This is a genomic window from Mesorhizobium sp. M0029 (assembly GCF_040323735.1).
Taxonomy (GTDB): domain Bacteria; phylum Pseudomonadota; class Alphaproteobacteria; order Rhizobiales; family Rhizobiaceae; genus Mesorhizobium.
Map to the genome: position 1 here is coordinate 1 of NZ_JAMYVF010000010.1, position 57,161 is coordinate 57,161.

At 63.4% G+C, this 57,161-nt stretch carries 50 protein-coding genes and 1 pseudogene (1 of these 51 running past the window's edge); 25 read left to right on the top strand and 26 right to left on the bottom strand.

Features of this window, described 5'->3' with window-relative positions:
- Positions 1 to 236: 236 nt before the first annotated feature.
- The 6 genes from NKJ76_RS17510 to NKJ76_RS17535 all read right to left on the bottom strand — a co-directional run bounded on the left by NKJ76_RS17510 (position 237) and on the right by NKJ76_RS17535 (position 8,335).
- Positions 237 to 1,076, bottom strand: coding sequence for an alkaline phosphatase family protein (locus tag NKJ76_RS17510; protein ID WP_023752448.1), 840 nt, complete (start codon positions 1,074 to 1,076; stop codon positions 237 to 239).
- A gap of 64 nt (positions 1,077 to 1,140) precedes the next feature.
- A complete protein-coding gene (locus NKJ76_RS17515) occupies positions 1,141 to 2,796 on the bottom strand; it encodes an ABC transporter ATP-binding protein (RefSeq protein ID WP_352535465.1) in 1,656 nt (551 codons plus the stop codon).
- Positions 2,796 to 3,623, bottom strand: coding sequence for an ABC transporter permease (locus tag NKJ76_RS17520; protein ID WP_023703637.1), 828 nt, complete (start codon positions 3,621 to 3,623; stop codon positions 2,796 to 2,798). The genes NKJ76_RS17515 and NKJ76_RS17520 overlap by 1 nt, the downstream gene beginning before the upstream one ends.
- A gap of 9 nt (positions 3,624 to 3,632) precedes the next feature.
- Entirely contained in the window at positions 3,633 to 4,592 is a 960-nt protein-coding gene (locus NKJ76_RS17525; protein WP_023823868.1) for an ABC transporter permease, read from the bottom strand.
- Between the two features lie 16 nt (positions 4,593 to 4,608).
- A complete protein-coding gene (locus NKJ76_RS17530) occupies positions 4,609 to 6,195 on the bottom strand; it encodes an ABC transporter substrate-binding protein (protein ID WP_023671387.1) in 1,587 nt (528 codons plus the stop codon).
- A 154-nt stretch (positions 6,196 to 6,349) separates the two neighbouring features.
- Positions 6,350 to 8,335, bottom strand: coding sequence for a CocE/NonD family hydrolase (locus tag NKJ76_RS17535; RefSeq protein ID WP_023826675.1), 1,986 nt, complete (start codon positions 8,333 to 8,335; stop codon positions 6,350 to 6,352).
- A gap of 189 nt (positions 8,336 to 8,524) precedes the next feature.
- Between NKJ76_RS17535 and NKJ76_RS17540 the strand changes: the two genes are divergently transcribed.
- Positions 8,525 to 8,773 (top strand): BrnT family toxin, encoded by a 249-nt coding sequence (locus tag NKJ76_RS17540; protein WP_031197083.1) that lies wholly within the window; start codon positions 8,525 to 8,527, stop codon positions 8,771 to 8,773.
- Positions 8,760 to 9,071 carry a BrnA antitoxin family protein gene (locus tag NKJ76_RS17545; protein WP_023671384.1) on the top strand — a complete coding sequence of 104 codons (312 nt, stop codon included), beginning with the start codon at positions 8,760 to 8,762 and terminating at the stop codon, positions 9,069 to 9,071. Before NKJ76_RS17540 ends, NKJ76_RS17545 begins: the two co-directional genes overlap by 14 nt.
- A 10-nt stretch (positions 9,072 to 9,081) precedes the next feature.
- On the opposite strand, the gene NKJ76_RS17550 is transcribed toward NKJ76_RS17545, so the two are convergent.
- From NKJ76_RS17550 to puuE, 4 genes are read right to left on the bottom strand one after another with little or no spacing between them, the layout of a single operon-like run.
- Entirely contained in the window at positions 9,082 to 9,675 is a 594-nt protein-coding gene (locus NKJ76_RS17550) for a nucleoside deaminase (RefSeq protein WP_023683488.1), read from the bottom strand.
- Positions 9,676 to 9,678: 3 nt separating this feature from the next.
- Positions 9,679 to 10,179, bottom strand: coding sequence for an ureidoglycolate lyase (locus NKJ76_RS17555; protein ID WP_023725922.1), 501 nt, complete (start codon positions 10,177 to 10,179; stop codon positions 9,679 to 9,681).
- A complete protein-coding gene (locus NKJ76_RS17560; protein ID WP_460221618.1) occupies positions 10,176 to 11,033 on the bottom strand; it encodes a bifunctional allantoicase/(S)-ureidoglycine aminohydrolase in 858 nt (285 codons plus the stop codon). Before NKJ76_RS17560 ends, NKJ76_RS17555 begins: the two co-directional genes overlap by 4 nt.
- Before the next feature lie 32 nt (positions 11,034 to 11,065).
- Positions 11,066 to 12,484, bottom strand: a complete 1,419-nt coding sequence (gene puuE, locus NKJ76_RS17565; protein ID WP_023826674.1) for an allantoinase PuuE — start codon at positions 12,482 to 12,484, stop codon at positions 11,066 to 11,068.
- A 184-nt stretch (positions 12,485 to 12,668) separates the two neighbouring features.
- Between puuE and uraH the strand changes: the two genes are divergently transcribed.
- The 5 genes and pseudogenes from uraH to xdhC all read left to right on the top strand — a co-directional run.
- Entirely contained in the window at positions 12,669 to 13,043 is a 375-nt protein-coding gene (uraH, locus tag NKJ76_RS17570) for a hydroxyisourate hydrolase (RefSeq protein WP_023694734.1), read from the top strand.
- A 3-nt stretch (positions 13,044 to 13,046) separates the two neighbouring features.
- The gene (gene xdhA, locus NKJ76_RS17575) at positions 13,047 to 14,528 is read left to right on the top strand and encodes a xanthine dehydrogenase small subunit (RefSeq protein WP_352537980.1); all 1,482 of its coding nucleotides are present in this window, start codon (positions 13,047 to 13,049) and stop codon (positions 14,526 to 14,528) included.
- Positions 14,528 to 16,894 (top strand): xanthine dehydrogenase molybdopterin binding subunit, encoded by a 2,367-nt coding sequence (gene xdhB, locus NKJ76_RS17580; protein WP_352537981.1) that lies wholly within the window; start codon positions 14,528 to 14,530, stop codon positions 16,892 to 16,894. Before xdhA ends, xdhB begins: the two co-directional genes overlap by 1 nt.
- Before the next feature lie 73 nt (positions 16,895 to 16,967).
- Positions 16,968 to 17,384: an XdhC family protein gene (locus tag NKJ76_RS32410; RefSeq protein ID WP_502902317.1), complete on the top strand. Its 417-nt coding sequence runs from the start codon at positions 16,968 to 16,970 to the stop codon at positions 17,382 to 17,384.
- Positions 17,385 to 17,430: 46 nt separating this feature from the next.
- Positions 17,431 to 18,111: pseudogene (xdhC, locus tag NKJ76_RS17590) on the top strand (xanthine dehydrogenase accessory protein XdhC); the annotation flags it as partial.
- 12 nt (positions 18,112 to 18,123) lie between these two features.
- On the opposite strand, the gene NKJ76_RS17595 reads toward xdhC, so the two are convergent.
- The 3 genes from NKJ76_RS17595 to NKJ76_RS17605 form a co-directional block, all read right to left on the bottom strand.
- Positions 18,124 to 19,374: an LLM class flavin-dependent oxidoreductase gene (locus NKJ76_RS17595; protein ID WP_352537982.1), complete on the bottom strand. Its 1,251-nt coding sequence runs from the start codon at positions 19,372 to 19,374 to the stop codon at positions 18,124 to 18,126.
- Positions 19,371 to 20,312: an LLM class flavin-dependent oxidoreductase gene (locus NKJ76_RS17600; protein ID WP_352537983.1), complete on the bottom strand. Its 942-nt coding sequence runs from the start codon at positions 20,310 to 20,312 to the stop codon at positions 19,371 to 19,373. The genes NKJ76_RS17595 and NKJ76_RS17600 overlap by 4 nt, the downstream gene beginning before the upstream one ends.
- Positions 20,313 to 20,419: 107 nt before the next feature.
- Positions 20,420 to 21,340 (bottom strand): LysR family transcriptional regulator, encoded by a 921-nt coding sequence (locus NKJ76_RS17605; protein ID WP_023671373.1) that lies wholly within the window; start codon positions 21,338 to 21,340, stop codon positions 20,420 to 20,422.
- Positions 21,341 to 21,475: 135 nt separating this feature from the next.
- Here NKJ76_RS17605 and NKJ76_RS17610 point away from each other — a divergent pair, with 135 nt between their 5' ends.
- The 4 genes from NKJ76_RS17610 (at position 21,476) to NKJ76_RS17625 (ending at position 26,295) form a co-directional block, all read left to right on the top strand.
- Positions 21,476 to 22,693, top strand: coding sequence for a urate hydroxylase PuuD (locus NKJ76_RS17610; protein ID WP_352537984.1), 1,218 nt, complete (start codon positions 21,476 to 21,478; stop codon positions 22,691 to 22,693).
- Between the two features lie 2 nt (positions 22,694 to 22,695).
- Positions 22,696 to 24,012: a guanine deaminase gene (gene guaD / locus NKJ76_RS17615; protein ID WP_352536348.1), complete on the top strand. Its 1,317-nt coding sequence runs from the start codon at positions 22,696 to 22,698 to the stop codon at positions 24,010 to 24,012.
- A gap of 320 nt (positions 24,013 to 24,332) precedes the next feature.
- Positions 24,333 to 24,839 (top strand): heme-degrading domain-containing protein, encoded by a 507-nt coding sequence (locus NKJ76_RS17620; protein ID WP_352537985.1) that lies wholly within the window; start codon positions 24,333 to 24,335, stop codon positions 24,837 to 24,839.
- 175 nt (positions 24,840 to 25,014) lie between these two features.
- On the top strand, positions 25,015 to 26,295 hold the full coding sequence (locus NKJ76_RS17625; protein ID WP_352536350.1) for a glycerate kinase type-2 family protein: 1,281 nt from the start codon (positions 25,015 to 25,017) through the stop codon (positions 26,293 to 26,295).
- A gap of 150 nt (positions 26,296 to 26,445) precedes the next feature.
- On the opposite strand, the gene NKJ76_RS17630 is transcribed toward NKJ76_RS17625, so the two are convergent.
- The 4 genes from NKJ76_RS17630 to NKJ76_RS17645 form a co-directional block, all read right to left on the bottom strand.
- Positions 26,446 to 27,915: a UdgX family uracil-DNA binding protein gene (locus NKJ76_RS17630; RefSeq protein ID WP_352536351.1), complete on the bottom strand. Its 1,470-nt coding sequence runs from the start codon at positions 27,913 to 27,915 to the stop codon at positions 26,446 to 26,448.
- Positions 27,916 to 27,917: 2 nt separating this feature from the next.
- Positions 27,918 to 29,153 (bottom strand): putative DNA modification/repair radical SAM protein, encoded by a 1,236-nt coding sequence (locus tag NKJ76_RS17635; protein WP_023694722.1) that lies wholly within the window; start codon positions 29,151 to 29,153, stop codon positions 27,918 to 27,920.
- A 119-nt stretch (positions 29,154 to 29,272) separates the two neighbouring features.
- A complete protein-coding gene (locus NKJ76_RS17640; protein ID WP_023695949.1) occupies positions 29,273 to 30,658 on the bottom strand; it encodes a glutamine synthetase family protein in 1,386 nt (461 codons plus the stop codon).
- 35 nt (positions 30,659 to 30,693) lie between these two features.
- Positions 30,694 to 32,076 carry an aspartate aminotransferase family protein gene (locus tag NKJ76_RS17645; protein WP_352537986.1) on the bottom strand — a complete coding sequence of 461 codons (1,383 nt, stop codon included), beginning with the start codon at positions 32,074 to 32,076 and terminating at the stop codon, positions 30,694 to 30,696.
- 155 nt (positions 32,077 to 32,231) lie between these two features.
- Here NKJ76_RS17645 and NKJ76_RS17650 point away from each other — a divergent pair, with 155 nt between their 5' ends.
- The gene (locus tag NKJ76_RS17650; RefSeq protein ID WP_023714569.1) at positions 32,232 to 32,684 is read left to right on the top strand and encodes a hypothetical protein; all 453 of its coding nucleotides are present in this window, start codon (positions 32,232 to 32,234) and stop codon (positions 32,682 to 32,684) included.
- A 1-nt stretch (position 32,685) separates the two neighbouring features.
- On the opposite strand, the gene NKJ76_RS17655 is transcribed toward NKJ76_RS17650, so the two are convergent.
- Both NKJ76_RS17655 and NKJ76_RS17660 read right to left on the bottom strand, forming a co-directional pair.
- Positions 32,686 to 33,660 (bottom strand): WD40 repeat domain-containing protein, encoded by a 975-nt coding sequence (locus NKJ76_RS17655; RefSeq protein ID WP_352537987.1) that lies wholly within the window; start codon positions 33,658 to 33,660, stop codon positions 32,686 to 32,688.
- 249 nt (positions 33,661 to 33,909) lie between these two features.
- On the bottom strand, positions 33,910 to 34,962 hold the full coding sequence (locus tag NKJ76_RS17660) for a CobW family GTP-binding protein (RefSeq protein WP_023683509.1): 1,053 nt from the start codon (positions 34,960 to 34,962) through the stop codon (positions 33,910 to 33,912).
- Between the two features lie 420 nt (positions 34,963 to 35,382).
- Between NKJ76_RS17660 and NKJ76_RS17665 the strand changes: the two genes are divergently transcribed.
- On the top strand, positions 35,383 to 35,853 hold the full coding sequence (locus tag NKJ76_RS17665; protein WP_023671361.1) for a MarR family winged helix-turn-helix transcriptional regulator: 471 nt from the start codon (positions 35,383 to 35,385) through the stop codon (positions 35,851 to 35,853).
- Positions 35,854 to 35,863: 10 nt separating this feature from the next.
- Here NKJ76_RS17665 and NKJ76_RS17670 read toward each other — a convergent pair whose 3' ends face one another.
- Complete coding sequence (locus NKJ76_RS17670; protein WP_352537988.1) at positions 35,864 to 36,727, bottom strand: AraC family transcriptional regulator; 864 nt, start codon at positions 36,725 to 36,727, stop codon at positions 35,864 to 35,866.
- Positions 36,728 to 36,773: 46 nt separating this feature from the next.
- Between NKJ76_RS17670 and NKJ76_RS17675 the strand changes: the two genes are divergently transcribed.
- Entirely contained in the window at positions 36,774 to 37,181 is a 408-nt protein-coding gene (locus tag NKJ76_RS17675; protein WP_352537989.1) for a DUF2000 family protein, read from the top strand.
- On the opposite strand, the gene NKJ76_RS17680 is transcribed toward NKJ76_RS17675, so the two are convergent.
- A complete protein-coding gene (locus NKJ76_RS17680; RefSeq protein WP_352537990.1) occupies positions 37,178 to 37,966 on the bottom strand; it encodes an alpha/beta fold hydrolase in 789 nt (262 codons plus the stop codon). The genes NKJ76_RS17675 and NKJ76_RS17680 overlap by 4 nt on opposite strands.
- 128 nt (positions 37,967 to 38,094) lie before the next feature.
- Here NKJ76_RS17680 and NKJ76_RS17685 point away from each other — a divergent pair, with 128 nt between their 5' ends.
- From NKJ76_RS17685 to NKJ76_RS17705, 5 genes are all read left to right on the top strand, one after another.
- Entirely contained in the window at positions 38,095 to 38,997 is a 903-nt protein-coding gene (locus tag NKJ76_RS17685; protein ID WP_352537991.1) for a LysR family transcriptional regulator, read from the top strand.
- 181 nt (positions 38,998 to 39,178) lie between these two features.
- The gene (locus tag NKJ76_RS17690) at positions 39,179 to 40,063 is read left to right on the top strand and encodes a DMT family transporter (protein ID WP_032886143.1); all 885 of its coding nucleotides are present in this window, start codon (positions 39,179 to 39,181) and stop codon (positions 40,061 to 40,063) included.
- Positions 40,064 to 40,130: 67 nt separating this feature from the next.
- Positions 40,131 to 41,153, top strand: coding sequence for a LacI family DNA-binding transcriptional regulator (locus NKJ76_RS17695; protein WP_023671355.1), 1,023 nt, complete (start codon positions 40,131 to 40,133; stop codon positions 41,151 to 41,153).
- Complete coding sequence (locus tag NKJ76_RS17700; protein WP_352537992.1) at positions 41,150 to 42,133, top strand: 2-hydroxyacid dehydrogenase; 984 nt, start codon at positions 41,150 to 41,152, stop codon at positions 42,131 to 42,133. Before NKJ76_RS17695 ends, NKJ76_RS17700 begins: the two co-directional genes overlap by 4 nt.
- 82 nt (positions 42,134 to 42,215) lie before the next feature.
- On the top strand, positions 42,216 to 42,626 hold the full coding sequence (locus NKJ76_RS17705; protein WP_352537993.1) for a hypothetical protein: 411 nt from the start codon (positions 42,216 to 42,218) through the stop codon (positions 42,624 to 42,626).
- Positions 42,627 to 42,636: 10 nt separating this feature from the next.
- Here the strand turns inward: NKJ76_RS17705 and NKJ76_RS17710 are convergent, their stop codons facing one another.
- Entirely contained in the window at positions 42,637 to 43,410 is a 774-nt protein-coding gene (locus NKJ76_RS17710; protein WP_352537994.1) for a gamma-glutamyl-gamma-aminobutyrate hydrolase family protein, read from the bottom strand.
- A 294-nt stretch (positions 43,411 to 43,704) separates the two neighbouring features.
- Between NKJ76_RS17710 and NKJ76_RS17715 the strand changes: the two genes are divergently transcribed.
- Positions 43,705 to 44,814 carry a TRAP transporter substrate-binding protein gene (locus tag NKJ76_RS17715; protein ID WP_023671351.1) on the top strand — a complete coding sequence of 370 codons (1,110 nt, stop codon included), beginning with the start codon at positions 43,705 to 43,707 and terminating at the stop codon, positions 44,812 to 44,814.
- Between the two features lie 251 nt (positions 44,815 to 45,065).
- On the opposite strand, the gene NKJ76_RS17720 is transcribed toward NKJ76_RS17715, so the two are convergent.
- From NKJ76_RS17720 to NKJ76_RS17735, 4 genes are all read right to left on the bottom strand, one after another.
- Positions 45,066 to 46,094 (bottom strand): zinc-dependent alcohol dehydrogenase family protein, encoded by a 1,029-nt coding sequence (locus NKJ76_RS17720; RefSeq protein WP_023822070.1) that lies wholly within the window; start codon positions 46,092 to 46,094, stop codon positions 45,066 to 45,068.
- 33 nt (positions 46,095 to 46,127) lie between these two features.
- Positions 46,128 to 47,906, bottom strand: coding sequence for a TRAP transporter large permease (locus NKJ76_RS17725; protein ID WP_023683516.1), 1,779 nt, complete (start codon positions 47,904 to 47,906; stop codon positions 46,128 to 46,130).
- Positions 47,903 to 48,508 (bottom strand): TRAP transporter small permease subunit, encoded by a 606-nt coding sequence (locus NKJ76_RS17730; protein ID WP_023683517.1) that lies wholly within the window; start codon positions 48,506 to 48,508, stop codon positions 47,903 to 47,905. The genes NKJ76_RS17725 and NKJ76_RS17730 overlap by 4 nt, the downstream gene beginning before the upstream one ends.
- Before the next feature lie 196 nt (positions 48,509 to 48,704).
- Complete coding sequence (locus tag NKJ76_RS17735; protein WP_352537995.1) at positions 48,705 to 49,610, bottom strand: branched-chain amino acid ABC transporter permease; 906 nt, start codon at positions 49,608 to 49,610, stop codon at positions 48,705 to 48,707.
- A gap of 88 nt (positions 49,611 to 49,698) precedes the next feature.
- Here NKJ76_RS17735 and NKJ76_RS17740 point away from each other — a divergent pair, with 88 nt between their 5' ends.
- The 5 genes from NKJ76_RS17740 to NKJ76_RS17760 all read left to right on the top strand — a co-directional run.
- Positions 49,699 to 50,307: a CGNR zinc finger domain-containing protein gene (locus NKJ76_RS17740; protein ID WP_352537996.1), complete on the top strand. Its 609-nt coding sequence runs from the start codon at positions 49,699 to 49,701 to the stop codon at positions 50,305 to 50,307.
- Positions 50,300 to 50,830 carry a hypothetical protein gene (locus NKJ76_RS17745; protein ID WP_023729725.1) on the top strand — a complete coding sequence of 177 codons (531 nt, stop codon included), beginning with the start codon at positions 50,300 to 50,302 and terminating at the stop codon, positions 50,828 to 50,830. The genes NKJ76_RS17740 and NKJ76_RS17745 overlap by 8 nt, the downstream gene beginning before the upstream one ends.
- Before the next feature lie 221 nt (positions 50,831 to 51,051).
- Positions 51,052 to 54,522, top strand: a complete 3,471-nt coding sequence (locus NKJ76_RS17750; protein WP_352537997.1) for an indolepyruvate ferredoxin oxidoreductase family protein — start codon at positions 51,052 to 51,054, stop codon at positions 54,520 to 54,522.
- Positions 54,523 to 54,613: 91 nt separating this feature from the next.
- Positions 54,614 to 56,929, top strand: coding sequence for a putative bifunctional diguanylate cyclase/phosphodiesterase (locus tag NKJ76_RS17755; protein WP_352537998.1), 2,316 nt, complete (start codon positions 54,614 to 54,616; stop codon positions 56,927 to 56,929).
- Between the two features lie 167 nt (positions 56,930 to 57,096).
- Positions 57,097 to 57,161, top strand: the 5' end (the start) of a protein-coding gene (locus tag NKJ76_RS17760; protein ID WP_023683521.1) for an N-acyl amino acid synthase FeeM domain-containing protein. The gene runs 706 nt beyond the window's last position; 65 of the gene's 771 nt are visible here — the first part of the coding sequence; the start codon lies at positions 57,097 to 57,099; its stop codon lies off the right edge, out of view.

The window sequence follows — 57,161 nt, forward strand, 5'->3', positions numbered from 1 at the left end:
GCCGCGCCAACCAATCCGCTTGGCGCTGCGGCGGACGCATAGGGGGAGAGAAGTGTCACCTATGTATCCGGTTCAAAGTGTTACCCATCTATCGGCTGGACACCGGCAGGCGGATGAGGGACGGCGCCGGCGTTGGGGTATTTATTTTGATGTTAGCGCTGCCCCTCACCCTTACCCTCTCCCCGTATAGTGACGGGGAGAGGGGGTAGCGAACGGCGGCTCAGCGACGACCTCCGTCACCCCAAAAACGGCTTAGCCTTCATGGTCTCCGGCACCGGCACACCCAGCCGCTTCAGCACCGTCGGCGCCAGTTGCAGCTGATCAAGCAGCGGGTCCGGATCCGGCCCTTTGCCGGCTCCGAAATAATACAGCGCGAAATCCTGCATTTCATCGTCGCGGCCGCCATGATGGCCGCGGTCTGTCTGGCCGTGGTCGGCGGTTACGATCACCTCGTAACCGGCTTGCCGCCAGCCCGGCAGGAAGGCTGCCAGCATGCCGTCCATCGCATAGCAGGCATGGTCCATTTCGTGGCAGTCATGGCCGAAGCGATGGCCCATCGAATCCAGCGTGCAGGTGTGCAGGATCCCGTAGTCGATGGCGTGGCGCCGGGTCAGCTGGGTCAGTGTCGCAAACAGGTCGACATCGCTCGGGGTCATCTGGTTGCGGGCATTATAGCCGGTCATGGTGTGGAAGCGGCCATGCGTGATGGGTCCGTTGGGCTCGTCGAACTCCATGTCCTCGATCAGGTCGAACGGATAGGAGCGGAAGAATTCGGACCAGTAGGAGTGCGTCACCGCGCCGGTCTTGCCGCCGGCCTTGCTGACTTCGGAGAAAATATCCGGCTTGTTGACGAGAAACCGGTTTTCGTTGGACAGGATGCCGTGCTCCTGAGGCGAAACCCCGGTGTGAATCGAAGCATAGCAGCAGGCCGAGGTCGACGGCAGCACCGAGCGCATCTTCCACACCTGCGCCTCGCCCGATTGCACCCAGCCTTCGAGATTGCCCATCAGCCGGCGCCAGTTCCGGTAGGGCACGCCATCGAGAATGATGAGCAGCAGTTTGGTCTTGAGCGCCATGGGCGGCTCCGGAAAGCTTTTGCCGTTGAAGGAAGTTTTCGCGACAAAGGCCGCGAATTCCCTACTAATTCCCCGCGCTCGCCATGCGCCGTCCCTTGATCGCCTTTTCCAGCCAGCCGATCTCCATCTCGGGAACGGAGGACAGCAGCAGGTCGGTATAGGCGTCGAAGGGTGGCGTCAGCACCTTGCTCTTGGCGCCGTAGCGCACCACCTCGCCGCGGTACATCACCGCGATCGAATCGGCGATCGACTTCACCGTCGCCAGATCGTGAGTGATAAAGAGGTAGGCGACCTTCTCGTGCTGCTGCAGGTTGAGCAGCAGCTTGAGAATGCCGTTGGCCACCAGCGGGTCGAGCGCCGATGTCACCTCGTCGCAGATGATCAGCTTGGGCTTGGCGGCGAGCGAGCGGGCGATACAGACGCGCTGTTTCTGGCCTCCGGAGAGTTCGGCCGGATAACGATCGAGAAAGCCCTTGCCCATCTCGATCTCGTCGAGCAGTTCGGCGACGCGCTTGTCGCGCTCGCGGCCGCGTATGCCGAAGTAGAATTCCAGCGGCCGGCCGATGATGGTGCCGACGGTCTGGCGCGGGTTCATCGCCACGTCGGCCATCTGATAGATCATCTGCAACTGGCGCAGATCCTCCTTCGGCCGGTCGGCAAGCCGGTTGGCGAGCGGCCTGCCATCGAAGGTGACGGTGCCTTCCTCGGGCGGCAACAGCCCGGTGATAGCGCGCGCCAGCGTCGACTTGCCAGAGCCGGATTCACCGACGACCGCCAGCGTCTGTCCCGGATAGATGTCGACCGAGACGTTCTTCAGCACCTTGACGTGGCTGCCGCCGTAAGCGGCGGTGACGTTCTTGACCGACAGGAACGGCGCGGCGCCGGGCTTCTGCTCGGCATGCTCGATCTCATGCACCGAGACCAGCGCATTGGTGTATTCCTGGCGCGGCTCCTTGATGATCTGGCGAGTGCCGCCCCATTCGACCAGCCTGCCATGGCGCAGCACCATGATCTCGTCCGAGACCTGGGCGACGACGGCAAGATCGTGGGTAATGTAGAGCGCCGCGACATGGGTGTCGCGGATGGCGTCCTTGATCGCCGCCAGCACGTCGATCTGCGTCGTCACGTCGAGTGCCGTGGTCGGCTCGTCGAAGACGATCAGGTCAGGTTCCGAACACAGCGCCATAGCCGTCATCACGCGCTGCAACTGGCCGCCTGAGACCTGGTGCGGGAAGCGTTCGCCGATGATTTCGGGGTTTGGCAGGCTGAGCTTCTTGAACAACGCCACGGCACGTTTCTCGGCCTCGGCGCGTGTCGCCGTGCCGTGCAGCAGCGTTGCTTCCACCACCTGGTCCATCAGCTTGTGCGCCGGGTTGAAGGCGGCGGCCGCCGACTGCGCGACATAGCAGACCTCGCGGCCGCGCAATTTGCGGAAACCTTCCTTGCCGCCCTTGAGAATATCGCGGCCGTTGAGCAGCACCTCTCCGCCGGTGATGCGCACGCCGCCACGGCCATAGCCCATCGACGACAGGCCGATGGTCGACTTGCCGGCGCCGGACTCGCCGATCAGGCCGAGCACCTTGCCCTTTTCCAGCGTCAGCGAGACATCGTGGACCAGCACGATGTTCTTCGGCACCTCGCCGGGCGGAAACACTGTCGCCTCGATGCGCAGATTGCGGATATCGAGCAGCAGGCCGGGCTTTGCTTTTGTGTCAGCCATCACCCGCGTCCTCCCTTCAGGCTTGTCGTGCGGTTGAGCACCCAATCGGCGACCAGATTGACCGAAATCGCCAGTGCTGCGATCGCCGCGGCGGGGATGAGTGCCGCCCCGATACCGAAGACGATGCCGTCCTTGTTTTCCTTGACCATGCCGCCCCAGTCGGCATCCGGCGGTTGCACGCCGAGGCCGAGAAAGGACAGCGTCGACAAGAACAGCACCGCGTAGATGAAGCGCAGGCCAAGTTCCGAGACCAGCGGCGACAGCGCGTTGGGCAGGATCTCGCGGAAGATGATCCAGCCGCTGCCTTCGCCCCGCAGCTTGGCGGCCTCGACATAATCCATGACGTTGATGTCGACGGCCACCGCGCGCGACAGCCGGTAGACGCGGGTCGAGTCGAGGACGCCCATCACCAAGATCAGCGTCACCAGGTTGGTCGGCAGCACCGAAAGCACGACGAGCGCCATGATCAGGGTCGGGATCGACATCAGCAGATCGACAAGGCGCGACAGCAGCGTGTCGAACCAGCCGCCGAACACCGCCGCCGAAAAGCCGAGGATGGCGCCGAGCGAGAATGACAGCGCGGTGGCCAGCACCGCAATGAACAGCGTGATGCGAGCGCCGTAGATCATGCGCGACAGAAGATCACGGCCGAGATTGTCGGTGCCCAGCCAATGCGCTGCGGACATCGGTTCCCAAGGAACGTCGCTGACAATCTCGGCATTGCCGTGTGGTGCGATCCATGGCGCGAAGACAGCCGCCACGACGAACATCGTCGTCAGTACGATGCCAATCAGCGCGGGAATGGGGATGCGTTTGATATCGAGCATGCCCGCCGCCTATTTCGGATGTCTGAGGCGCGGATTGGCGACAATCGCCCCGATGTCCGCGATGATGTTGAGAGTGATGTAGACAGCGGCAAAGATCAGGCCGACGGCCTGCACCACCGGCACGTCGCGCTTGGTGACATGGTCGACCAGATATTGCCCCATGCCGGGATAGACGAAGATCACCTCGACCACGACGACGCCGACGATGAGGTAGGCGAGGTTGAGCATGACGACATTGATGATCGGCGCGATGGCGTTGGGGAAAGCATGCTTGCGGATGACGTTGAAGGCCGACAGGCCTTTCAGTTCAGCCGTCTCGACATAGGCCGACTGCATGACGTTGAGGATGGCCGCGCGGGTCATGCGCATCATATGCGCCAGCACAACCAGCGTCAGCGCGGCGGCCGGCAACGCGATCGCCTGCATACGCTCGCCGAACGGCATGCCGTCATAGACCGTGGAAATGGCCGGGAACCATTGATACTTCACGGCAAAGAAGTAGACGAGCACATAGCCGATGAAGAATTCCGGGAAGGAGGTCGAGGCGAGCGCCAGGCCGGAGATCAGCTTGTCGACCCAACCGTTGCGGTAACGCACGGCGATCAGGCCGAGGATGATCGCCAGCGGCACGGCCACGACCGCCGCCCAGAAGGCGAGAAACAGCGTGTTCCACAGCCGCCCCTTGATCGAGGTCGCGATATCCTGGCCGCTCGACATCGCCGTGCCGAGGTCGCCGGTGAGTGCACCGCCGAGCCAATGGAAATACCTGATGTAAGCCGGCTGATTGAGGCCGAGCTGCTCGCGCAAATTGGCGAGCGATTCCGGCGTCGCCGACTGTCCGAGAATGGCTTGCGCGACGTCGCCGGGCAGGATCTGGGTGCCGGCGAAGATCAGGACCGAAACGGCCAGCAAGAGGACGATGCCCAGCGCAACGCGCTGGGCTACAAGTTTCACGACGGGTGAGGACATATCCGCAAAGCCGGGCTCAGGCTTCGAGCCAGCACTTCGCCAGCGCGTAGCCGTTCATCAGCTCCTGATGCGGATCGTCGACCCAGCCGCCGACCTTGGCGCCTGTCGCATCGATGAACTGATTGAACATCGGCAGGATCAGGCCGCCCTCGTCGCGCACCAGCACGGCCATGTCGTGGTACATCTGCTTGCGCTTGGTCTCGTCGAGTTCGGCGCGTGCAGCCAGCACCAGCTTGTCGAAGTCCGGACGCTTGAAACGGGTGTCGTTCCAGTCGGCGGTCGACAGATAGGCGGTCGAGTACATCTGGTCCTGGGTCGAGCGGCCGCCCCAATAGGAGGCGCAGAAGGGCTGCTTGTTCCAGACCTCGTTCCAGTAGCCGTCGCCGGGCTCGCGCTTGAGCTCGATCTTGATGCCGGCCTTGGCCGCGCTCTGCTGGAAGAGCTGCGAGGCGTCGACCGCGCCCGGGAAGGCGACGTCGGAGGTGCGCAGCAGCACGGTGCCGTCATGGCCCGACTTCTTGTAGTGGAACTTGGCCTTGTCGGGATCATATTTGCGCTGCTCGATCTCGGAAAACAGCGGATAGGACGAATTGATCGGGAAGTCGTTGCCGAGCGAGCCGTAGCCGCGCAGCACCTTGTTCAGCATCTCCTCACGGTCGATCGCGAGCTTCAGCGCCATGCGCAGGTCGCTGTTGTCGAAGGGCGCGGTGTTGCAATGCATGATGAAGACATAGTGGCCGGGGCCGGCATGGTTGCGGATGGTGACGCCCGGTACACGCTTGATCAGGTCGACGATCTTCGGCTCGACGCGGTTGATCATGTTGACCTGGCCGCCCTGCAGGGCCGCCGTGCGCGCGGTCGCGTCGTTGATGACGATGATCTCGATCTGGTCGGCATGGCCCATCTTGTCGGCCTGCCAGTAATTGGCGAAGCGCTCGCCGCCATGGCGCACGCCGGGCTCGTTGGTGGTGACCTTGTAGGGTCCTGCCGAGATGCCGGCATCCGCCTTGTCCTTGCCGCCGTTGGGCTGGACGATGAGGTGGTAGTCGCTGAGGAGATAGGGAAGGTCGGCGTTGGCCTCCTTCAACGTCAGGACGACTTCCTTGCCACTGGCCTTGATGCTGTCGATGCCCTTCATGTAGCCTAGCGCGCCGGACTTCGACTTTTCATCGGAATGGCGCTCCAGCGTTGCCGCCACATCCTCAGCGGTCACCGTCTTGCCGTTGTGGAATTCGACGCCGTCTCGGATTTTCAGCGTCCACACCTTGGCGTCGTCCGACGAGCCGATCTCTTCGGCGATGCGGTTCTCGAGCTTGCCTTCCGGAGACAGCTCGACGATCAGTTCGCCCCACATCTTGCCAAAGGCGAACGGCACTTGCGTCATGAACAAAGCCGGGTCCAGGCTGTTCGTGGATTCGCCGCCGACGAGGCCGGCCTTCAGCGTGCCGCCCTTGACCGGGCCTTCCGCACGAGCCGCACTGGAAAGCAGCATATTGGCGAAGGGCGCTGTGACGCCGAGTGCGGCGGCGCGGCCGAGGAAATCACGACGGCTCAGCTTGCCGGACGCAACGCGCCGGCTCAGATATTCGAGTTCGTTGGACATTTGAGTTCCTCACTCTGTTGGTTCGACCTTATGGTCGTTTTTTGCTTGTTGTTACCAAAGGGATATTGACCGGAAGGCAAAGCCGTAAGCAAGACGGAATGCGACATGCCGTGGCGTAAATCGTGCGTCGCAACTGGACCAGTCGGGTCGACGCTCAGAGCAGGTCGCGCGGGATCGTCTCTTCGAAATCGCGTTCGAAAACCAGCGTTTCGCCCTCATAGGCTTCGATTCTGGCGCTGACGATGAAGTTTTGCGCATCGCAGCGCATTTCAGCCGACGTCTCGGTGCGAACCGACCATCCGTTTCGCGACAAGGTCTGCGTCCAGTGCGTGCGACCCGAGGCAGACAGCGGCTCGTCGGGGTGGATCGTCCAGCTCTCGCGGGCAATGCTGCCATTGGCCAGTCCATGCGCGAGATCGCGCACTTCTCCGAAATCATCCGTGATCGACAGCGTGACGATGCCGGTCTTCTCATCGCGATCGACGTGACGCTCGGAATTCGCTGCACGAACTGTCGCGGTTGCCCAGGGTGTTGCGCCTTCGGGAGACTGGAACGAGGTCTCGTCGGCTTTTGCGAGCGGGCGCAGCGGCAGCCTCAGCGTCGCCGCTGAAAGGTCTAGCCGCACCGGCTCCGGCGACGGCCAGATCATCGGCCAGTAAGCATTGGAAACCGCGATGCGCAGGCGGTGTCCGGCCGGCACGCGGTAGGCGCACTGGTCGAGAATAACGCGCGCCGAAACCGTTTCGCCCGGCACCAGCGCTTGCGGCTGTTCGTGCGAAGAACGATGCGTCAGGTTGAGCACGCCGTAGGAGATCAGTTCCGAGGCGCCGTCGGGGTGCACGTCGCACAGCCGCACCGCGATGTTCGCCTGCGGGCGATCGGACGACACCCGGATGAGAAGCTCCGGCGCGCCGACGATGTCGAGTGCCTCGGCAAGCACAGGCTGATCGAAGCAGACGGACAGCGCGTCGTCCGGGCGCTGGTCGCCCGGCAGTTCCGGGCCAAAGGTGAAGGGAAAATATTCGCCGCCGGCGAGCCCGCAGCTTTGCGGGGTCGCCACGATCGCCGGCCTGACGCCGTCAGCAATGAGTTCGATCGCCCCGACCTTGATGTTGGGAGACGGCCATTCCTGTTCGGCCACCCAACGGCCCAGCCGCTCCGGGTGCCAGCGCGCGGGGCGCACACTGTCCATGACATAGGCGCGATAGTCCGGGTCGGCCTCGACACCGGTGTCGACGCCTTTCAGCCAGCGGTCCCACCAGCGCAACGCCTCCTGCAGGAAGCCGATGGCGGGTGTTGGCCCGGCATAATGCGGGTATTTGTGGATCCACGGCCCGACAATGCCCTTCACCGGCGCCTGGATGTTGGCGACGAGGTGCGAGATCGTGTTGCGGTAGCCGTCATGCCAGCCGCCGATCGACAGCACGGCGGCTTTGACCGCGGAGAAATCCTCGCAGATCGAACCGCGTTTCCAATAGGCGTCGCGATGCTGATGGCTGAGCCAGAGCGGCAGAAGGAAAGACTGGTTCTCCAGCCGCGTCAGCCAGAGGTCGCGCCAGCGGTTGTCGCCCGCAATCAGCGGATCCGGCGGTCGCGACGAATAGGACAACATGGTCGAGGCCCAGCCGAAATTTTCCGTCAAAAGGCAGCCGCCCTTGTAGTGGATGTCGTCGGCGTAGCGGTCGACGGTCGAGCACAGGCTGATCACCGCCTTCAGCGCCGGCGGCTGCTTGGCCGCCACCTGCAGGCAGTTGAAGCCGCCCCAGGAAATGCCCATCATGCCGACACTGCCGTTGCACCAGGGCTGTGCTGCCGCCCAGGCAATCACATCGCAGGCGTCCTGCAATTCCTGTTCGGAATATTCGTCGTCCATCAGCCCTTCGGAATCGCCATTGCCGCGCATGTCGACGCGGATCGAGGCGTAGCCGTGGCCGGCGAAATAGGGATGCGTCAGCTGATCGCGAAAGATGGTGCCGTCGCGCTTGCGGTAGGGCAGGTGCTCGAGGATCGCCGGCACCGGATCGCTGCTGGCGTCCTCCGGCATCCAAACCCGCGCCGACAGCCGGCAACCATCCGGCATGACGATGCCCATATCGGGGAATTCGACGACCTTGCGGGGAAATTCGGTGATGGTTTTCATGCGATGCTCCAGGATGTCAGTGACGCATGAAGCGGGCATGTCATGAAGTCAAACGGGCGACGGCCGGTGTCGCCGCGACGACGCCACGATATGTAGCCCGATTGTTTTGCCCTGATGTTGCAGGATTATAATTAATGTATTACATTTATTAACTGAACCCAACGTGATGAGGATGGTTTCGCCTGAAAAATCGTTTGGGATGAGCCAAAGCGCGTGACGAACCTGGACAGCCGGGGTCTCGATTTTGCCGAACTCGATATTGAGTTTTTTGCGACTTCAACCGTCCTTCCAGCCAAGGCCGACCGGTTTAAGGCGATTGGCGAATTCGGAGAGATCATCCTGGCCGTGATTTTCAAGCCGCTTGGTTCGGAGGCGATTTCGGTGATCTCGATGCGCCGTGCCAGCCGAAAGGAAAGGTCAGTATATGAACAATCCTAAATCGCGTGTTCGACCGCTTACCGATGCGGAGGAAGTGGAAATTCAAAGACAAATTGTTGATGATCCCGACGATGCGGAGACGACAGACGAACAGTTGGCGCAAGCCAGGCCTTTCGCGGAAGTGTTTCCAGAACTTTTCGAGAGCATAAGGCGTGCTCGTGGCCGGCCAGCCGTGGAGAAGCCTAAGCAAGTCGTGTCCATCCGTCTGGATCAGGATGTCATCAGTAAATTCAAGGCGACCGGCAAGGGCTGGCAGGCCAGGATCAACGAGGTGCTGAAAAACGCGAAGGTAGGCTAGGCAATCCGCGTCAGTTCAGCGGAATGTCGTTTTCGGCCTTGCGCGCCTGATAAGCGCCGGACAGTTCGTCGTAGCGGGCGGAAATATTGCCGATCCTTGCCTCAAGCCGGCCGCGCTCGGCCTCGGGCAGCGCCCGCACCAGCCTGCGAATGGAAAAACTCTTCCAATAAGCGTTCTCGGCATTGTAGCCGCCGGGATCAAGAGTGAAGACCTCTTTCAGGATTTTCAGATCGTGCGGGATCGCAAAGCTGTCGCGTGAATCCTCGTGGCTGAAGAGGTAGTAGAAATTGTCGAAGCCGGTCCAGGTGATCGCCGACAGGCAGAGCGAGCAGGGCTCATGCGTGGCGATGAAGATGGCGTCCTTGGTGTCGACGCGCTCGGCTTTCGGCATTTCATAGAAACGCTTCAGGCAGTGCACCTCGCCATGCCAGAGCGGATTTTCCATCTCGTTGTTGGTTTCGGCCAGCACCAGCGAGCGGTCGCCCTTCCGCAGGATGGCGGCGCCGAACAGCTTGTTCCCATGGGCCACGCCCTCTGCCGTTTTCGGCACGATGTCGTGCTCGATGACATCGAGCAGGCGGTCGATCAGCGATATGTCGGTCATTTCTCAGGTCTCGTTGGGGAGATGGATTTCGTAGGGGTGCGAGAAATGGAACTCTTCGAGGTTGGAGCCGTCACCGCCGCGGTCGACGATGACGAAATCCTGCGCTTCGCCGAGCGGCGTCAGCACGCCGTGCCAGAGATTGCGCGGATAGTTGACGCCTTGCCCGGGTGCGGTGATGAAGGCGTGCGGCTCGCCCGGACCGTCCTTGCCGTCATGGCAGACGACGACCAGGAAAGGCCGCGGCGACAGCGGGATGAACGCCTGGCTGCCCAAGGGATGGCGCTCGACCATGGTCAGCTTCAGCGGCAGGTCGTAAGGCGTGCCGCGCGCCATCGAGATCAGCACGCGGGCATTCGGTCCCGCGGCTTCAGCGGTGGCGAGATTGTGGTAGCGCTCGGTCTTGCCGCCATTGATCGGGTAGTGATTGCCGCCGCCCATGTCGATGACATCGCCGAAGCCGGCAAAGCTTTCGCGCGTCAGCGGCCGCGCTGTGATGCGGGTCACCGCGCGCGACCGCCAATGCCCGCCCCGCCGAGCTTGGCGTGCCGGTTGACGTCCTTGTAAAGGAGATAGCGGAATTTGCCTGGGCCGCCCGCGTAGCAGGCCTGCGGGCAGAAGGCGCGCAGCCACATGAAGTCGCCGGCCTCGACCTCGACCCAGTCCTGGTTGAGGCGGTAGACCGCCTTGCCTTCCAAGACATAGAGCCCGTGCTCCATGACATGCGTCTCGGCAAACGGGATGACGGCGCCAGGCTCGAGCGTAACGATGGTGACATGCATGTCGTGGCGCATGTCGGCTGGATCGACGAAACGGGTCGTCGCCCAGCGACCCTCGGTGCCGGGCATCGGCGTCGGCGCCATTTGCTGGTCACTGCTGAACAGGACTTCCGGCGCGTCGATGCCGTCGACGGCCTCATAGGCCTTCCTGATCCAGTGGAAGCGTACGGCGTCGCGACCTTCGTTGCGCACCGTCCAGCCGCTGTCCGGCGGCAGGAAGGCAAAACCGCCGGCTTGCAGCACGTGCTTCTTGCCGGCCAGCGAAACGGTCAACTCGCCCTCAACCACGAACAGCACGCCCTCGGCGCCGGCGTCCGGCTCGGGCCGGTCGCTGCCGCCGCCGGGCAGGACCTCGACGATGTACTGCGAAAATGTCTCGGCGAAACCCGAAAGCGGCCTGGCGATGATCCAGGCCCTGGTCTCGTCCCAGAACGGCAGGGGGCTGGTGACGATGTCCTGCATCACCCCCTTTGGTATGACCGCATAGGCCTCGGTGAAGACGGCGCGGCCGGTCAAAAGCTCATTTTGGCCGGGATGGCCGCCATGCGGCGCGTAATAGGTTTTCTGGTCAGTCTTGATCATATCCATTGGGTCCTGACCCCTCAGTCATTTCATTAGAGCGGGAGCATGTCTTTCAGGCGGAGCAGCGCAATGCGCTCGACCTGTTTGCAGGCGGTATCGAGTTCGATGCCGCGGCTGTTGCCGATGCGCGCCTCGAACTCGGCGAGGATCTCCTCCTTGGTCTTGCCCCGCACCGCGATGATGAAGGGAAAGCCGAAGGTGGTGACGTAAGCGGCGTTGAGCTTGGAAAACAGCTCGCGCTCCTTGTCGGTCAGCGCGTCTAGGCCGGCGGAAGCCTGCTCGCGTGTGGATTCCGCCGTCAGCCGCCGCGCCTTGGCCAGTTTGCCAGCGAGATCGGGATGGGCGTTGAGGACGCCGATCCGCTCGGTTTCGCTGGCGGCGCGGAAGACGCGGCAGAGCGCATTGTGCAGGCCGCCGGCGCTGTCATGCGCCGGCCCAAGCTCCAGCTCATAGGCACGTTCGGCGACCCAGGGCGAATGTTCGAACACGCCGCCGAAAGTGTCGACGAAGGTCTCGAACGCCATCTTCGACGGCTTGAGCGCCGCCGGCTGGTAGGGGTGGTTCTCCTGCCAGTGCCTGGCGATATCGACGCGCCGTGCCAGCCAGACCTTGTCGTGCGATCTGACATAGTCGACGAAGCGCTTCAGCGCCGCCACCCGCCCGGGACGTCCGACGAGGCGGCAATGCAGGCCGATATTCATCATCCGCGGCCGGCCCGCTTTGCCCTCGGCATAGAGCGTGTCGAAACTGTCCTTCAAATAGGCGAAGAACTGGTCGCCGGAATTGAATCCCTGCGGCGTGGCGAAACGCATGTCGTTGGCATCGAGCGTGTAGGGGATGACTAGTTGCGCGCCGCCGCTGTGCTCGAACCAGTAGGGCAGTTCGTCGTCATAAGTGTCCGACACATAGTCGAAGCCGCCCTCTTCGGCCACCAACCGCACCGTATTGACCGAGGTGCGGCCGGTGTACCAGCCGGTCGGCCGTTGGCCCGTCACCTCGTAGTGCAGCTTGATCGCCGCTTCGAGGTCGCGGCGTTCATCTTCCGGTGCATGATCGCGGTAGTCGATCCATTTCAGCCCGTGCGAGGCCATTTCCCAGCCGGCCTCCTGCATCGCCGCCACCTGGTCGGGCGAGCGGGCCAGTGCTGTGGCGACCCCGTAGCAGGTCACCGGCACTTGCGCCTCGCTGAACAGGCGCAGCAGCCGCCAGAAGCCTGCCCGCGCGCCATATTCGTAGATCGATTCCATGTTCCAGTGGCGCTGGCCGACCCAGGGCGCGGCGCCGACGATTTCCGACAGAAAGGCTTCCGAGGCCTTGTCGCCGTGCAGCACGCAGTTCTCGCCGCCTTCCTCGTAGTTGACGACGAATTGGACGGCCACATGCGCACCGCCCGGCCATTTCGGATCCGGCGGATTGGCTCCGTAGCCGCGCATGTCTCTAGAGTAACGCATTGCCCCTCCCCGCCGGACGCTGCCGGAAGTTATGATCAGGATAGTCGAAAGGGTTGCTCGCGCATTCCCCCGAAATTTTTGAAAGTGTTTTTGTGCCACTCCGCTCGACCGGGACTTATGCATCGCCTTTAATTGGCGCACAATTCACTGCTTTGTTCGGCTGTATCGGAAATGGGAGGCGCCAGTGGCAGAAACGTCGAAAGCCGATGGCGGACGTCTGACGACGCATGTGCTCGACACCGCGACCGGCAAGCCGGCGGCGGGCCTGTCGATCGCGCTTTATCATCTTGAGAGCGACGCGCGGATACATTTGAAGACCGTCGTCACAAATGCCGACGGCCGCTGCGATGCGCCGCTGCTGGCAGGAGCGGAATTCCGCCTTGGCGAATACGAACTGGTGTTCGCCGCCGGTGACTATCTACGCGGCCAGGGCACCAAACTGCCGGAACCGGCCTTCCTCGACAGTGTGCCGATCCGCTTCGGCATGGCGGAATCCGTGCATTATCACGTGCCGTTGCTTATCTCTCCTTATGGCTACTCGACCTACAGGGGGAGCTGACGCATGGCCAAGATCACCATACGCAAAGAGATCCGCTTCATCCTCAATGGCAGGGATGTAGCGCTGTCGTCGGTGGCGCCCGACGCGACCTTGCTCGACTGGCTGCGGCTCGACCGCTCGCTGCGCGGCACCAAGGAAGGCTGCGCCGAGGGCGATTGCGGCGCCTGCACGGTCCTGGTCGGAAAATTGTCCGCCGGCAAGCTGGTTTATGAAAGCGTCAACGCCTGCATCCGTTTCCTCGGTTCGCTCGACGGCACCCATGTCGTCACCGTCGAGCATCTGCGCGGCGCGCCTGGCCAATTGCATCCGGTGCAGCAGGCGATGGTCGATTTCCACGCTTCGCAATGCGGCTTCTGCACGCCGGGCTTCGTCATGTCGCTCTACGGCTTGTGGATGAAGTCGCCGGACCCGTCGAATGCGGCGATCGAGAAGGCCTTGCAAGGCAATCTTTGCCGCTGCACCGGCTATGAGGCAATCATGCGCGCCGCGCGTGCCATCTCCAGCTACGGCAAGGCGGCGAAGGATCCGCTGGCGGCCGAGCGCAAGGCGATCACCGCCAGGCTCGAGGCTATGCATGACGGTGCCCGCGTCGAAATCGGCGCCGGCAAGCAGCGGCTGGTTGTGCCGGCTGACGTCGACGATTTCGCCGCTGTACTGGACAAGGAACCCGGCGCCACTGTTGTCGCCGGCTCGACCGACGTCGGCCTGTGGGTCACCAAGCAGATGCGCGACATCTCACCGGTAGTCTTCATCGGCAATCTCGAGGGGCTGTGCGCGATCTCCGAAGACAATGACGTCATCACCATCGGCGCCGGCGTCACCTACACCGACGCCTTCGCGACACTGGCCAAGCGCATCCCCGCGCTCGGGCCATTGTTCGACCGCATCGGCGGCCAACAGGTACGAAACATGGGCACCATCGGCGGCAACATCGCCAATGGCTCGCCGATCGGCGACACGCCGCCGCCCCTGATCGCGCTTGGTGCGCAACTGACGCTGCGCCGCGGCAAGAAGCGGCGCACCATCGCGCTCGAGGATTTCTTCATCGCCTATGGCAAGCAGGACCGGCAGCCAGGCGAATTCGTCGAGGCCGTGCACGTTCCCGTGCCGGCCAAGGGCACGAAGTTTGCCGTCTACAAGATCACCAAGCGCCGCGACGAGGACATCACCGCAGCCCTTGGCGCCTTTTTCCTCGACTTGGCCAAGGACGGAACCGTGGCCGATATATGCATCGCCTATGGCGGCATGGCGGCCACCCCGAAGCGGGCTTTCGGTGTCGAAAAAGCGCTGCTCGGCAAGCCGTGGACGGAGACGACGGTGGAAGCGGCCATGGCTGAATATGCCGGCGATTTCACCCCGCTGACCGATATGCGGGCATCGGCCGAATACCGGGCGCTGGCGGCCAGGAACCTGCTGCTGCGCTTTTTTGCCGAAACCAGCGGCAGCAAGGCGCCGTTCCAGGTGTCACGCAACGAGGCGGCCTGATGAACAAGCACGCCTCTCCAGATCTCAAGGCGCAGAAGATTTCCGGTGGCGTCGCCGCCGACCAGCGCCACGATTCCGCGCACAAGCATGTCAGCGGCAGCGCGGTCTATATCGACGATATGCCGGAACCGGCGGGCATGCTGCATGGCTGCCTCGGCCTGTCCACGGCGACGCATGCGACGATCAGCAAAATGGATCTGTCGGCGGTGCGCGCGGCGCCGGGCGTCGTCGATGTGCTGACGGCCAAGGACGTTCCGGGCGAAAATGACATTTCGCCGACCGGTCGACACGACGAGCCGGTGCTGGCCGACGACAAGGTGCAGTTTTATGGTCAGCCGATCTTCTGCGTTATTGCCAAGACGCGCGAACAGGCGCGCCGCGCCACCCGGCTGGCCAAGGTCGAATACAGTCCATTGCCTTTCGTCACCGACATTGGCGATCTCGACCCCCGCAAGGACAAGCTGGTCACGCCGCCGCTCACGCTGAAGCGTGGCGATGCCGCTGCCGCGATCAAGGCGGCGCCGCGCCGGCTGAAGGGCAAGATGCGCATCGGCGGCCAGGAGCATTTCTATCTCGAAGGCCATATCGCAGTGGCCATTCCTGGCGAGGACCAGGACGTCACCATCTATTCCTCGACCCAGCATCCGAGCGAAGTCCAGCATATGGTCAGCCATGCGCTGGGCGTGCCGAGCAACGCCATCACAGTGGAAATCCGCCGCATGGGTGGCGGCTTCGGCGGGAAGGAGACGCAAGGCAACCAGTTTGCGGCATTGGCTGCGATCGCCGCCAAGAAACACCATCGCGCGGTCAAGATCCGGCCCGACCGTGACGACGACATGATTGCCACCGGCAAGCGCCATGACTTCCTCGTCGACTACGAAGTAGGTTTCGACGACGCCGGCAACATTCTTGGCGTCGACTTCATGTTCGCGGCGCGTTGCGGCTTTTCATCGGACCTGTCCGGCCCGGTCACCGACCGCGCGCTGTTCCATTGCGACAACACCTATTTCTGGCCGGCGGTGCATGCGCAATCGGCGCCGCTTTACACCAACACCGTGTCGAACACGGCGTTTCGCGGCTTCGGCGGCCCGCAAGGCATGGTCGGCGCCGAACGCGTCATCGACGAGGTTGCCTTTGCCGTCGGCAAGGACCCGCTCGAAATCCGCAAGCAGAATTTTTATGGCACCAGTGGTGATAAAGACGGGGGCCGCAACGTCACCCCGTATCACCAGACGGTCGAGGACAACATCATCCACCGCATCGTCGCCGAGCTGGAGGCGAGCGCCGACTATGCGGGGCGCCGCCGCATCATCCAGGCCTTCAACGCCAACAGCCGCTTCATCAAGCGCGGCCTGGCGCTGACGCCGGTCAAATTCGGCATCTCTTTCACGGCCACCCACTACAACCAGGCCGGCGCGCTGGTGCATGTCTACACCGATGGTTCGGTGCATCTGAATCACGGCGGCACCGAGATGGGGCAAGGCCTCTACGTCAAGGTGGCGCAGGTGGTGGCGGAAGAGTTCCAGATCGACCTCGACCAGGTCAAGATCACCGCGACGACCACCGGCAAGGTGCCCAACACTTCGGCCACCGCGGCGTCGTCCGGCACCGACCTCAACGCCATGGCGGCGCAGAACGGCGCCCGCCAGATCAAGGAACGGCTGACCGACTTCGCCGCCGAAAAATACCAGGTGCCGCGCGAGCAGGTGCTTTTCCTGCCCAACCGGGTGCGCATCGGCAACCAGGAGATCGCCTTCACCGACCTCGTCAAGCAGGCCTATATGGCCCGCATCCAACTGTCGGCGGCGGGTTTTTACAAGACGCCGAAAATCCACTGGAACCGTGACAAGGGCGAGGGCCGTCCGTTCTATTATTTCGCCTATGGCGCCTCGTGCTCGGAAGTCTCGGTCGACACGCTGACCGGCGAATATGTCGTCGAGCGCACCGACATATTACATGAAACCGGCCGCTCGCTGAACCGCGCCATCGATCTCGGCCAGATCGAGGGCGGCTTCATCCAGGGCATGGGCTGGCTGACGACGGAGGAGCTGTGGTGGGACGACAAGGGCCGGCTGCGCACGCATGCGCCGTCGACCTACAAGATCCCGCTCGCGTCCGACCGGCCGAAGATATTCAACGTCACGCTGGCCGACTGGCCGGAGGCCAACGAGCCGACGGTGCACCGTTCCAAGGCGGTCGGCGAACCGCCCTTCCCGCTCGGCATGTCTGTGCTGCATGCGCTGTCGGACGCGGTGGCAAGTGTGGCCGATCATAAGGTCTGTCCGCGTCTCGACGCTCCTGCAACACCAGAACGGGTGCTGATGGCGATTGAACGGCTGAAGGGTGAAGCCAAGAATAGCGCCTGACTCTGACCTGGATTCTGGCAAAACGTGCAATTCAGACTGAAAAACCTATATTTCCCGTACGGGAATGCGAAATATGAACTCGAAAGTGCAAAGCCTCAGAGCTTTTCTCGCCAGCGCCGGCCGGTTTGCCTTGGTCGAAGTGGCCAGTACCAAGGGCTCGACCCCCCGCGAGAAGGGCGCCTTCATGCTCGTCTCGCAGGCGGCGACTTTTGGCACGATCGGCGGCGGTCAGCTCGAGTACATCGCGATCGACAAGGCGAGGCAGATGGTGGGGTCTTCACCCTCCCCCTTGTGGGGAGGGTCGGGGGGGGGGCCCCGCGCGGGGGGGGGGGGGGGGGGGCGGGGGCCCCCCCCCCCCCTGGAGGGGCCCCCCCCCCCCCCGCCCCCGGCCCCCCCCCCCCCCCCGGGGGGGGGGGGGGGCCCCGGCCCCCCCCCCCCCCCCGGGGGGGGGGGGCGCGGACGATCGTGCCAAGCCACCCCGTTTCGCTGACGCCGCCACACGGCGTCCGCTCACCGACCCTCCCCACAAGGGGGAGGGTAAAGAAGCCCGCATCGGCTTCGACGAAGTCTGCGCCACGCTTGACGTGCCGCTAGGCCCCGAGATCGGCCAGTGCTGCGGCGGGCGCGTCGAAGTCTTGATCCGTGTCGTCGATGCCGCGCTTACTGCCGAGCTGATCGCGGCCGCAGAAGCCGAGGAAGCCCACCTGCCGCATGTCTATATCTTCGGCGGCGGCCATGTCGGCCGGGCGCTGGCCTCGACTGTTGCACTTCTTCCCATGCGTGGTGTCGTCATCGAGACGCGGGCCGAAGCGCTGGAAGGCATGCCGGAAACCGTCGAGACGCGGCTGACGCCGATGCCCGAGGCCGAGGTGCGAAACGCCCCCGCCGGCACCGCCTTCGCCATCCTCACCCACGACCATGCGCTGGATTTCCTCATCGTCGCCGAAGCGCTGAAGCGCGACGACGCGGCCTATGTCGGCATGATCGGCTCGAAAACCAAGAGAGCGACGTTCAGGAACTGGTTCCTGAAATCGGCTGAGGGCACGGAGGCTGAGTTCGCCCGCCTCGTCTCCCCGATCGGCGGCGACGCCGTCAGGGACAAGCGCCCGCCGGTGATCGCGGCGCTCGCGGCAGCCGAGATCATGACGGCACTGGTCGTTCACAACACCGCGCCGAATGCCGACCATGAAGTCCAGCACAAGATGATGGCCGGCTAAGCTTCGGCGCGGCTAAGCAGGCCGATTCAGGCCAAGATGCTCGCGCAAGGTGCTGCCCTCATATTCGCGACGGAACAGCCCACGCCGCTGCAGTTCCGGCACCACGAGTTCGCAAAAGGCATCGAGCTCGCCGGGGAAGTATGACGGCATGACGTTGAAGCCGTCCGCGCCGCCGCCCTCGAACCGCGCCTGCAATTCGTCAGCGATCCGCGCCGGCGTGCCGACGATACGCCAATGGCCACGTGCGCCGGCGAAATGGCGCGCGAGCTGGCGGATCGACAGGCCGTCGCGGCGCGATTGTTGGATGACCAGCGCCTGGCGGCTTTTCATGCCCTCGGTCTCCGGCAGTTCGGGCATCGGTCCGTCGATCGGATAGCTCCCGAGATCGGAGATGCTGAGATAGCTGGACAGTAGCGCCACGCCGACATCGTCGGGGATCAGCGCCTGCAATTCCTCCTGTTTCTCCCGCGCTTCGGCCTCGGTGTCTGCCACCACCGGGGAGACGCCGGGCATGATCTTGATGTCGTCGGGTTCCCGCCCACAGCCCGCCATACGGCCCTTGAGGTCGTCGTAAAAGGCCTTGGCTTCCTCGAGGGTCTGCGCCGCCAGGAACACGACGTCGGCGGTGCGGGCGGCAAGGTCGCGGCCGACATCCGAGGCGCCGGCCTGCACCATCACCGGCGCGCCCTGCGGCGAGCGCGGCAGGTCGAGCGAGTCGCGCACCGAAAAGCTCTGGCCGTTGTGACCGTGAAAGCCGCTGCCTTGCCAAAGTCCTGATACCACCTCGGCGAATTCGCGCGCCCGCTCGTAGCGGTCGGCATGCGGTTTCAGGCCCGTCGCGCCGAAATTGGCGGCTTCGATGGGGCTGGCCGACGTCACCAGGTTCCAGCCAGCCCGGCCACCACTCAGATGATCGATCGAGAGAAAGGTGCGCGCCAGCCCATAGGGCTCGTTGTAGCTGGTCGAGGCCGTCGAAACGAGGCCGATGCGGCTGGTCTGGACGGCGAGCGCGGACAGCAGGCTGATCGGCTCGAAGCCGATCGAGCGTGAGGTCTGGCTGGCGATGCCGACATTGGCTTCGCGCAGGCCGGCGGCGTCCTCGCAGAACACCATGTCGAACTTCGCCGCTTCCGCCGTGCGCGCCAGCCGGATGTAATGATCGATGTCGATGCCTGCCGTGACATGCGCCTTGGGGTGACGCCAGGCGGCGATGTGGTGGCCCGTCGCCCACAGGAAGGCGCCAAGCTTCATCTGGCGGGTCATTGCGCTCCTCCGGCAAGTCTGAGATGCGAGCGCAAGGTGGTGCCGGGATAATCCGGGCGGACGAGCCCGCGGCGCTGCAATTCCGGCAGCACGCGGCCGATGAAACCGTCAATCGCCGCAGGCGGTATTGCGATGTTGAACCCGTCGCAGCTTTGCGAACTGAACCATGTTTCGAGCGCGTTGGCAGCGACATCTGCGCCAACGTTCAGCAGCAGCTTGACCGCACCCGGATCGCGTCCGCAGGCCACAACGCGGCGCTTGAGATCGTCATGGCGCGCCTTGGCGTCCTCTGTGGGTCTGTCCAGCAGGACGACATCGGCGGTGCGGGCGGCGATATCCAGGTCGGCCTCGGACAGGCCGGACAGCACCAGCACCGGCGTATCCTGCGGCGAGCGCGCGACGTTCAGCGGCCCGCGCACGGAGAAAAATTCGCCCTTGTGGTCGAGCAAATGCATTTTTTCGGGGTCGTGGAAGCGGCCGCCGGCCTTGTCGAACAGCAGCGCGTCGGCATCCCAGCCCTGCCACAGGCGCTGAACGATGCCGATGTATTCCTGCGTGCGGCGGCGGAACACATCGTCGGAAAATCCATCCGGCCGGCTGAAATTGGCGGCTTCCCCTGGCGCCTGCGCCATGGTGGCGTGCCAGCCGGCGCGGCCATGGCTGATGATGTCGAGCGAAGCAAAACGGCGCGCCAGATTGTACGGCTGGTGAGCCACCGTCGAGGCTGCAGCGACAAGGCCGATCCGACTTGTCACCGTCGCCAGCGCCGCCAGCAAGGTCGTCGCTTCGAAAGAACTCGACCCGGCGCTGTTCGGCGCGGAATCATCGAGGACAATCATGTCCAGCCCCGCCGCTTCCGCTTGCTTGGCAAAGCCGGCCAGGTCGCTGAACCCGAGCGGCTGCCCGGAAGTAATGTTGAGCGAAACGGCAAGATGCATTGTGGCTTGCTGGTCAGTCGGCATGGGACCATCGATCATAGGGCAGCGTATGCGAACCTAAGGTCACCTGCTTGTAAGACAATCCTGGCGACTGGGCCAACAGCCCCTCACTTGCCGGCCAGCAAATCCTTGATCAGCCGCTGGCAACGCTCGGCCATGAAGTCGAGCAACAGCCGCACCTTTGGATCCTGCAGCTTCTTGTGCGGATAGACGGCGGCGAACTGCACCGGCGTTGGCGGCGTGCTGGCCAGGATGACCTGCAGCCGCCGGTCGCGGATGAAGGGTTCGACCTCGAAGCGCGGCTTGTTGATGATGCCGCGGCCCGACAGCGCCCAGCCGGTCAGCACATCGCCATCGTCGGTGTCGTAGGGGCCGTGCACCTCGAATTTCTGCGGGCCGGACGGCGTCTGCAGCGTCCAGACATATTCGCGCGCCCCGGAATAGCGCAGCATCAGGCAGTCGTGCTTCTTGCCGATCAGCTCCTGTGGCTCCACCGGCTCGCCGCGCGCTTCGAGATATTTCGGTGCCGCCACCAGCACGCGTTCACATTCCATGATGCCGCGCATCCGCAGGCTGGAATCCTCGATGATGCCGAGCTTGAAGGCGACGTCGATGCCTTCCTTCATGATGTCGATATTGTGGTCGGAGAGCCTCAGCCGCACCTCGATATCGGGGTATTTGTCGTGGAAATCCGGAATGCCCGACGCCACCAGCCGCCGTCCGAGGCCGAGCGGTGCGGTCACCTTGATGGTGCCGCGCGGTTGGCCGGAAAGCGCCGAAACCGCGGCTTCCGCCTCGGTGATCGCCTCCAGCACCTGCTTGGCGCCGGAGTAGAACACCGTGCCATGCTCCGTCGGCATCAATTGCCGTGTCGTGCGGTTGAACAGCCGCACGCCGAGGTGTTTTTCCAGCTCCTTGATGCGGTTGGAGGCGACCGCCGGCGAAATGCGCATGTCGCGGCCTGCCGCCGAGAGATTACCAAGCTCGACGACGCGGACGAAGACGGCGATGTTGTCGAGATAGGCCATTCGTGGCTCTTTATGTGGCGGCGTACGTGGTCAGCCTAGTATTTTCCATTTTTTTTTGAAAGTCATCGTACACCTCGCCTCTTTTCGTTTGCGCCCCACACCGTAAAGTCAGCCGATCGGCAGGGACGATTTCACATGATGGATTTCGCGATTTTCTGGGACTGGCTGAGTTTCGCCGTGCGCTGGCTGCACGTCGTCACCGGCATCGCCTGGATCGGCTCGTCCTTCTATTTCGTCGCGCTCGACCTTGGGCTGCGTCAGCGCCCCGGCATGCCGGCCGGCGCATTCGGCGAGGAATGGCAGGTGCATGGCGGCGGCTTCTACCACGTCCAGAAATATCTGGTGGCGCCGGCCGAAATGCCGGAACACCTGACCTGGTTCAAATGGGAATCCTACGCCACCTGGCTGTCCGGCTTCGCCATGCTGTGCGTGGTCTACTATGCCGGCGCCGATTTGTTCCTGATCGACCCCAATGTGCTGCCGATGTCGGTGCCGGTCGGCATCCTTTTGTCGATGGCCACCATCGGCGTCGGCTGGGTGGTCTACGATCTGCTCTGCCGGTCGCCGCTCGGCAAAAGCGACACCGGACTGATGCTGGTGCTCTATGGCGTGCTGGTGTTCATCGCTTGGGGGCTGACCCATCTGTTCACCGGCCGCGCCGCCTTTCTGCATCTTGGTGCCATCACCGCCACGATCATGTCGGCCAACGTCTTCATGGTGATCATCCCAAACCAGAAGATCGTCGTCGCTGACCTGATCGCCGGCCGCAAGCCCGACCCGAAATACGGCAAGATCGCCAAGCAGCGCTCGTTGCACAACAATTACCTGACGCTGCCCGTGCTGTTCCTGATGCTGTCGAACCATTATCCGCTGGCGTTTGCGACGCAGTTCAACTGGGTCATCGCCTCGCTGGTGTTCATCATCGGCGTCTTGATCCGGCACTATTTCAACACCGTGCACAAGCGTGCCGGCAACCCGCACTGGACCTGGATGGCGGCTGCGGTGCTGTTCGTCATCATCATGTGGCTGTCTACAGCGCCGAAGATACTGACCGGCGAGCCCAAGGCGTCCGCCGCGGCCGAAGTCTATATCGCCTCGTCGCATTTCCCGGCCGTGCGCGACACCGTGCTTGGCCGCTGCTCGATGTGTCATGCGGCCGAGCCGGTCTATGAGGGCATCTATCACGCCCCGAAGGGCGTGATGCTCGACACCGATGCCGGCATTGCCGAGCATGCGCGTGAAATCTATTTGCAGGCCGGGCGCAGCCACGCCATGCCGCCGGCCAACGTCACCCAGATCAGCGACAAGGAGCGGGCGCTGCTGGTCGCCTGGTTCGAAGGCGCAGGGAAATAAGCATGACTTCGACACTTCTGCGCGGCCGCACGCTGAGCTTCTTGCGCTGGCCCGAAGCCATCGCCGACCATGCCGCCTGGCGCTATGAGGAGGATGGCGGCCTGCTGATCCGCGATGGCCGAATCGTTGCCGCCGGCGCCTACGCTGATGTGGAAAGGCAGGCGGGCGACGGTGCGAAAAAGATCGATCATCGGCCGCATCTGCTGCTGCCCGGCTTCATCGATGCGCATGCGCATTTTCCGCAGATGCAGGTCATTGCCTCCTACGGCGCCGAACTGCTCGACTGGCTGAACACCTACACCTTTCCCGAAGAGACCAAATTCGCCAACGCTCAGCATGGCCGCCGCATCGCCCGGCTGTTCCTGGACGAGATGGTGCGCCACGGCACGACGACGGTCGCCGCCTACTGCTCGGTGCACAAGGCGTCTGCCGAAGCGTTCTTTGCCGAATCGCATGCGCGCGGCATGCTCAACATTGCCGGCAAGGTGATGATGGATCGAAACGCGCCGGCAGGCGTGCTCGACACGCCGCAATCCGGCTATGACGATACGAAGGCACTGATTGCGGAATGGCACGGCAAGGGCCGCCAGCTTTATGCGATCACGCCGCGCTTCGCCATCACCTCCTCGCCCGAGCAGTTGGAGATGGCCGGCACGCTCTGCCGCGAGCATTCCGATCTACACATCCAGACGCATCTGTCGGAAAACCACGCCGAAATCGCCTTCACGCAAAAACTCTATCCGCAGGCGCGCGACTACACCGATGTCTACGAGCAGTATGGCCTGCTGGGGCCAAAGAGCCTGTTCGGCCACTGCATCCATCTCTTGGAACGCGAGGCCGATGCGCTGTCGGACAGCGGCTCGGTGGCGGTGTTCTGCCCGACCTCGAACCTGTTCCTCGGCTCCGGCCTGTTCGACTACCAGCGCTTTCGTCGCCGCGACAAGCCGCTCAGGATCGCTGCCGCCACCGATGTCGGCGGCGGTACCAACTATTCGATGCTGCGCACCATGGACGAGGGCTACAAGGTGATTGCGCTGAATGGCGAAAAGCTGAACCCGTTCCAGTCCTTCTGGCAATTGACACGTGGCAATGCCGAGGCGCTGTCTGTGGCGGGAAAGGTCGGCACGCTGGATGAAGGCACCGACGCGGACATCACCGTGCTCGATGCCCGCGCCACGCCGGCGATGCGGCTGAGGATGGAGACTGTGGAGACGCTGGCGGAGGAGCTGTTCCTGCTGCAGACATTGGGCGACGACCGCGCGGTGCGCGAGGTCTATGTCGCGGGGCGGCCGGCCAAGAGCGATATGATCGCGGGTTAGGACTCATCATCCGCGCGGGACAAGATGATGATTGCGCCTGGTTGCCAAGTGGTTCCCCCACTCCGTCGCCGCTTCGCGGCGCCACCTACCCCCCTCCGAGGGTGAGGAAGGGAGCCTTTGCTTCGGAGGACGGGCGCCGGTTCGGACAGCTTGGCGCCCTTCCTCTACCCCCGTCGATCGGGGTCGATCGGGGGAGAGGTGTCGAGAGAAGCTCGACGGAGTGGGGGGCGACCCTGGCGGGGCAAGACATCACCGCGACGAGACCTTGACCGGGCGGAGCTTGTCGTACACACGATTTGTAACGATTTCGGAGAACAAAAATGACCGCCGCGGACGACATCGCTCTGATCCAGAAACAGGAAGAGATGCTGGTCTTCCCGGCCTTCGACGAGGCTGTCGCTTTCAAGGTTGGCTGGGCGATCCGCGAGCGGGCGCTGGCCGAAAAGCTGCCCATCATCATCGACATCAGGCTGTGGGATCGCCCGCTGTTCTATGCCGCGCTGCCCGGTTCGAACGCCTCCAACCCCGACTGGGCTCGACGCAAGATCAATGTGGTGAAGCGCTATCTCAAAAGCACTTATCGCCTGGTGCTTGAGCAGCAGCGTCCGGACCGCACCTTCAAGGTCGGCGAGGGGCTGGATATTGCTGATTACGTACTAGCCGGCGGCGGGTTTCCGGTGACTGTAAAGGGCGTCGGCGTCATCGGCGTCATCGCCGTCTCCGGCCTGCCGGAACGCCAGGATCATGGCGTCGTCGTCGATGCACTGTGCGATCATCTCGGCGTCGATCGGACACAATTGGCGCTGCCGCCGGAAGATAAATCGTGACGCTAGCGCTGCCCCTCATCCGCCTGCCGGCACCTTCTCCCCGTATAGTGACGGGGAGAAGAGAAGCACCCCAACGCCGGCGAACCCCTCTCCCCGTCTCTATACGGGGAGAGGGTAAGGGTGAGGGGCGGCGCCGGCTTTTCGGAAGCTTGCAAACCGCGGATGGCGGCCAATTATGACCGTGCTCGATCCCAAATCCTTTCTCATCTCGATCTTCAATGCCGCTGTTGCCGCTGCCGATCCGGAGCGAACGATCAGGGATCATCTGCCGGCTAGGCCGAAGGGCCGCACCATCGTCATCGGCGCCGGCAAGGGCTCGGCACAGATGGCCGCTGCCTTCGAGAAAGTGTGGGACGGGCCAATCGAAGGGCTGGTCGTCACCCGCTATGGCTATGGCGCCAGATGCGAGCGCATCGAGATCATCGAGGCGGCGCATCCGGTGCCGGACGCAGCCGGTCTCGAAGCCTCGCGACGCCTGCTCGAAAAGGTGCAAGGGCTGACTGCGGACGACCTGGTAGTGGCTCTGATCTCAGGCGGAGGATCGGCGCTGCTGCCGTCGCCTGCCGCCGGCCTGACGCTCGCCGACGAAATCGCCGTCAACGAGGCGCTGCTTGCCTCCGGCGCGCCGATCGCGGCGATGAACACAATCCGCAAGCATCTCTCGACCATCAAGGGCGGCCGGCTGGCAGCTGCCGCCTGGCCGGCCAAACTGGTATCACTGGTTGTCTCTGACATTCCCGGCGACAACCCGGCGCTGGTGGCCTCCGGCCCGACCGTGCCCGACTCCGGCAACCGGGCCGATGCGCTGGCCTTGATAGCGGCCTACGGCATGAAACTGCCCAACGCCGTCATGGCGCACATCAACTCGCCAGAGGCCGATGCGCCAGATCCGGATGACCAGCGCTTTTCACGCAATGAAGTGCACCTGATCGCCTCGGCTGGCGTGTCGCTGGAAGCGGCAGCCGCTGAGGCAAAACGGCAGGGCATCGAAGCCGTCATCCTCTCCGATTCCATCGAGGGCGAGGCGCGCGAGGTCGGTGGCGTGCATGCAGCCATTGCGCGCGAAGTGGCGACGCGCAACCGGCCGTTCAAAAAGCCGGTGCTGATCCTGTCCGGAGGCGAGACGACCGTGACCTTGCGGGCCCCTGTTGACGGAAAAAGGGGCAAGGGCGGCCGCAACTCGGAATTCCTGCTTGCCTTTGCCATCGGCATCAGCGGCGCGGGAGGTATTCATGCACTGGCCGCCGATACCGACGGTATCGATGGCTCGGAAGACAATGCCGGCGCCTTTGCCGATGGCTCGACTGTCTCGCGCGTGCGTGCCGCCGGCGTCGACGCCAAGGCGATGCTGGCCGGCAACAATGCCTGGACGGCGTTCAACGCGATCGGCGATCTGTTCGTGCCGGGGCCGACGGGTACGAATGTGAATGATCTGAGGGCAATCCTGATCAGTTAATTCGGCCGTGGCGGCCGAAGTTTCCAACGTTGGATTCACGACCGTAGGTGATTGGCTGAAGCCACTCAGCTTCGTTATCCCTGGGCGAAGCAGGAGCGAAGCTCCTTGCTCCGCCCGTGGATGACGATGTCGCTGAGGCTTTCGCTCATCTCACGACCCCATCAGCCGCTTCACCTCTCTCATATCCCTGAGAAACCGCTCGCGCTCTGCCTCCTTGTCCGCGGGCTCATGAATACGCAGGATAAAGGAGGGGTGGATGGTGATGAATACGCGCAAGCCATCCTCGCGTTCGATCACCTGGCCGCGCATTTTCGTCACAGCAATGGCCTTGCCCAGCAGCGACAACGCCGCCGTTGCCCCAAGCGCCACGGCGAGGTCCGGCTTGATCAGCTCAAGCTCCCGGCCGATCCACCAGCGGCAGGCCTGGACTTCGCCGGTATTTGGCTTCGAGTGGATGCGGCGCTTGCCGCGCGGCTCGAACTTGAAGTGCTTGACGGCGTTGGTGACGTAGACTTTTTGCCGGTCGACGCCTGCGTCATCGAGAATTGCATCGAACACTTTGCCCGCTGGCCCGACAAAAGGTTTGCCGGCGAGATCTTCCTGATCGCCAGGTTGTTCGCCGACGAAGACCACTTTGGCGTCATCCGGCCCCTCGCCGAACACGGTCTGTGTCGCGTCGCGCCAGAGCGGACAGCGACGACAACCCTTTGCAGCCTCGCGCAAATCGGAAATCGTCTTGGCATCGTCTTCATCCGGCGCCTCGGCCGGCTCGGGCTTCGGCCAATGTCTTGCCTGCAGCTTGGCGTGGTGCGGCGCCGGCGTTGTCGGCAGTCTGGCAATCATATCCCTGGCGGCCTCGTCCGCTCCTGCGATCAGATCTGGAATGAGCGAGGCCTCGGGAAGGTTCCGCCAATATTTCTTCGGCATCTCCTTCTGCATCGCCTTCACCTTGAGCCGCGCCGGGTTGAAGATGTTTTCGAAATAGGTCAGCCACAACGCCTCGGTGTCGTCCTGATCGGGTGCATCGCCCTTGGCCGCACCCGGCCCGATCGCCAGCCTTTCGCCGTTCCAGTCGGCGGAGGCATAGGGCGTCAGGATGGTCCAGCGCATGCCGGTGAACCGCCGGACGAAGAAATCCGCGTTGCGCTCGACAATGAAATGCTCCGGCTCGAACCAGGCGACGTAGCGCTCGTTCTCGCCGTCGCCGATCTTCCGGAAGCGTACGAAGGCATGCATCTTATGGCTGTCGCGCCGCACCGCCTTTTCCATGGCTTCGAGCCGCCTGGTGTCGGGATCGGATGCGATCGCCAGCAGTTTCGGCTCGGTGCGCAGGCGCCAAAGCATCCAGTAGAGAAAGGCAAACCGGCCGGGGTCGGAGTGGCAGAAGGCGGTTTCGGCATGGGCGATGAACTCGCGCGGGACGGTAAGCTGCGCGCCCTCTGGCACCGCCGGCAAGGCATCTTGAGGATCATTGGCGTCGGACCCGACACCCCAACTAATATCCTCAGGTCGGACCTCATTCAGCGCCAGACGCCGTGCCGCATCGCGCCAACCGGCGAAATCGGTCTGGCTCGCTAGCCGGACAGTGTATCGGGCAAGGTCGAGCTGAGCCGGCTGCATGGTCAAAACAGCGACAGTTGTTCGCAGGACTTTACGATCGTGTCGCGCAGGCCTGTCTTGTCGGTGAGTCCGCCCGGCGACCAGCCTTCGGCGATGATGAAGGGCCTCAGCTTGGCGATCGAATGGCAGATCCGTCCGACATCTTCCAGCCGCATGCGTCGGTGGCGGCGGGTTTCAAGGATCTTCGCCACCACCTTGGTGCCCAGACCCGGAACCCGCAGCAGCGCTTCGCGGTCGGCGCGGTTGATGTCGACGGGAAACCTCGCCCGATTGCGCAAAGCCCAGGCGAGCTTGGGGTCAATGGCGAGATCGAGCATGCCGTCGCTGCTGCCGGCGAGGATTTCCGGCTGCGAAAAGCCGTAGAAACGCATCAGCCAGTCGGCCTGATAGAGCCGGTGCTCGCGCATCAGCGGCGGTTTTTGCAGCGGCAGCGACGATGACGAATCCGGGATCGGGCTGAAGGCGGAATAATAGACGCGCCGCAGGTGATAGCTGCCATAGAGCCGCGCGCTGGTGTGCAAAATGCCGTCGTCGGATGTCTTGTCGGCGCCGACAATCATCTGCGTCGACTGACCTCCGGGCGCAAAGCGTTCGCGCTTCTTGGTCCTCAGCGTCGGCTCGGCCTTTTCCTCCATCTTCCGGCGCAGGTTCGCCATGGAAAGGCGGATCGTTTCCGGCTTCTTCTCCGGCGCCAGTTTCTTGACGCCCTCATCGGTCGGCAGCTCGACATTGATCGACAGCCGGTCGGCATAAAGTCCGGCCTGCTCGACCAGTTCGGCCGAGCTTTCCGGAATGGTCTTCAGATGAATATAGCCGGAGAATTTTTCGTCCAGCCGCAGCCGCCGCGCCACTTCCACCATTTCGGCCATGGTCTCGTCGGGCGAACGGATGACGCCGGAGGACAGGAACAGGCCTTCGATGTAGTTGCGCCGATAAAAGTCCATGGTCAGCTTCACCACCTCGTCGATGCTAAAGCGGGCGCGGCGCACATTCGATGACGAGCGGTTGATGCAGTAGCTGCAATCGTAAATGCAGAAATTGGTCAGCAGGATTTTCAGGAGCGAAATGCAGCGGCCATCCGGCGCGTAGGAATGGCAGATGCCCATGCCTTCTGTGGAGCCGATACCGCCGGATTGGAGCGAATCCTTCTTCGCCGAGCCGGACGAGGCGCAAGAAGCATCGTATTTGGCGGCGTCAGACAGGATTGCCAGCTTTTCACGGACGGTGGGTGCGCTCATCCGTTCATGATATGTTCTTGAAGGCTGCAGCGCCACCTCATTTGATGCAGGCGGCGAAGAAGTAATCGCCGCCTTATCGTCGGGCTAGCAGGACGACTGCCCGAGTTCCAGGCGGTCTCTCAGACCTCGTGGAGGTAGAGGTGGTAATCCAGCTCGCTGACGGTGCGGGCGACGCGCAGATACTCCGACTGCTTGATCGCCACGAAGGTGCGATGCAGATCCTCGCCAAGCGCCTCTTTCAGGAAGCTCGAGGCCCGCGCCGCCTCGATCGCAGCGCGCCAGTCGACCGGCATGGTCGTGCGCGTGATGGCGGCTTCATAGCCATTCCCAGTGGTTTCGGGGCCGGGGTCGAGGCCTTCATCCAGACCCTTGATGATGCCGGCCAGCACCGTTGCCGCGATCAGGTAGGGATTGGCGTCGACACCCGACGGCCGGTGCTCGATGCGCCGGTTCTTGGCGTCGCCCGCCGGGATGCGCAGCGCCACCGAACGGTTGTTGACGCCCCAGGTCGGCGCCACCGGCGCATAGGACTGCGAGACGAAGCGCCGCCAGGAATTGGCGTGCGGCGCAAACACCAGCATCGATTCGGCCATGGTCTGGATCAGCCCGCCGAGCCCCTGCAGCAGCGGCAGCGACCAGCTTTCGCCGCCAGCCTCGGCAAAAACGTTACGGCCGTTCTTGTCCTGCAGCGAAACATGGAAATGCATGCCGGAGCCGGCGTATTTTTCGATCGGCTTGGCCATGAAGCAGGCGGTGACACCATGGCGGCGCGCCTGCGCCCGCACCAGCCGCTTCAACATGACGAGGTCGTCGGCCGCCCGCATGACATCCTTGCGGTAGTTCAGCGTCAGCTCGTACTGGCCGGGCGCGTATTCGGAAATCACCGTTTCGGCCGGAATGCCTTGCGCCTTAGCCGCGGCATAGATGTCGGAAAACAGCGGCTCCATGCCGTGCAGATGGTCGACGGAATAGACTTCCGTCTTGGCCGAGCGGCGGCCGTCGAGCACGGCGTCCGCCGGCTTTACCTTGCCGTCGGCGTCACGCTCATTGGCAAGCAGGAAAAATTCGAGTTCGAAGGCGCCGGCGGGATAGAGGCCCTTGGCCGCCAAGATGTCGACCTGCCTGGCCAGCGCCAGCCGTGGGTCCGACGACATAGGCTGTCCCTCGAGATGGTACATCGCCATCAGCAACTGGCCGCGCGGCGGGTTCGTGCCGTAAAGCGGCACCAGCGTGCCGGGGATCGGCCATGCCCTGAGATCGCCGTCTCCAGTCGTCCAGATCAGCCCGGTTTCGTGCACATCCTCGCCGGTGATGTCGAGGCCGAGGATCGAGATCGGCATGTGGCGGCCGCCCTCGAAGATGCTTTTCAGCTCATGCCGGCGCACGATCTTGCCGCGGCCGACCCCGTTGGCGTCGGTCAAGACGATATCGAAGGCTTCGATTTCGGGATGGGCGTCGAGAAAGGCTTGCGCCTCGGCGGGCGTCGAGCCCGAAGGTGAAGTCATGATTAGTGTACTCGAGTTTGGCTTGGCAGCTTGTCTCATGCCGTCAGCCTTGCCGCAACCGTGGCGAAGGCGGTGATCAGCCGGTTGACCTGGGCGCCGGTGGTGGCCGGTGAGATCAGCATCATGTTGTGAAAGGGCGCGATCAGCACGCCTTGGTTGACCAGCGCGACATGGATAGCCGCCTCAAGCTCCGGCGCATGGGCAGTCTCGGCTTCGGCGCCGTTCCTGAGCGGGCCAGGGGAGCAGATGAACTCGACGCGGGCGCCGACGCGGGCGACATGCCAGGGCAGATTGTAGCGATCGATGACGCCGGTCAGCCCGGCATCGAGCCGCAGGGCGAGGCGATCCATCCGGGCATAATTCTCCTGCGTCATCACCTCTTCGAGCGTTGCGCGCATGGCTGCGAACTGCAGCGGGTTCGCCGACAGCGTCGTGCCCATGCCGGAATAGCCCGGCTCCTTGGTTCGATTGTAGTCGGCATAGCGCGAGGCGACCTCGTCGCTCATGCCCCACACGCTTGCCGGCACGCCGCCGGCGATCGGCTTGCCCAGCACGAACAGGTCGGGCTGTAGTCCGAATTTCCTGGTGTAGCCGCCGGGTCCAGTCGAAATCGTGTGGGTCTCGTCTATCAGAAGCAGCGTTCCGGCCGCGCGCGTCAGTTTGCGCAAGGCGTCGTGAAAACCCGGATCGGGCAGCACCATGCAGGAATTGGTCAGCACCGGCTCAGCAATGACGCAGGCGACATCCTTGTCCTTGAGCGCTGCTTGCAGCGCGGCGACATCGTTGAATTCAATGACCTTCGCCGTCTTGGTCAGGTCGCGAAACTCCCCCGCCAGCCCCGGCCGATTCACGGGCTTGCCGTCGACCATCCGGACCATCGTCTCGTCGACCGAGCCGTGATAGCAGCCGTTGAAGACCAGTATCTTTTCGCGGCCGGTGACGGCGCGGGCGACGCGCAGCGCGAAGCGGTTGGCGTCGGTGGCGGTGGTGGCGATCTGCCAGAACGGCAGACCGAAACGCTCTTGCAGCAGCGGCCCGATGGCCAGCGCATCTTCCGAAGGCAGCATATAGGTCAGGCCGCGCCGGGCCTGGCGGCGGATGGCGCGCGCCACCGGCGGCGGCGAATGGCCGAACATCGAGCCGGTGTCACCGAGGCAGAAATCGTCGAGCCGGTTGCCGTCGATATCCGTGATGGTGGCGCCCTTGGCGCTGTCGACCAGGATCGGGAATGGCGTCGGCCAGTCGTTCATCCAGTGCATCGGCACGCCGCCGAAGAAGCCTGGCAGGCCGTTACCGACCTTGGCCTGCGATTTCGGCCGCGCCTTGCGGAAGGTGTTCGCCTCGCTTGTCCGCAATGCAGCGATGCGGTCACGGCTGATACCGCCGATGGACGCTTTTGAACTGTTCGTGCTGTGCATGAAATCCCTCTCGGCCGGCACACTACCCAATTGGCGACGGCAACCGCAATTGGCCGTGTTGGTGCGCTGCATTGGGTCAGCAGCAAGTTCGGCAGACTTGACCTTCCGGCGCAGTCGGGCGCCAATGCGATCGGGTCTGTGGTTTGGGGAGAAAAATGCGGACGATCATCTGCGCTATTGCGCTACTCTTGTCGGCCGCTGCGGCTTCCGCATCGGGCGGCGTCTGGTGTTCCGTCGATGACAAAGCGGTGCAATTCGAGGTCGGCGCCGGGGTCACCAGAGGTATGGGCGGCCCGACCTTCAATTTTCGCGGCGATCTCGAGATACTTGGCCGGCCGGAAGGCGACAGTCTGCGCAAGACCGTCTTCGAGGATTCCGACCTCACCCAGTACTGGCTGGACGACAAGGAGTTGCGGCTGAACATCTACCACGAGCATCAGCTCGGAGATAAATTCAACTCTGTCGAACTGACGATCCTGACCAAGACCAGTGACGAGGGCGTCTATGGCGGCCGGTACACGCTTGCCGTCTACGACAACGCCGCCGACACGGAACAGGACGGCAAGCCGAAAGAATTGACCGGCAAGGTGTCGTGCGGAGCCGAATAGGTCACGCCGAGATGTCGATGACGCCGCAGTCGCCGGCGGCACTGCCGAAGGCGACCCGGCGCTCTTCCTTGTCCCACATCATCGCGGTGATGGCGCCCATGCCTGGGCGGCGCAACAGCACCTCTTTGGCATCGGTAAAGCGCACCGCCATGACCATGCCGTCATCATAGCCGACGGCGACGACATCCTGGCTCGGATGGCAGGCAACCGATGTCACCATCGCGTTGCCGCGCGTGCCGAGCTCCAGCGGCGCCTTGCCCATCGGGCCGTCCTTGCCCGAAAACGGCCAGACGATCGCCGCCGGCGCGCCGGAACTCGCCAGCCACTTGCCCTTCACGCTCCACGACAGGCTTTTGACCTTGCCGGGATAGCCGGTCATGCGCATGTGCTTGCCGTCGGCGAGCTTCCAGCCATGCAGCGCGTTTTCCTGCATGGTGGTGACGAGGAAGGCGCAATCCGGCGAGAAGGTCACGCCGGTATGGGCGCCGGCCCATTCCAGCTCCACCGGTCTGCCCTCGGCGGCCGGGAAATGCAGCGTCGCGCCATTGTAGCGGGCGACGCCGAAGCGCATGCCCTTGGGGGAGAAGGCCAGCCCCTCGACCGAACGTGGATGGGCAAACTCTTTGGTCTTGCCGTCGGCAAAGCGCACGAAGGCAGTCTTGCCTGTGGCATAGGCGATAGCGCCTTGCGGCCCGGCGGCAACGCTGGTGATCCACTTCTTGCCCACGCTGGCGAGTTCGCTGACATTGCCGCCGGCGGCAACGGCAAAAATCTTGCCGTCCTCGCCGCCGGTGATCAGGCGGTCGTTGGCGGCGTCATGGAACGTGGAGAGCAGGCCGTCATTGGCCTGAATTGTCTTGTGGCCGTTGTCGAGCCTATGAACTGTCCCATCGGCCAGCGCAAAATGCGGCACGTTGTCGAGGAAGACGGCGGCAAGGCAGTGACCTTCCAGGTCGAGGGGAGCAACTGTGGGCATCAGGACCATTCCAATGAAGCTGTCACCACTCCCGGGAAGCCACTGAGGCGGCCAGGCCTGGCGTCAACCTTCTCCCCTTTTGGGAGAAGGTGGATCGGCGCGCAGCGCCGAGACGGATGAGGGGTGTTGGACGGATCGCCGTCGGTGCCGAGCTGGAGCACCCCTCATCCGACCTCGCTTCGCGAGGCCACCTACTCCCACAAGGGGAGAAGGAAGAGCGGGCAGCGCTAGCGCCATAGAGTCCGGAAATCAAGCCGCCTGGCAGGCGTCAAAGCTCTTCTTCAGCCGTTCGGCGTCAAGCTCGCGGCCGATGAACACCAGCCGGCTCTCATGCTTTTCGCCGTCTTTCCAGGCGCGCTGGTGGTCGCCTTCGATGATCATGTGCACGCCCTGGATGACATAGCGCTCGTCGTCGCCCTTGAGCGCGATGATGCCTTTCAGCCGCAGGATGTTGGGACCTTCCATCTGAGTGATCTTCTCGATCCACGGGAAGAATTTCTTCGGGTCCATCTCGGCGCCGCGCAGCGACACCGACTGCACGGTCACGTCATGGATGTCGGAGGGATGCGCGTGATCGTGATGATGATGGTCGTGATCATGGTCGTGGTGATCGTGGTCGTGATCATGGTGGTCGTGATCATGATCGTGCGCCTCGAGAAAATGCGGATCGTTTTCCAATGCGCGCGACAGGTCGAAGGCGCCGCGGTCGAGCACTTCGGACAGCGCCACGCCGGCGCGCGTGGTGCGGTGAATCCTGGCCGCCGGGTTGATGGCGCGGATGGTCGCTTCGACCTTGGCCAGCTCTTCGGGCGTCACCAGGTCGGTTTTGTTCAGCACGACAACATCGGCAAACGCGATCTGGTCCTCGGCTTCCTTGGAATCCTTCAACCTGAGCGGCAGGTGCTTGGCGTCGACCAGGGCCACGACAGCGTCGAGTTTGGTCTTGGAGCGCACGTCGTCGTCCATGAAGAAGGTCTGCGCCACCGGCACAGGATCGGCGAGGCCGGTGGTCTCGACGACGATGGCGTCGAAGCGGCCGGGACGGCGCATCAGGCCTTCGACGACCCGGATCAGGTCGCCGCGCACCGTGCAGCAGACGCAGCCATTGTTCATTTCGTAGATTTCCTCGTCGGATTCCACGATCAAATCATTGTCGATGCCGATCTCGCCGAATTCATTGACGATGACGGCATAACGCTTGCCATGGTTTTCCGACAGGATGCGGTTGAGCAGCGTCGTCTTGCCGGCGCCGAGATAGCCGGTGAGAACGGTCACGGGGATTTGCGTCTGTGCTTCGCTCATATCTTGCCTCGAAATGGCTGGGCCACGGAATTGCGGGCCGCAAGAAGGGATTGTTGGCCTGATATAGGATGTGTGCCGGCCTTTTGCACGAGGCAAACCGCCTGGGTGTTGACCCAGGATTGACGAAGCGGATGGGTAGACCCGAGAGGCCGAGTGCGAGGGATGCCGACCATCAACGTGTCGCTGGAAACGCCTCTTCGTTGACCTGTGCTAAGCCGCGCCGCGTCAAACCGTTGCAATCGCCTTGGCGGAAGCTCGTTTGTCATCTAACTGAAATAAACATCTGGCATCACCATTTCGAGCACCACAAATGCTTGCCGGCAAAGCTGTTTCGAAAGCCGGAATCTTTTTGATCGTCGATTGCCAACCGGCCGGCTGCGTCTATGCTGCACGCACCGGTACGGCCGAAGAGGGATCACCATGGCCAAGGCGGACAAGACTGCAACGATGAGCCGGCTGCATTCGGCGGCAAGGCTGGCAAGGACCGCGCTGGCGGCGCGGCTTCTGGCGCACGGCTTCTATGCCGGCCAGGACCAGATCATGCTGACGCTCGACCGCGAGGACGGCCAGACGCCCGGCAATCTCGCCGGCCGCCTCGGCGTGCGCCCGCCGACCATCACCAAGACCATCAACCGGCTGCAGGCCCAGGGCTTTTTGGAAAAGCGCGCCTCTTCCGCGGATGCACGCCAGGCGCATATCTTTCTCACCGACACCGGCCGCGAGATCATCCACGCCATCGAGAAGTCGGTGAAGAAGACCGAGAAGCAGGCGTTGAAGGGCCTCGACAAGAAAGAACAGAAGACGCTGTTCAAGCTGCTCGCCCGCATCGAGGCCAATTTGTCGAACGAGGAGCTGGTGCTTGTCGACGACGATGGCGACATCGACGATTGATCTTCCTGACCTAGGCGGCTACCGAAGGCCCGCGCACCAGGGTCGACCAGCGGCCGGGCGTCAGGCCGAATGCTTTCTTGAAATGCCTGTTGAAATGGCTCTGGTCGCTGAAGCCGGCGCCAACGGCAATCTCGGCCAGCGGCTCGCCCACCTCGATCATCCGTCTTGCCTTTTGCAGCCGGCGCATCAGCAGGAACCGATGCGGGCTGGTGGAATAGGTCGCGCGAAAATGGCGTGACAGCGCATAGCGGTCGAGCCCGGTGACGGCTTCCAGCTCATCGGAACGAACGGACCGCTCGGCATTCTCTTCGAGATAGCCGCGCGCCAGCGCTGCCGCACGCGAGGCCGACTTCCCCATCGGCTTTGCTTTCTGTCCCGCATGACGCCCCAGATGCTGCGCCAGCTCCGCAACGAAATCGGCGATGAACAGCTCGTCCAGTTCCTCATCGAGCGGCGACAGGGCCGAAAGCAGCGTGCCACGCAAGGCAGGATCGCTGACCACAGCATCCCTGACGAAAGGCAGCGGCGCGCCGTCGAGGCAGTCGAGCAGCAGAGACGGTTCCAGATAGAGGATCCGGTAGCGCAGACCATCCTCGGTCCCGGCGCCGCCATCGTGCACTTCGTCGGGATGCAGCACGATAACCTGGCCGGGCAGGCTGTGGTTGACAGTGCCCCTGTAGTGGAAGCGCTGCACACCGGAAAGCGTCACGCCGACGGCAAGCGTATCATGACGGTGCAGGTCGAAGGCGTTGCCATGGAAATGCGCCTCGATGCGCTCGATGCCAGCGGTAACAGGCGCCGACACGATCCGGTCTTCATCCGCGCACGAACGTTCAAGACCCTGCGTCGCCTCACCTTCTAAATCGTGCGTCATCACCTATCCCTGCCCTTCATGGGCGTGCTCCGGAGTCCTCATCTTGGTGTTCGATACGAAATTTGCAATCGTGCTGCGGGACGATCTCGCCGTCTGGCAAAAGCTCAACGTCGCCGCCTTCCTGACCAGCGGCATCGTCGCGCAATTCCCCGCCATTATCGGCGAACCCTACCGCGACCGCGCCGGCAACCTTTACAATCCTCTGTCGATCCAGCCGGTCATCGTGCTTTCGGCCGATGGGCCGACGCTCAACTCCATCCACCGGAAGGCGCTGGAGCGGGGCGTGACGGGGTCAGCCTATGTCGAGGAGATGTTTGCCACCGGCTTCGATGCGGCCAACCGCGCGGTCTTCGCCGAGTTCAGGCCTGAGGACGCCAAGATCGTCGGCATCGCGCTACGTGCCGACAAGAAACTCGTCGACAAGATCACCAAGGGCGCCCGCATGCACGCCTAATTCAGCAGGAAGCGTGTGACGGCGCTCATGAATTCAGTCGGCCGCTCGACGTTCAGCATATGGACGCCCGGAAGCAGTGTAAGGGTGGCGCCGGGGATGCTGGCTGCGATCGCCTCGCTGTGGCTTGCCAGCGTTACCTTGTCGTCTTCTCCACCGATCACCAGGGTGGGGGCGGTAATGAGGGAGACAGTCCGGCGCAGATCGCAATCGCGTACGGCGGCGAAGCATCCCGCGAGACCTTGGGGCGGCGTCGCCAGGACCATCGCGCGGAACGCGTCGACGGTTTCGTTTGGGCCGGCAAGCATCGAGGCGGGAAACCAGTTGTGCATGAACATGTCCGCGGTGGCCGACATGTTGCTCGCTGCAAGGACAGTACTTATCTGCTCATCAAAGTAAGACGCCGGCCCGAGATGCGGCGAGGTGTTGGAAAGGATGAGACGCTCGATGCGATCCGGGGCATGGATACCCAGCCACTGCCCTACGAAGCCGCCCAGCGACAGCCCGCAGAAATGCACGCGGGCGATTTGAAGCGCATCCAGCAGCTCAAGGACGTCGCGGCCCAGCCGATCAAGCGAATAGGCTCCGGCCGGCGCATCGGAACTGCCATGGCCGCGTAGATCATAGCGCAGCACCCGGAAAGATCCGGCAAGTTCCGCTAGCTGCCGGTCCCACATATGCAGGTTCGTCGCAATGGAATTCGAGAGCACAAGCACAGGGCCGGCCCCCGCCAGCTGATAGGCGATCCGGCAGCCGTCGCCCGTCGTAAAATAAAGCGTGTCAGTCATCTGGTCCTCATCTCACCCTGGCGAAAGGAGTTCGATGCTCCCGCCGCCCTTTGAATGAGCCACCCTAGGCCTCGTAATTATCCAGGAAAATTACTATGATTGGACGATCTCAGTAGGTTTTTACGATAATGAATGGTCTGAAACTCCACGACTTACGGTGCTTTGACGCCGTGGCAAGCGAGGGCAGCTTCCAGGCGGCCGCCCTTGCCTTGAACCGATCGCATCCATCCGTCTTCGCCGCTGTCGCACGCCTCGAGCAGTTGCTCGGGCTCACACTTCTCGACCGCAGCGGATATCGGGTGGGGCTGACGGAGGCGGGCCGCGAGTTTCACGCGCGAGCGCAGCTGACATTGCGCGAGCTCGACCATCTGCGAACCTATGCGGGCCAGTTGGCGAGCGGCGAGGAGACGGTCCTAAGTGTCGTCATGGGTGATCTCTGCCCGCGACCGCAAATCCTGCGTATGCTCAGCGGCTTCTTTGCCGAACGCACCGGGACACGCCTGCACCTGGAGTACGAGGCGGTCGGCGGTCCGCTCGAACGGTTGATGGAAGGCTCGGCTGACCTCATCTTCCATCGCGCGGATCCTTCCGATCCGCATCTCGAGCGGATCGATCTCTGCGCGGTGCCCCTCGTGCCGGTGGTGGCGCCTGGGTTCCTTCCGTTCGCGCCTGGCCGCGAGATTGCGCCGGAGCAGATGCGGCCCTTCACCCAGTGCGTGATCCGCGACACGGCGCGGCGGCCATCGCCGGAGAGCTATTTCCTCATCGACGGTGCGCATCAGTGCTCGGCGCCGGATCATCTGATGAAGAAGGAACTGATCCTTCACGGACTGGCCTGGGGCCATCTGCCGGCATGGCTGATCGAGGACGAACTGCGGGATAGGAGGCTGATCTCGATCGCTGGTGCACATCTGCCCGGCCGGACGGAGATCCTGGCGGCGGTGCGCCGGCGCGACCGACCGCATGGACCCGTCGCCGAGGCGTTGTGGCTTCATCTCCAGGCGCAAGTGGCATCCGACGAGGCGCTTTAGCCGGCATAGGATCGGCCCGCGCTGAGCCTGCGCGCGGCTCCTGTTGTGCCAGTCGCTTTGGCTTGCCGGGCGCAGGCGATTGCCGCAAAGGTTAAGCGTTGATCCTCCCTGCCCGGCCTGACATTTGAACGTTCCCGCAAGATCAGACGAAAGCGCAACGCCGCCCGCGGCGATGCTGTTCATGCTGTCCACCTATGTCTTTTTCACCTTTCTCGACACATCGAGCAAATATCTGGTGCTGGCCGGCGTCTCGGCGCTGATCGTCGCCTGGGCCCGCTTCACCGTCCATGTCCTGCTTGTCGGCGTCTTCCTGCGCGGCTGGCGCGAGCCGTCGCGCTTCCGCGCCAACAATTTGCCGGCCCACATCCTGCGCGGCGGTCTGCTGTTCGGCTCGACGATGTGCAACGTCATGGCGCTCAAAACGCTTCAACTGGCCGAGACCACCTCGATCTACTTCTTCGGGCCGATGGTGATCACCGCCCTTGCCGGACCGCTGCTTGGTGAATGGGCCGGCTGGCGGCGCTGGCTGGCAATCCTGTCGGGCTTTGTCGGCGTGCTCGTCATTACAAGGCCGGGCATCGGCGTGTTCGGCATCGGCCATCTTTTCGCGCTCGGCTCGATGCTGTCGAACAGTTTTTACGTCATCATGACGCGGCGGATGTCAGCCAGCGAAACCTCGGAAAGCCTGATCCTGTTTTCGGCGCTGGCGCCGGCCGTGCTGCTTCTGCCGATGCTGCCGTTCTCGCATGGGCTGCCGCAGGATGGCTGGCACTGGTTCATACTGGTGATGCTGGGCGTGTTCGGCGCCGGCGGCCACTGGCTGCTGGTGCAGGCCTACCGCCTGGCGACCACCACGGCGCTGGCGCCGTACCCCTATTCGCAGATGGTCTGGATGATCCTGTCCGGCTGGATCATCTTCCACCAGTTCCCCGACCGCTGGACGCTGGTGGGTGCTGCCATCATCGTCGCCAGCGGCCTTTACATCATCCATCGCGAGCACCGTTTGCGGCTGCGCAATCGCACGACCGTCGATGCCGAGGCGGAGGCGCTGGCGAAAAAACTTTGATTTGCTCCGAATCCGATGGCATAACGCCGCATTTAAAAAATTTTAAAAAAACTCGGGGAGCGAAGGGCTGGCACAAAAGATCAAGCTTTCGACGATCGCGGATGCGCTTGGCGTGTCCACGGCCACTGTCTCCCTCGCCTTGCGCGACAGCCCGCTGGTCGCCGGCGCCACGCGTGACCGCATCAAGGAACATGCGCGGGCCATCGGGTATATCTACAACCGCCGCGCCGCCTCACTGCGCACCTCGCGCTCGGGCATTGTCGGTGTCGTCGTGCACGACATCATGAACCCGTTCTTCGCCGAGATCCTGCGCTCGATCGAAAGCGAACTCGATCGCAGCCGGCAGACCTTCATCCTGTCCAACCATTATGACCAGTTGGAAAAGCAACGCACCTTCATCGATACGCTGCTGCAGCTTGGCGCCGACGGCGTCATCATGTCGCCGGCCATCGGCACGCCGGCTTCCGACATCGTCATGGCCGAAGAAAACGGCCTGCCGGCGGTGCTGATCGCACGCAGCGTGGAAGGCGCCGACGTGCCGGTGTTTCGTGGTGACGATGCCTATGGCACGGCACTTGCCACCAATCATCTGATCTCGCTCGGGCACAAGCGCATCGCCATGATCGGCGGCACCGACCAGACCTCGACAGGGCGCGACCGCTACCAGGGCTATCTCAACGCCATGGAGGCCGCCGGGCTTGAGGTCAGGCCGTCCTGGCGCATCGCCGGGCCGCGCACCAAGCAGGGCGGATTCGAGGCGGCTGGACAGTTTTTGGCGCTTAAAGACAAGCCAACCGCCGCTTGCTGCTGGAATGATCTGGTCGCCATCGGCCTGATGAACGGCATTGCCCGCGCCGGCCTGGTGCCGGGCGCCGACATCTCGGTCACCGGCTATGACGATCTCGAGGAGGCGGCAATCGCGACACCGGCGCTCACCACGGTCTGGAATGGCCAGCGAGAGGTCGGCCGCCGTGCCGCCAGCGCGCTGCTCGACAAGCTGAACGGACAGGCGGTACGGCCGTCACAGGAACTGATCAAGCCGGAACTGCATGTGCGCCAGTCGACCGGCAAGCCGGTGGAGCGTGCATGACCAAGACTGATGCGTTGCAGACCGTCGCCGTTCTGGTGCCGGGACATTTCAACGACCATGCGGTCGAGCGCATCGACCGCACCTTCAAGCGGGTCAAGATAGAGCGCGCCGATCCCGCCCTGGTCACCGAGGAGATGCGCCATGACGTGCGCGCCATTGCGTCCTTTGCCGGCGTCAATGCGGCATTGATGGATGCATTGCCCAACCTCGAACTCATCGCCTCCTTCGGCGTCGGCTATGATTCGGTCGATGCCGGCCATGCGGCCAAGAAAAACATCATGGTCACCAACACCCCCGATGTTTTGACCGAGGAGGTCGCCGACACCACGATCGGCCTTTTGCTCAACACCGTGCGTGAACTTTACAAGGCCGAGAAATGGCTGCGCGACGGCAGTTGGGTGAAGAAGGGCAACTATCCCCTGAGCCGGCTGACCTTGCGCGGTCGGCATGTCGGCATTTTCGGCATGGGCCGCATCGGCCTTGCCATTGCGCGCCGGCTGGAAGCGTTCGGGCTGCCGGTGGCCTACCACAACAGGCGCAAGGTCGAAGGTCTGGCTTATGAATACCACCCGACGCTGAAGGGCCTTGCCGAAGCGGTCGATACGCTGATTTCCGTGGTGCCGGGCGGCGCTTCCACGGAGAAGGCGGTCAATGCCGAAATCCTGGCGGCGCTTGGCGCCAACGGCGTTTTCGTCAACATCGGCCGTGGCAGCACGGTCGACGAGGCAGACCTCGCCGCAGCGCTTGCCAACGGCACCATCGCCGCGGCCGGGCTCGATGTTTTCGCCGATGAACCGAATGTGCCCAAGGCTTTGCTTGAGGCGCCCAACACCTCGCTTTTGCCCCATGTCGGTTCGGCCTCGCACCACACGCGCCGCGCCATGGCGGATCTGTGCGTCGACAATCTGGTATCCTGGTTCAGCGAGCGCCGGCCACTGACCCCGGTGCCGGAGACGGCGCAAGTCAAGCCACGAAGCTGAGCGGCTCTCTGCCACACTCGTTAACGTCGACTTAACGCTTTGAAATCATTCTGCATCTGCGCCGGGGGGCGCGGAGTGCAAGATGAGGAAACTTCCGGCATTGATTGCGGCAGCGGCACTTTTCGCCGGCTTTCAGCTGTTTCACGGCGGCAGCAGTGAAAGTCCGGCCAATGAAGCAAGGCCGGCGACCACCTTCAGGCTGGTCGCCAATGGCGACGAAGGCGACTGCGCGGTTAGCCGCGGCGCCGCGATTGACGATGGCCTCTCGCTGTTGACGGTGGCGCCGAACTGCCGCGGGCTGCTGCCCGGCATCGAGCAGGCGAAATTCTGGCGCGAGGGCGAGGACGGCACGATCGCGTTCAGCGCCGACGGCACCGACCCGATCGTCACCTTCTCGGTTGCGGATGGCGACGGCTACGAATCCTACGCTCCGGCAACGCCGCTACTTTCGCTGGCGACAACCGGCGAACGGGATCAATCCGCCGGCAATTGATTGTCGGGATTTACTCGGCCGCCGCCCGCGCGCCGGCCTTCGCCGCCGCATGCAGGCGCACCGCATCGCCGAAGGCGCGGAAGATCTTGGCCGAGTTGCCGTCCGACTTGACCCAGTATTCGGGGTGCCATTGCACGCCGACGGCGAAGGCGCGGGCGTCCTTCACCGAAACCGCCTCCACCGTGCCGTCGCCGGCAACCGCCTCGAGCTGCAGCTTCGAGCCGAGCCGGTCGATGCCTTGGCGGTGCAGCGAGTTGACCTTGATGTCGCCGGCGCCAAATACACCGGCCAGGCAGCTGCCCGGCTTGATCGAAATGGTCTGGTGAATGGCGAAGCGTTCGTCTTGGTTGTCGCTCACCGGCGCGCGATGGTCGAGCGAGCCTTCGCGCTCCTGGATTTCGGTACCAAGCGTGCCGCCTAGCGCAACGTTCAACTCCTGGATGCCGCGGCAGATGGCAAGCAGCGGCACGCCGCGCTCGATCGCCTTGCGGATCAGCGGCAGCGTGGTGGAATCGCGAGCCGGGTCGTAGGGGCCGTTGGCTTCGCTGGCGTCGCCGCCATAGAGCGAGGGATGCACGTTGGACTTGGAGCCGGTGACCATGACACCGTCGACCGAAGACAACAGCTCGTCGAAATCGAGCCGGTCGCCGAAGGACGGCACCAAAAGCGGGAACACGCCGGCGCCGGAAAGTGCTGCCTCGATATATTGCTGCGGGACGGCATGCCAGGTGTAGTTGTCGAACTGACGGACGTCGGTCGATATGGCGACGAGCGGCTGATGCATTTGGGTCCGGATTCCCTTTGGCGTGAAGCGAATAACCTATTGTGCCTGCAAAATAGGCGATCCGGGGGCGCTTTTCCATGGCAAGTTTCACCTCCAGGCATGGGCCACGCCAACATCGTTAGACTATAGTTGCAGGCCGGGCGCGCGCCTCGCTGATTTGTCATTAGCGCCGCCTCAAATCCCGCCGCCATGCTGGACTCGACCCCTTGCCCGTGTATTGTTTCGGGCAAATCGATAGCGGGCGTGAGGAGATGTCCCTGATGTCGGTTTGTTGGTCCAAAAGGGAGGTTCTGCATGGATCGTCGTTCATTCATCCGCAAGGCCGGGGTCACCGGCGTGGGCGCTGCGGCGGCTGCCGCCACGCTAGCCGCACCGGCAATCGCCCAGTCCAATCCGAAAGTGACGTGGCGGTTGGCGTCATCCTTCCCCAAGTCACTCGATACGATCTATGGCGGCGCGGAAGTCTTCTCCAAGATGCTGTCGGAAGCGACGGACGGCAATTTCCAGGTCCAGGTCTTCGCCTCCGGCGAACTCGTGCCCGGCCTGCAGGCCGCCGACGCCACCACTGCCGGCACTGTCGAGGCCTGCCACACGGTGTCATACTATTACTGGGGCAAGGACCCGACATGGGCGCTCGGTGCGGCAGTGCCGTTCTCGCTCAACGCGCGCGGCATGAATGCCTGGCACTATCATGGCGGCGGCATCGACCTGTTCAACGAGTTTCTTGCCACGCAGGGTCTTTTCGGCCTGCCCGGCGGCAACACCGGCGTGCAGATGGGCGGCTGGTTCCGCAAGGAGATCAACACCGTCGCCGACCTGTCCGGCCTCAAGATGCGCATCGGCGGCTTTGCCGGCAAAGTGGTGCAGAAGCTCGGTGTCGTGCCGCAGCAGATCGCCGGTGGCGACATCTATCCGGCGCTGGAAAAAGGCACGATCGACGCCGCCGAATGGGTCGGCCCCTATGACGACGAGAAGCTCGGCTTCTACAAGGTCGCGCCCTACTACTACTATCCCGGCTGGTGGGAAGGCGGCCCGACCGTCCATCTCTTGTTCAACAAGGCCAAGTACGAGGAGCTGTCGCCCGCCTACAAGTCGCTTGTGCACACCGCCGCGCAGGCGGCGGATGCCAACATGCTGCAGAAATACGATTTTCTCAATCCTGCAGCGGTGAAGCGGCTGGTGGCCGGCGGCGCGAAATTGCGCCCGTTCAGCCAGGACATCATGGCCGCCTGTTTCGAGAAGGCCAATGAGGTCTACACCGAAATGGAAGCCACCAACGCACCGTTCAAGAAGATCTGGGACTCGATCAAGGGCTTCCGCAAGGAGCACTATCTGTGGGCGCAGGTGGCCGAGTACAATTACGACACCTTCATGATGGTCCAGCAGCGCAACGGCAAACTGTAGGCTGGGATCTGTCCCTTCTCCCCGTCACTATACGGGGAGAAGGTCCCGGCAGGTGGATGAGGGGCGGTGCAAACTTCGGCGATTGATCGCCTTGGGCTTGGTAGCCGCCCCGAAATTATAGCTTATCTTTCCAAGCGTTGACGCTGCACCTCACCTGCCTGCCGGCATCCTCTCCCCGTATAGTGACGGGGAGAGGGACGCGGTCATCGTCGTTTCGCCAATCGCCAACGTCGCAGGATTGAGGCTGCCCTTCATTCCCTGCCCGGCACCACCAACACCTTGACCTCGCCGGGGGCGGCCGGGTTGGAGATAACCGAGGGGGCTCCGTCCAGGCCGACCTGTCTGGAGATGAGCTTGTCGATCTCGATTGCCCCGGACGCGACAAGGTCCGCCGCCCGCCTGTGGGTGAAGGGGTTGATGAACGAGCCGAGAACCTTCAGTTCGCGAAACAGGATGTCGAACGGTTCGAAGGGCACTTTCACGCCTTGCGGCATCACGCCGACGATCACCACCGTGCCGCCGGACTTCGCCAGCCGCATCGATTGTTCGACGGTATCGGGGACACCGGCGCATTCGAGCACCACGTCGGCCCCGCCGGGCACAAGGCCGGTTGGGCCGGCGATCGCCTCGATCGGGTCGACCGCGTTTGGGTCGACCGTCGCCGTTGCACCGAGCTCTTCGGCGAGCGCACGGCGGGAGGCCTGCCGCGTCGACAGGATGATGGTCGCCGCTCCTGCGAGCCTCGCCAATTGCACGGTAAGCAGGCCGATGACGCCGCCACCAAGCACCACCACGGCAGCGCCGGGTCTGATTCCGGCGAGGTCGACAGCGTGCAGGCAGCAGGCCAGCGGCTCGCAGAAGGCGCCATGCGTTGGCTTGAGGTTCGCAGGCAGAAGAAAGGCCTGGCTCTGCGGCATCACGACGTAGTCGGCGAAGCCGCCGTCGCGATGGATGCCGATGGCCCTGAGATTGCTGCACAGATTGACGCGGCCGGCTCGGCAATGACTGCAGCGTCCGCAGAAGATGTTGGGATCGCCGGTAACACGGTCACCGATGGCGATGCCGGAAACCGCGTCGCCGACAGCCTCGACGATGCCGCAGAATTCGTGACCAAGCGTCACCGGCGGGCTCGAAGGGAATTCGCCGTGGAGGAGGTGACGGTCGGTGCCGCAAACGCCGCAGGCTTCGACGCGCACCAGAACGTCCTGCGGTCCCGCAACAGGCTTGTCGACCTCCCGTAGCGCAATGCTGCCCACGGCTTCCAGGCGCACGGCTCTCATAACATCCTCACTCAGGTTCTCAGTGTTCACACATCAGTTGAAGTTCGGCGGCTGTGACAGGTCGGTCGCCGGCGCCGCCGGCTTGGCGGGCGGCGTCTCGCCGAAATTCGGCGGCTGCGAGAGATCGTTCGACGGTGGCGCCGCAGGTGATGGGCCACCGTTGGCTGGTGGTGGTGTGCCGAGAGGCGCAAGGCCTGGCATATCAGGCAAGTTGATCTCGATCGTTCCCGGATCGACGGCCGCACCCTTGTAGCGCATGACCATTTGCGGGAAGGCGATGGTCAGCCCGATCATGATCACCTGGATGCAGACGAAGGGCACGGCGCCCCAATAGATCTGGCCGGTGGTCACCGGCGCGATCTGCTTGCCGGTGAGGCGATCGAGATAGGGCACGCGCGCGGCGACAGAGCGCAGGTAGAACAGCGCAAAGCCGAAAGGCGGGTGCATGAAGCTTGTCTGCATGTTGACGCCGAGCAGCACGCCGAACCAGATCAGGTCGATGCCGAGCTTATCGGCAGCCGGCGCCAAGAGCGGTACGATGATGAAGGCGAGCTCGAAGAAGTCGAGGAAGAAGGCGAGCACGAAGACCAGGATGTTGACGCCGATCAGGAAGCCGACTTCGCCGCCCGGCAGCGACGTCAACAAATGCTCGACCCAGACGTGGCCGTTGACGCCGTAGAAGGTCAGCGAGAACACCCGCGCGCCGATCAGGATGAACAGCACGAAGGAGGAAAGCCTGGTCGTCGACGCGAGCGCCTGTTTGATGACATCCAGCGACAACCGCCCCTTCATTGCCGCCATCGCCAGGGCGCCAACCGCGCCCATGGCGCCGCCCTCGGTCGGGGTGGCGATGCCGAGGAAGATGGTGCCCAGCACCAGGAAGATCAGCGCCAGAGGCGGGATCAAAACGATGATCACCTGCTGCGCCAGCCTGGACATCATGTTGATGTTCAGGCCCTTGTCGGCGATCGCCACGATATAGATCAGGATCACGCCGATGCTGGCGCCGAGGATATCGGCATTGTCGCCATGCGCCGGTGCAAGATAGCGATAGGCCGCATAGGAAGCCGCGACTGCCACCAGCAGTGCCGCGAGCAGCGACAGCACGCCGTGGCCAAGCGTGCGGGCCGCCAGCGGCAACGCCGGCATCGAGTTCGGCCGGACGATCGACATGATCAGGATGTAGAGCGTGTAAAGGCCGGTCAGCACAAGGCCGGGGATCAGCGCGCCGGCATACATGTCGCCGACCGAACGGCCGAGCTGGTCGGCCAGAACGATCAGCACCAGCGACGGCGGGATGATCTGCGCCAGCGTGCCGGATGCCGCGATGACGCCCGACGCCAGTCGTCGGTCATAGCCGTAGCGCAGCATGATCGGCAGCGAGATCAGGCCCATGGCGATGACCGAAGCCGCGACCACGCCCGTGGTCGCGGCAAGCAGCGCGCCGACGAAAATCACCGCATAGGCAAGGCCGCCGCGAACCGGGCCAAACAGCTGGCCGATCGTGTCGAGCAGGTCCTCGGCCATGCCCGATCGTTCCAGCACGATGCCCATGAAGGTGAAGAACGGGATTGCCAAGAGCGTGTCGTTCGACATCACCCGGCTGCCGTAGAAATTGTCGGGCAGCGCATGCAGCAGCGGCCACGCCAGGTTGATCGAGCCGCCCGAATAGGGCGACAGCACGACGCCGATGAAGAAGAACATCAGGCCGTTTGCGGCGAGTGAAAAAGCGACGGGATAGCCGATCAGCAGGAAGATGATCAGCGAAGCGAACATGATCGGCGCCATGTTCTGGGCGATGAACTCGATCATGGGCGCGCCTCCTGGGCGAGCGCCTTGGCTTCTTCGGCAAGGGCTTTCGCCTCGAGCTCGGCCTGTTCGTGCACCGAGATGAACGGATTGGGATCGTCCATGTCGCCGCGCATGATGGCGATCTTCTTGATGATCTCGGAGATGCCTTGCAGCGCCAGCAGAAAGAAGCCGACGAGCAGGATCGCCTTGGCCGGCCAGATGATCAGGCCGCCGGAATTGTTCGACATTTCGCCGCTGCGGAACGACAGCGACACGTAGGGGACAAAATAGATCACCATCAGCGTCACGAACGGCATCAGGAAGAAGACATGGCCGAGCAGGTCGATCCAGTGCTGCACGCGGCGCGACCACATGCCGTAGACGATGTCGATGCGGATATGGTCGTTCTGTTTCAGCGTATAGGCGGCGGCCAGCATGAAGGCGGCGCCGAACAGGTACCACTGCAGTTCCAGCCAGGCATTCGACGAGACGTCGAAGACCTTGCGGATGATGGCATTGGCGGCGCTGACCAGGATTGCCAGCAGGATCAGCCACGATATCCACCGGCCGATGAACTCGTTCATACGGTCGATCGTTCTGGATAGAGCGAGCAGCCCTGCCATGCATTTCCTCCCTGAGGTCGAAGGCGCGCCGGCTCCCCTATTTTCCGTCGCGCCGCTGTGGCCCAACGGTATGCCGTGCGTGGTTCGGCGGGTCAACATGGCATGGGCGCGATCCACGCCGTCGTGACGGGAGGCAGGGAATAAGTGCCGACCGGCTGCTGCGTCATGCAACCAAAGCTGACAGTGGATGCGGCGATCAGGCGATCTTCTGCTGGTCGCGGCCAGGACCGATCAGCACAAGTGCCGCGACCAGGAACAGATACATCCAGCCATCGCGCCATTCGATCGGGAAATAGCCCGCCCATAGTGATTCGGCCATGCCGAAGGCGGCCGCACCGAGCGCGGCCCGAGGCGGCGAGAGATAGCCGCCCACCGCCGTCACGAACAGGATTTTCAGCCCGTAGACGAGGCCTGAGCCGAAGCTGACATTGCCGTAGTAAAGGGCGGCCATGATTCCGGCCAGCGCGGCGCAGAAACCGCCAAACAGCACCGCATGCCGGAACACTGCGCGCACGTCCACGCCGCACATGGCAGCCGCTTTGGGATCGTCGGAGACGGCGCGCCAGCGGCGGCCGAAGCCCGAGCGGGCAAACGCCCATGCAGCGAGCATGATTGCCGCCAGAACCACCGCGCAATCGATGAGCTGGATCAGCGTCAGCGTCGCCTTGAAGCTGGCATCCTGAGCAAAAACGATGGGCTGCGCCAGCATCGGCGGCAGCCACCAATCATGCGTGTCGGCGGCGATACGGCTTGCTTCCGACAGCACGAGCAGGATGCCGAGCGTCGTCACCACAATGGCATTGGGCGTGCGGTCGGTCAGCGGTTCGAAGACGCTGCGCGACAGCACGTGGCCGATCAGCGCGGCATAAAAGAAAGCCGTGACGACGCCGAGCACCACTGCCGCCAGCAAGGTCAGCCACAATACCTGATAGCCGAAGGCCACGGTCAGGATCATCGTCTGGCCGCAAAAGGCGAACAGCGCGCCATAGGCGAGATTGGTCCGGTGCAGGATGCCGTTGGTCAGCACGTAGCCGAAGGCAAGCAGCGCATAGAGCGCCCCCGAATGCAGCCCGTTCAGCACCTGCTGGAAGAAATAGAGCATAGACAGCTTTCCGGGCGCCGGAGCCCGCGCCAAGGTTTGCATCGTAAATCTAACTTGTCAAACGCGATTTATCGGTTAGATTTCCGGCATGACGGTATCCTGGACCCCGCATCGCTTCACCGGGGGCATTCTTGCGCTCGATACGGCCAACACCGTGGTGTTGCGCAACGATCCGGAAAAGACCTTCGACCGTTTTGACGATCCGGCCGAGATCGCGCGCTTCGCCGATGCCGCAAGCGGCTTTCGCGGCGCCGAGCTTGGCGGCAGACCGCTAGAGGCGACCTCGCCGGACAGCATCGCGCCGGTGGTGCTGGCGATCCGCGAGACGACCGACCGCCTGTTTCGCGGCGCGGTGTCGAAAGGTGCGCTTGCCGCCGGCGACCTCGCCGCTTTTCTCAAGGCCTGCGCCAACGGCCTCGATCGGAGCCCTGCCGAAATCGGCGCACCGGGTAGACCGTTCGGCGATCCATCGACGCCGATCGCGTTCGAGGCGGCGCTGGCGGTTTCGGCCTTGTCGCTGCTGCGTGACGACACGGTCGCCAGGCTCAGGATCTGTCCCAATTGCAGCTGGCTGTTTCTCGACAGGAGCCGCAATTCCAGCCGCCTTTGGTGCGATATGGCTGTGTGCGGCAACCGCCAGAAAGCAAGCCGTCACTATCGCCGCCGCACGGCGGCACATAAGGTCAACAATGCCTAGGGTTGTTTTTCGTTCGATCCTTGTCGGTGCTGCGCTCATTGCAGCCGTTGCGCTTGGCGCCTGCCGCGACACCGGCGGCGACGGCAAGCTGTTCGAGGTTTCCGGCAAGGTCGTCGTCTTCAACTACCGTCTCGCCCGGGCGACCTATGTCGTGACGCTGCGGCCCCTGCAGCCGATGGGCGAAGGCCAGGTTGCGGTCGCCAGTTTCCAGAATCCGGCCGGCGGCCCTCCCCTGGTAGTCGAGCAGAAGGTCTGGCCGAAGCTCGACAAGGTCAGCCTGGAGAGCCCGGCGCTCACCTGCATCGTCAAGGACAAACCCTATGCGATCTCCATCAGCATCAGGGGTCCTGACGGCACGTTCCTGCAGAAGATCGACACGACGCTGATGTCGAGCGAGGACCAGTCGATCCTTCCCGACCGGCCGCTGGTGGTCGACCAGCTCTATACGGCCAATCCCGATCTTGCCGGCCATCCCGACGGCAAGCTGCCGGGTGAGCCGAAGCCGGATTGCTCGAAAGGCTGACGCGTCTTTGCCGGGCGCGACTGCGTGGAAATTTTCGGTCGCCGGACAACCGCCGCGGACCGATTTCGTGCCGGATACGCGACGGCAGCGGATCGTTCGTTGCGCTTTGCCTGGCACTTTCGATTTCGTTTGACCTGCCTTGCAAGCGGAGAAAGACTGCGCCATCTCACTCCTACGTTGGCTGCGCGCCCCCGGTGCTGTCTCCGCAGAGGAAATGCCTGATGACGCTGCACGACGTCGCGCTCGACGACAAGTTCGATCTTGGCAAGGAGCGCATCTTCCTGTCCGGCGCACAGGCGGTCATCCGCATGCTTTTGATGCAGCGCGAGCGCGACCGCCGGGCCGGCCTCAACACGGCCGGCTTCGTGTCCGGTTATCGCGGCTCGCCGCTCGGCGGCCTCGATATGCAGCTGTGGCGGGCGAAAAAGCAGCTGGCGCAGGCCGACATCGTCTTCCAGCCCGGCCTCAACGAGGAGCTTGCCGCCACCGCCTGCTGGGGCTCTCAGCAGACGGAATTGCTGGGCGAAGGCAAGCATGACGGGGTGTTTTCGGTCTGGTACGGCAAGGGACCGGGCGTCGACCGCTCCGGCGACGTTTTCCGCCACGCCAACCTCGCGGGATCGTCGAAGCATGGCGGCGTGCTTGCGCTGATGGGCGACGACCATATGGCCGAATCATCGACCAATGCGCACGCCACCGAATTCCTGTTCGTCGACACCATGGTGCCGATCCTCAATCCGGCCGGCGTTCAGGAGATCATCGACTACGGCCTCTACGGCTTTGCCATGTCGCGCTTCGCCGGCACCTGGGCGGCTATCAAATGCGTCAAGGACAACATCGAATCGACGGCCTCGGTCGATGCCGCGCTCGAGCGCCTGAACATCGTCGTGCCGGAGTTCGATATGCCACCCGGCGGCCTCAACATCCGCAACGAGATCGACATGCTCGGCCAGGAGGAGCGGCTGCATGAATACAAGCGCGCCGCTGCGTCCGCCTTCATCCATGCCAACCGCCTGAACCGCATCGTCTATTCGGGCGGCCGCGCGCCGAAGCTCGGTATCATCACGCTCGGCAAGAGCTATCTCGATGTCCGCCAGGCGCTGGAAGACATCGGCATCGACGAGGCCGCCGCCAACCGCATCGGCATCCGCCTGTTCAAGGTCGGCTGCCCCTGGCCGCTCGACCTGCAGCATATCGCCGAATTCGCCCGCGGCCTCGACACCATTGTCGTCGTCGAGGAGAAGCGCTCGCTGATCGAGGTGCAGCTGCGCGAAAACCTCTACGGCACCGCCACCCAGCCGGCGATCGTCGGCAAGAAGGACGAGCGCGGCGACTGGCTGTTCCCGGCCAAGGGCGCGCTTGACCCCAACGAGATCGCCATTGCGCTGGGCGAGCGCATCCTGCGCACAATCGGCCCTTCGGAAGAGATCACTGGCAAGGTGGCAAAGCTGCGCCAGTTCCAGGCGATGCTTGCCGACACCAGCGATATCGGTTCGCGCACGCCGTTCTTCTGCTCCGGCTGCCCGCACAATTCCTCGACCAAGGTGCCGGACGGCTCGATCGCCGCCGCCGGTATCGGCTGCCATTTCATGGCGCTGTGGATGGACCGCAACACGGTCGGCTTCACCGCCATGGGGGGCGAGGGCGCACAATGGGTCGGCCAGGCGCCATTCTCCAAGCGCGGCCACATTTTCCAGAATCTCGGCGACGGGACCTACAATCACTCCGGCACGCTGGCGATCCGCTTCGCGCTGTCGACCGATGCCAACATCACCTACAAGATCCTCTACAACGACGCCGTCGCCATGACCGGCGGCCAGCCGCATGAAGGCGGCCTGACTGTCGACATGATCGCCAGGCAGGTGCGCGCCGAAGGCGTCGAGCGCATCGCCATCGTCACCGACGAGCCGGACAAATATGCGGGGAAGGCCGAATTCCCCTCTGGCGCCACCATCCACCACCGCGACGACCTCGACCTCGTCCAACGCGAACTGCGCGACGTCAAGGGCGTCTCGGTGCTGCTCTACGACCAGACCTGCGCCGCCGAAAAGCGCCGCCGCCGCAAGCGTGGCACCTTCCCGGATCCCGACAAGCGGGTCTTCATCAACGAACTGGTCTGCGAGGGCTGCGGCGATTGCGGCGTGCAATCGAACTGCGTCTCGATCCAGCCGGTCGAGACCGAGTTCGGCCGCAAGCGCAGAATAGACCAGTCGAGCTGCAACAAGGATTTCTCCTGCGTCAACGGCTTCTGCCCGTCCTTCGTCACTGTGCACGGCGCCAAAATCAGGAAGGCCGAAGGCATTGCCGGCCGCTCCGACCCGCTTGACGGCGTGCCGGTGCCGACCGAATTCCCGCTCGGTAGCGAGGGTTGGGCGGCGATCATCGACGGCGTCGGCGGCACCGGCGTCGTCACCATAGGTGCTGTGCTCGGCATGGCCGCCCATCTCGAGGACAAGGGCTGCGGCATGATCGACATGGCCGGTCTCGCCCAGAAGGGCGGCTCGGTGTTCACCCATGTCCGCATCGCCCGCACCCCGGACGACATCCACGCGATCCGCGTTTCGGCCGGCAAGGCGGACCTGGTGCTCGGCTGCGACCTCGTCGTCTCGGGCGCCAAGAAGGTGCTGGCCGCAGTGCGCGAGGGCCATACCATCTTCGTCGCCAACACCGCCGAGATCATGCCCGGCGAATTCGCCCGCTCGGCCGATTTCTCGCTGCCGATCGAGCGGCTGAAGAAGGCGATCCGCGCTGCCGCTGGCGACGACAAGACGCATTTCTTCGACGCCACGCGCACCGCCACCCAATTGTTCGGCAATTCGCTCGGCGCCAACATGTTCATGCTCGGCTTCGCCTTCCAGCATGGCGGCCTGCCGCTGTCGGCGCAAGCTGTTGAAAGAGCGATTGAATTGAACGGCGAGGCGGTGGCGATGAACATCGCGGCGTTCCGCTGGGGCCGGCGCGCCGCGCATCAGCCGGAGTTTGTGCGCGGCCTCATCGCGCAACCGGGCAAGGCCACTGAGATCGCCGAGACGCTGGACGATATCATCGCCCGCCGCGTCGCTTTCCTCTCTGCCTATCAGAACGCTGCCTATGGCAAGCGCTACGCCGAGAAGCTGGCGGTTTTGCGTGCTGCCGAGGCCAAGGCCGTGCGTGGCTCGACCGCGGTGACCGAGGCCGCGGCCAGAAACCTGTTCAAGCTGATGGCGATCAAGGACGAATATGAGGTGGCGCGGCTCTACACCGACGGCTCCTTCGCTATGGAGCTGTCAAAACAGTTCCAGAGCTACGACAAACTCGAATTTCATCTGGCGCCACCGATCATGGGCAGGCGCGGCAATGACGGCAAGCCGCGGAAATCGAGCTTCGGCCCGTGGATGATGAAGGGATTTCGCCTGCTGGCGGCGCTGAAAGGCCTGCGCGGCACGGCCTTCGACGTGTTCGGCTACAGCACTGAGCGGCGCATCGAGCGGCAGCTTCTGGCCCGCTATGAGGCCGATCTGGAGCTTGTCGCCAAGGCACTTGCGCCAGGCAGGATCGAGGCCGCCATCGCCCTTGCCTCGGTGCCGGCGCTCATTCGCGGCTACGGCCATGTGAGGCAGGCCAGCGCCGAAAAGGCGGCGGATGAACGAAATCGCCTTCTTGAACGATTCAAGTTGCCGGTGCAGCCAAGCGCATTACAAGCCGCTGAGTAGCCAAAAGGGCCGGAAAAACAGGCCCTTCAGCGCGAGCTAAAGGTTTTTTAATGGGACTATGCCAAGGCTGTGGTTCAGTTGGGCGCCAGTAATGGGCAGAACAAAGACCGATAACATCCCTGTGGATGTTTATATCCAGTTTGTGCGCTCGTTGTTCGACAACGCGCATATGCTGGTCATTGGCGCGCTTTGCCACGCAACCGCCAGCCTTATGGTCTATTGGCGCAACGGCCAGCCTGTCTTCCTGGTTCTTGCCGGAGCACTGCTTGGCATCGGCGTTTGGCGGTATTTCAGCTTGCGGCGGTTCCATCGCCTGGGTGGTTCCATCCACGATGCCTTGGATGCGACACGATGGGAGCGCGAATATATCCTGAACGGCAGCATCCAGGGGCTGATGCTGGGCCTGTTCTGCTTCATTTCGATCTATGTCTACTCGGATGCGTATGCCGAGATCGCAGCGCTCGCCATAACGCTTGGCTCTCTGGTCACGGTCGTAGGCCGAAACTACGGCTCGCCCCGCATGGTCACGATCTTCGCGGTAACCTTCGTCGGGCCGATCGCAGCAGCCCTTATCCTCAGGTTTGACATCCCCAGTGTCGTGCTTGGGCTGCTCATCATCCCGTTCATGTTCATCATCAAGGGCAGTGCCGACCATGTGCGCAACGTGCTGTTCTCGGCCGTGGTCGGGCATAAGCAGGCGAGGCAAATCGCGCAGCGCTTCAACCGCGCACTCAACACCATGTCGCATGGCCTGGTCATGCTCGGACCCGACGGCAAGGTCGTGGTCGGCAATGCCGAAGCAGCGCATCTGATGTCGCTGCGCTCGCCCGACCAGCTGCTCGGGCGGTCGATCCATTCGCTGCTCCTGCGCGGCGTTGCGGGCGGCATGCTGGCGCCGAAAGACTGCCGCTATGTCGAAGCGCAGCTGACGCGCGCGTTGCGCGAAGGCCGTGACCGCAAGGTGCTGGTCTCCTTCTCCAATGGCCAGCACTACGAGTTCTCGGCCCGCGAGGGCAATCAGGACCTCGGCGTCATCACCTTCGAGGACGTCACCGCCCGCGTCGAGTCCGAAGAAAAGATCCGCTTCATGGCGCGCTATGACAGCCTCACCGGCCTGCCGAACCGCGCCTATTTCCATGAGCTCGTCGGCGAGGCCATGGCGTCGGGCAGCCGCGACCGGCTGTGCGCCCTGGCGGTGCTCGATCTCGACGATTTCAAGAGCGTCAACGACACACTTGGCCATCCGGTCGGCGATGGGCTGATCTATGCCGTTGCCGAGCGACTGGCGGCCGTCGCCGGGCAAGGCGTCAATGTCAGCCGCTTCGGCGGCGACGAGTTCATGATCTTCTTCGACCGCGTCGAGGATGAAAGCCATCTGACCGGCCTGCTCGACCAGATCTTTGCCGATCTGCAGGGCGAAGTCGATGTCGCTGGTCACAGCCTGCGCATCCAGGCAAGCGCGGGCACCGTGCTGTCCAGGGTCGAGGACACCGATGTCGACGCCATGATCGTCAAGGCGGATCTGGCGCTCTACAAGGCCAAGGAACTCGGCAAGAACAACTGGCGACTGTTCGAGGCGGCGATGGATGCGGCGTTCCGCAACCGCCAGATGATGAAGGCCGACCTGCGCACGGCGGTCGAAGGCAAGGCGCTGCGGGTGGTCTATCAGCCCATCGTGGCGATGAACACCATGCGCATCGCCAGCTGCGAGGCGCTGTGCCGCTGGGATCATCCCGACCTCGGGCCGGTTTCGCCCAGCGTCTTCATTCCGCTGGCCGAAGAAATGGGCATCATTTCCGAGATCAGCACCTTCGTGCTCGCGGCTGCCTGCGCCGAATGCGCCAAATGGCCCGCACAGACCAGCGTCTCGGTCAACCTTTCGGCCAAGGATTTCCGCAGCCGCGACGTCGTCCAGAAGGTTCGCGACGCGCTTGCCACTTCGGGGCTCGCCGCCGGCCGCCTCGAGATCGAAGTCACCGAAACCGCGCTGCTCGACGACAAATCGCTGACGCGCCAGTATATCGAGGAACTGAAGCAGCTTGGCGTGCGCATCGCGCTCGACGATTTCGGCACCGGCTATTCAAGCCTGAGCTACCTCCACACGCTGCCGCTCGACAAGATCAAGATCGACCGTTCGTTCCTGATGGACGTGACCCAGAACAAGCGTTCGCTCGACTTGTTGAAGGGCATCGTCGACCTGACCCGCGTGCTCGGGCTGACCGTCACCATCGAAGGTGTGGAAACGTTCGAACAGCTGAAGATCCTGGTGCATTCGGTGAAACCCGACCTCGTCCAGGGCTTCCTCTTCGGCGCAGCTCTCAGCGCGTCCGGCATCGAAACGATGTCCAATGTGACCTGGCCCTTCGCCGCGGAATTGCGGCCCGTCGCCAAACTCGCGACCACATGAAGCCCAACCTTTAAATCGCGCTTGGAAGCCGTCAAAAAAGCTGTGAATTGCCAAAACGTTAACCTATTGTTAACGTTAATATTCGGTAAACACAGACGATTAGAGTTTCATCTTCTTGTTCATTCGGTCGTCCGGTATGGTTTAGTTGCGACGGCACGAGGGTAACAATGGAAACTCAGCTAGCAGGTATGCCTCTGGTGGCTTCTAGGGCCACCGCTCAGTCTCCTTCGGT

Coding starts and splice junctions, on each gene's coding strand:
- NKJ76_RS17550 (WP_023683488.1), bottom strand. CDS start 9,675: ATGACCGACATATCGCTGATCGACCGCCTGCTCGATGTCATCGAGCAC.
- NKJ76_RS17545 (WP_023671384.1), top strand. CDS start 8,760: ATGAACAATCCTAAATCGCGTGTTCGACCGCTTACCGATGCGGAGGAA.
- NKJ76_RS17510 (WP_023752448.1), bottom strand. CDS start 1,076: ATGGCGCTCAAGACCAAACTGCTGCTCATCATTCTCGATGGCGTGCCC.
- NKJ76_RS17605 (WP_023671373.1), bottom strand. CDS start 21,340: ATGGCCTATCTCGACAACATCGCCGTCTTCGTCCGCGTCGTCGAGCTT.
- xdhA (WP_352537980.1), top strand. CDS start 13,047: ATGGCCAAGATCACCATACGCAAAGAGATCCGCTTCATCCTCAATGGC.
- NKJ76_RS17710 (WP_352537994.1), bottom strand. CDS start 43,410: ATGCATCAGCCGCTCGTCGCCATATCGACCGACGTCCGTCAGTTCGAC.
- NKJ76_RS17685 (WP_352537991.1), top strand. CDS start 38,095: ATGAATGGTCTGAAACTCCACGACTTACGGTGCTTTGACGCCGTGGCA.
- NKJ76_RS17660 (WP_023683509.1), bottom strand. CDS start 34,962: ATGAGCGAAGCACAGACGCAAATCCCCGTGACCGTTCTCACCGGCTAT.
- NKJ76_RS17670 (WP_352537988.1), bottom strand. CDS start 36,727: ATGACGCACGATTTAGAAGGTGAGGCGACGCAGGGTCTTGAACGTTCG.
- NKJ76_RS17560 (WP_460221618.1), bottom strand. CDS start 11,033: ATGATCAAGACTGACCAGAAAACCTATTACGCGCCGCATGGCGGCCAT.
- NKJ76_RS17755 (WP_352537998.1), top strand. CDS start 54,614: ATGGGCAGAACAAAGACCGATAACATCCCTGTGGATGTTTATATCCAG.
- NKJ76_RS17635 (WP_023694722.1), bottom strand. CDS start 29,153: ATGAGCGCACCCACCGTCCGTGAAAAGCTGGCAATCCTGTCTGACGCC.
- NKJ76_RS17525 (WP_023823868.1), bottom strand. CDS start 4,592: ATGTCCTCACCCGTCGTGAAACTTGTAGCCCAGCGCGTTGCGCTGGGC.
- NKJ76_RS17645 (WP_352537986.1), bottom strand. CDS start 32,076: ATGCACAGCACGAACAGTTCAAAAGCGTCCATCGGCGGTATCAGCCGT.
- NKJ76_RS17720 (WP_023822070.1), bottom strand. CDS start 46,094: ATGAGAGCCGTGCGCCTGGAAGCCGTGGGCAGCATTGCGCTACGGGAG.
- NKJ76_RS17535 (WP_023826675.1), bottom strand. CDS start 8,335: ATGAAAACCATCACCGAATTTCCCCGCAAGGTCGTCGAATTCCCCGAT.
- puuE (WP_023826674.1), bottom strand. CDS start 12,484: ATGCGTTACTCTAGAGACATGCGCGGCTACGGAGCCAATCCGCCGGAT.
- xdhB (WP_352537981.1), top strand. CDS start 14,528: ATGAACAAGCACGCCTCTCCAGATCTCAAGGCGCAGAAGATTTCCGGT.
- NKJ76_RS17745 (WP_023729725.1), top strand. CDS start 50,300: ATGCCTAGGGTTGTTTTTCGTTCGATCCTTGTCGGTGCTGCGCTCATT.
- NKJ76_RS17735 (WP_352537995.1), bottom strand. CDS start 49,610: ATGCTCTATTTCTTCCAGCAGGTGCTGAACGGGCTGCATTCGGGGGCG.
- NKJ76_RS17665 (WP_023671361.1), top strand. CDS start 35,383: ATGGCCAAGGCGGACAAGACTGCAACGATGAGCCGGCTGCATTCGGCG.
- NKJ76_RS17650 (WP_023714569.1), top strand. CDS start 32,232: ATGCGGACGATCATCTGCGCTATTGCGCTACTCTTGTCGGCCGCTGCG.
- NKJ76_RS17620 (WP_352537985.1), top strand. CDS start 24,333: ATGACCGCCGCGGACGACATCGCTCTGATCCAGAAACAGGAAGAGATG.
- NKJ76_RS17690 (WP_032886143.1), top strand. CDS start 39,179: ATGCTGTCCACCTATGTCTTTTTCACCTTTCTCGACACATCGAGCAAA.
- NKJ76_RS17515 (WP_352535465.1), bottom strand. CDS start 2,796: ATGGCTGACACAAAAGCAAAGCCCGGCCTGCTGCTCGATATCCGCAAT.
- NKJ76_RS17655 (WP_352537987.1), bottom strand. CDS start 33,660: ATGCCCACAGTTGCTCCCCTCGACCTGGAAGGTCACTGCCTTGCCGCC.
- NKJ76_RS17725 (WP_023683516.1), bottom strand. CDS start 47,906: ATGATCGAGTTCATCGCCCAGAACATGGCGCCGATCATGTTCGCTTCG.
- NKJ76_RS17625 (WP_352536350.1), top strand. CDS start 25,015: ATGACCGTGCTCGATCCCAAATCCTTTCTCATCTCGATCTTCAATGCC.
- NKJ76_RS17610 (WP_352537984.1), top strand. CDS start 21,476: ATGATGGATTTCGCGATTTTCTGGGACTGGCTGAGTTTCGCCGTGCGC.
- NKJ76_RS17630 (WP_352536351.1), bottom strand. CDS start 27,915: ATGCAGCCGGCTCAGCTCGACCTTGCCCGATACACTGTCCGGCTAGCG.
- NKJ76_RS32410 (WP_502902317.1), top strand. CDS start 16,968: ATGAACTCGAAAGTGCAAAGCCTCAGAGCTTTTCTCGCCAGCGCCGGC.
- guaD (WP_352536348.1), top strand. CDS start 22,696: ATGACTTCGACACTTCTGCGCGGCCGCACGCTGAGCTTCTTGCGCTGG.
- NKJ76_RS17715 (WP_023671351.1), top strand. CDS start 43,705: ATGGATCGTCGTTCATTCATCCGCAAGGCCGGGGTCACCGGCGTGGGC.
- NKJ76_RS17740 (WP_352537996.1), top strand. CDS start 49,699: ATGACGGTATCCTGGACCCCGCATCGCTTCACCGGGGGCATTCTTGCG.
- NKJ76_RS17640 (WP_023695949.1), bottom strand. CDS start 30,658: ATGACTTCACCTTCGGGCTCGACGCCCGCCGAGGCGCAAGCCTTTCTC.
- NKJ76_RS17520 (WP_023703637.1), bottom strand. CDS start 3,623: ATGCTCGATATCAAACGCATCCCCATTCCCGCGCTGATTGGCATCGTA.
- NKJ76_RS17600 (WP_352537983.1), bottom strand. CDS start 20,312: ATGCATCTTGCCGTTTCGCTCAACATTACTTCCGGGCAGCCGCTCGGG.
- NKJ76_RS17530 (WP_023671387.1), bottom strand. CDS start 6,195: ATGTCCAACGAACTCGAATATCTGAGCCGGCGCGTTGCGTCCGGCAAG.
- NKJ76_RS17730 (WP_023683517.1), bottom strand. CDS start 48,508: ATGGCAGGGCTGCTCGCTCTATCCAGAACGATCGACCGTATGAACGAG.
- NKJ76_RS17750 (WP_352537997.1), top strand. CDS start 51,052: ATGACGCTGCACGACGTCGCGCTCGACGACAAGTTCGATCTTGGCAAG.
- NKJ76_RS17705 (WP_352537993.1), top strand. CDS start 42,216: ATGAGGAAACTTCCGGCATTGATTGCGGCAGCGGCACTTTTCGCCGGC.
- NKJ76_RS17595 (WP_352537982.1), bottom strand. CDS start 19,374: ATGACCCGCCAGATGAAGCTTGGCGCCTTCCTGTGGGCGACGGGCCAC.
- NKJ76_RS17700 (WP_352537992.1), top strand. CDS start 41,150: ATGACCAAGACTGATGCGTTGCAGACCGTCGCCGTTCTGGTGCCGGGA.
- NKJ76_RS17680 (WP_352537990.1), bottom strand. CDS start 37,966: ATGACTGACACGCTTTATTTTACGACGGGCGACGGCTGCCGGATCGCC.